A 57,671-nucleotide genomic window follows, 5' to 3' on the forward strand; every position below is an offset into this window, starting at 1 on the left:
GCATGCTATGTTGGTTTTGAACTGTTTGTCAAACCGATAATCCAGACATGGCTGCACAATGAAACACCGCATTCGATTTGTGCGGAAGCTGTTTTGACCAAGGATTTTCCGAAGCCGAACCCATTTACCCGATTTGTTCGTGCGCTCGTGCAACATCAGGAAGGGAAGCTGTTGGCGACACCCGTCGGATTAGATAAGTCGAGCTCCGTCACATCACTTGCAGATGCCAATGCATTTATTATCCTGCCGGGCGGCACGCGAGGCTACGAAACTGGCAGAACGGTTCAAGTGCTGCTCATCAGAGAAGAGAATGGAAGTGAATGGCCTTGGTCCGTCCTTTCCCGATCGTCCAAGTTGTAGGATTTCAAAACAGCGGGAAAACAACGTTTATTGAGCGCATTCTTGAAAAAGCCTCTGAACAGGGAGTCCATTTGGGCTGCCTGAAGCATCATGGTCACGGCGGTGAACCGCAAACGCTCACGGAAGGAAAAGACACGGACCGTTACAAGGCGGCAGGTGCTGATGTAACAGCGGTAGAAGGTGCTGGTGTGTTACAGCTGACTGTCCGCCGCAATTGGGATTTGGCACGGCTGGTCGAGTTATACCAATTTCTCGAAACAGACTGTCTTCTGATTGAAGGCTTTAAAAAAGCCCCTTATCCTAAAGTGGTTATCCTAAGTGAAAAGGAAGATCTGGAAGCGCTGCAAGCAGTAAATATAATCGCCATCATCTATAGAAAAAAAGAGCATATGACAGAGCATCAGGGATTACCCGTTTTTCATGCGGATGATCCGGTTGCCGTGGATTTTGTGCTTTCACAGCTGAAGGGGGAATCTGCATAATGGAACGGTTTGAGATTACGAAAACACCCATTAATACTGAAGACATCATTAAAAAAGTGGAGAAACGGGAAGCAGGAGCCATTACGACATTTATTGGTACGGTTCGGGAATGGACAAACGGAAAAAGAACGGTTCGGCTTGAATATGAGGCATATGAACCGATGGCCGTGCAAATGCTTGCTCAAATCGGCGCTGAAATTGAAGAAAAATGGGAAGGTGCCTCAGCTGCGATCACGCACCGTATAGGTGTGCTCGATATCGGTGAAGCAGCGGTAGTGATTGCTGTATCTTCTCCCCATCGAAAAGCCGCATATGAAGCCAATGAGTATGCGATTGAACGCATTAAACAGATTGTGCCGATTTGGAAAAAAGAAATTTGGGAAGACGGTGAGCAATGGATCGGTGACCAGCTAGAAACAACAGCTTATCCGAACGGAAAACCAGACCTAAGCGAGGGAGAGCAGCATGATTAAAATTCTTTTATTTGCAGGACTGGCTGAACAGGCCGGTACACAAGCAATAGAAATAGATATGGAACAAGCAACCACAGATGAAATAAAAGCGAGTCTAAAAGAACAATACGGTCTTGAATCTATTGATACGGCTATGATTGCCGTTAACGAAAGCTATGTGAAAGAAAATACCTCTGTATCTTCAGGTGACACGGTAGCCATCATACCGCCGGTCAGCGGGGGATGAAAACCGGACGGCATTTCAGCCGTCCGGTTTTCTGTATTTCATTGGCATATCCCCAAGTATCCCCAGCATACAATGATTTTCTGTAAGCGTTTATTCTACATATGTTACTCCCTATAAAGTAAGAGACTCACTCCATAATTAGACTGAAATTTTGAAAAATAATAGAAATTTATTTCGGGTATCGATATAGTGAAGATGATAAATGTTGGAAAGGTGCTGGATATGGAGACATTTAAAAGATTAAAAATGTATTATTGGCCGTACAGAAAAGTGTTTATGTGGTCGCTTCTAGCCATGCTTTTGATGACTGCAATTACTGTCGTTTATCCGATTATCCTGCAAATTACGATTGATGAGATCGTACTGGGACGGCAGTATCAGCTTGCGGCGTGGGTCAGCTTAGGATTTATTGCGGTAATGGTTTTGAAAGGAATGGCTACCTTTTTTCATCAGTATTTAGGTGATATGTTCGGGATCAAATCCGTTTATCGGCTGAGAAATGGTCTGTATGAAAAACTGCAGCGGCTTTCTTTTTCTTACTATGATAACGCGAAAACAGGAGATTTGATGTCCAGGCTGACTGCTGATGTTGAAGGGCTTCGTTTTTTCTTATCATACGGTCTCGCTGAGCTCATTCGCTTCGGCCTGCTGGTAGCCATCAGCCTGTCGGTTATGTTTTACTATTCTGTTCCTCTCACGCTTGTGACAATAGCTGTTCTGCCATTTCTCGCGGTTGCGGTATACCGGTTTGACAAAAGAGTCCATCCCGCCTTCAGAGGCATCCGCAAATCGTTTGCGAAACTCAATACAAAAGTTCAGGAAAATATCAGCGGCATTAATACGGTTAAATCTCTTTCCAGGGAAGATTTTCAGATCAGCACTTTCAATAAAGCCAATGCAGAATACAGGGCGCAGTATTTACAAACATCATCCATTTGGTCTGCGTATTTCCCTTTAATGGAGTTCATTGGTAACATTTGTATTGTAGCTCTTCTCTCATACGGCGGTTACTTGGTTATGCAAAATCAGCTCAATCCCGGCGAGCTTGTTGCTTTCTTCAGCCTTGTCAATTATATGATGTGGCCCATTATGAACTTAGGTTTTGTCATCAATATGTTCTCTCAAGCAAAAGCGTCAGGGGAACGCCTGCTCGACATTCTGGAAAAAGAAGAAGACATTACAGATCATCCTCATGCTTTGCATAAACAAAAATTAACCGGAGATGTCCATTTCAAAAATGTTTCTCTTGCATACGGAAAAGAACAAACAAACGCGCTGTGCAATGTAAGCTTTGAGGCAAACAGCGGGAAGGTAATCGGACTGTTGGGCCCGACAGGTTCAGGCAAAAGCTCAGTGACACAGCTTCTCACCAGATTTTACAGTCCTGTTGGCGGAATGATTACCATTGATCACAAACCCATCACAGATTATTCGTTAAAAACCCTTCGCTCCAATATCGGGGTCGTACTTCAAGAATCCTTCCTGTTTTCATCTACGATTAGATCAAATATTTCGTATGGGCGGCCGGATGCCTCAATGGAAGACGTCATCGAAGCGGCAAAAAGGGCGCAGGCTCATAACTTTATTATGGAGCTTCCTGATGGGTATGACACCATGCTGGGAGAGAGGGGAATGGGGCTTTCCGGCGGACAGAAACAGCGTATTGCCATTGCGAGAGCCATCTGCTTGAACCCGAGCATTTTGATATTGGATGATGCCACAAGTGCAGTAGATATGCAAACGGAGCACAGCATACAGCTTGCCTTAAAAGAAGTCATGAAAAACCGCACAACCTTTATCGTCGCTCACCGCATTTCTTCACTGAAACACGCCGATGAAATTCTCGTTTTTAATAAAGGACGCATTCGTGAAAGGGGAACACATCATGAGCTTCTTGAAAAAGGCAGCTACTATAAAAAGATTTACGATTTGCAATACCGTGATGTCAAAATGATTAATGAGCCGCATGAGGTCGGATAGGGAGGGGCCAAATGAAACAAGCGAAAAAACAGGGGATTTTAGAGCGTTTCTATTACTCTTCAGATGAAATCATTGAAAAGCCGTTTAACTGGGCTCAAATGTGGCGGCTGCTGAGCTATGTCAAACCATATCGAAAAACAATTTTGCCGCTTTCTTTTCTCACCGTATTAATTGGCACTGCTGTGAAGCTTGTGATCCCCATTTTGATCGGCGTTTATGTTCTTGATCAAGCGATTACAGGGAGAAACTCGGAGCTGCTGATTCAGCTCATTTTTATTATTAGCGGTTTATATGTCCTCAATTACGCCGCCAATGTGTTAAGAATCAGGTGGATGAATCAGCTTGGCCAGCATGTCATTTACGATTTGCGACAGCATTTATTTACCCATGTGCAGCGCTTATCCCATCGATTTTTTGATCAGCGGTCGGCGGGTTCGATCTTAGTCAGGATCATGAATGATATTAACTCTCTTCAGGAGCTTTTTACAAGCGGAGTCATCAATTTATTGACCGACTTGCTGCTCCTGGCCGGCGTGATTATCATTTTGTTTACGCTGAGCCCTGAGCTGACTATTGCCATCATGGTGACATTGCCGATTATGTTTTTTATTTCAACAAGTCTCAGAAAAAAAATACGCCGATCCTGGCAAACGGTACGGCTGAAGCAATCGAAGCTCAACTCTCATCTAAACGAAAGCATTCAAGGCATCCGGGTCACACAGGCATTTACGCAGGAAGAAGAAAACATGGCGTATTTTGACGGTGTCAATCAGGAGAACTACGAATCATGGCGGGAAGCAACTAGAAAAAATGCCATGTTCCGTCCACTGGTAGAAATGACGAATGCGATTGGGACGGCTGTTTTGATTTGGTATGGAGCCACACTCATCATGAATGAAACCATCACGATTGGCGTCTTCGTTTCTTTTGCTTTCTATCTGGGTATGTTTTGGGAACCAATTTCGAGACTGGGTCAGGTCTATAATCAGCTGTTAATGGGGATGGCATCATCAGAACGGATTTTTGAGTTTCTGGACGAACAGCCAAATGTCAAGGAGAAGCCGAATGCCATTCATAATGAAAAGATAAATGGGGAGATCAGTTTTGAAGAGGTTGAATTTTCGTATGATGAAAAACGAAAAGCCCTTCACGCCGTTTCTTTCTCTATTCCGGCGGGCTCGACGCTTGCGCTTGTCGGGCATACAGGGAGCGGGAAGACGACGATTGCGAATTTAATCAGCCGTTTTTATGATGCGACCGGAGGCACCATTAAAATAGACGGTATACCGATTAAGGATCTTTCCCTTGCCAGTCTGCGCTCTCAAATCAGCATTGTCCTGCAAGATACATTTATTTTCTCTGGGACCATCATGGAAAATATTCGTTTTGGAAGGCCAAATGCTTCGGATGAAGAGGTGATGAAAGCGTCCCAAGCGGTCGGAGCGGATGAGTTTATTTCCGATTTAGCGGAAGGATACGCAACAGAGGTGGAGGAAAGAGGCAGCGTACTGTCTGCCGGTCAGCGTCAGCTTATTTCCTTTGCAAGAGCATTGCTCGCCGATCCGGCTATTATCATCCTTGACGAAGCAACGGCAAGCATTGATACAGAGACAGAAGTAAAAATTCAGCAAGCGTTAAAAACGCTTCTGAAAGGGCGTACAGCAGTGATGATCGCTCACAGATTGTCTACGATCCGCGACGCCGACCGCATCATTGTTCTTGATCACGGCAGGAAAATAGAAGAAGGGAACCATGAGCAGCTGCTCGCTAAAGGAGGCATTTATGCCGGGCTTGTGAAAGCGCAATACAGCACAGCGATAGAATAATATGAAAAGCCTTCAATATTGAAGGCTTTTGGAAATTTATTAAAAAAACATGAAACTTTTTGATATCCTTCCCGTACTATTTGTTAGATATTCTCAAGGAGGTTTTGAAATGGAAACGAATGTAGAAAAAAACAGCGGAACGGCGACTGAAAAGCCTTCACTTTTAGGAGTAATCACAAGTCCGTCCGTTCAATTTGAAAGAATAAGAGAAAGGCCGGCTGTGTGGGGACCGCTTTTGATTGTTGCAGCAATTATCATCGTCGGTGCCGTGCTGCAATCACTCGGTACGGATTATAGTGAGCTTTTGAAAAGCCAGGATACGCAAGGGCTATCTGCTGAACAAATGGAAACTGTCGCAACAATAACCAAATTTGGCGGAATGGCAGGCGCTATTATTGGCGGTATCGCAGCATTATTTATTGCCCCTCTTATTTATTGGCTCTGTGTAAAAGTATCAGGCGGTGTTACGACATATAAAAAAATGCTTTCTCTCGGTCTGTTTGTCTCTTTAATTAGCAGTCTCGGATTATTGGTTAATGGAATCGTTGCTTTTACGACTGACGTGAATCCTCTTTACAGCACGACGTCACTGGCAGGGATTATCCCATCTGACGGGGCTCTTGCCAGTGTGTTAAATACCTTTGAAATTTTCAGCATCTGGAGCTTTGTATTATTAGCAATCGGACTTCACAAAACGGGAGGCATCTCAAAAAAAGCCGGGTGGATTTCAGCAATCATTCTATTCGGAATTTTAGTTGTATTTTCGCTCTTTTCAGGTTTAATCAATTCTGTGGCGGGTGCATAGGCTCATGAAAAAAGTCTGGATCGGAATTGGAATCGCAGTTATAGTCGCTCTTTTTGTTGGAATCAATATATACCGGTCTGCCGCTCCGACAAGCGGCAGCGCCGGCAAGGAGATACAGACGGGGAGCGTTGAAGAAAATGAAATCTCATCAACGGTTATGGTTCCTGGCACGCTAAAATTTTCAAATGAACAGTATGTTTTTTATGAAGCGGATAAAGGGACATTAGAAGACATTAAAGTAAAGGAAGGTGATAAAGTTAAAAAGGGCACACCTTTAGTCACCTATACAAATGAGCAGCTGAGCCTGGAAAAAGAACAGAACCAGTTAACGTCTGAATCCAACCGGCTTCAAATTGACCAAATTCAAGAAAAGTTAAAAGCCTTGGACAGCAAAGAAAGAGAACTGGAAAAACAGGTAGGAAAGAAAGAAGCAGAAAAACAAATCGAATCTGAACGGACAGAGCTTCAAATGCAGAAAAAAACAGCGGAGATCGAATTAAAACAAACCGAGCTTCAGCGGCAGTCACTTGCCAACCGGGTGTCAGATTTAGAAGTGAAAAGCGAAATTGAAGGCACCGTTATTTCTGTCAACCAAGAAGCGGCATCCAAAAAGTCAGATATTCAAGAGCCTGTCATACATATCGGCAACCCAAAAGACCTTGTCGTCTCAGGGAAATTGTCTGAATACGATACATTGAAAGTCAAAAAAGGCCAGAAGGTCACACTCACTTCAGATGTAATACAGGGTAAAACATGGAAAGGCACGGTTTCCGCAGTCGGGCTGGTTCCGGATCAGCAGGAGAGCGCTGCGGCACAAGGAACAGAACAGGCGGTCCAATACCCGCTTCAAGTGAAAATAAAAGGAAATCTTCCAGAAGGAAAGCCAGGCTTTAAATTTATCATGAATATTGAAACAGATAAGCGGAAAGCAAATACGCTTCCTTCAAAGGCAGTCAAAAAAGAAGATGACCAATATTATGTGTATACAGTAAAAGACGGAAAAGCAAAGCGAGTTGATGTCAAAATCGGCGAAGTGACAGATGACCTGACAGAAATTAAAGAAGGGCTTTCCCAAGATGATCAAGTCATTTTGAACCCATCTGATCAGGTGACTGACGGAATGGAAGTGAAATCCTAAATGATTCAGCTTTCTAATGTGCGAAAAAGCTACCAGATCGGAAAGGAAACGTTTGATGTTCTCCATTCTATTGATTTGGACATTCATCAAGGTCAATATGTCTCGATTATGGGGCCGTCAGGATCAGGAAAATCGACGATCATGAATATTATCGGCTGTCTTGATCGGCCGACTTCCGGTACATATAAATTGGACGGCGAAGACATTTCTTCATATAAAGATAAAGAACTGGCGGCAGTCCGTAACCGGTCCATCGGTTTTGTATTTCAGCAATTTCAGCTTCTTCCGCGGCTGAACGCAAAAAAAAATGTCGAGCTGCCGATGATTTATTCCGGGATAGGCAAAAAGGAACGTCAAGAGCGGGCTGAGAGGGCATTGGAAAAGGTCGGGTTAGCCGATCGAATGCTCCACATGCCCAACGAGCTGTCGGGCGGGCAGAAGCAGCGGGTCGCGATTGCGAGGGCGATTGTGAATGAGCCGAAATTGATTTTAGCTGATGAACCGACCGGCGCGCTGGATACGAAAACAAGCGAGGCGATTATGGATCAGTTTACAGCATTAAATGCCGAGGGAACGACAATCGTTCTGGTTACTCACGAGCCTGAAGTAGCAGATTGCACGAATCGGATCGTCATGGTGCGTGACGGAAACATTGTTCCTGCCAGCTCCGGGCAAAGGAGTGTGGGAGAATGAGCCTGTTGGAAAACATCAGAATGGCTCTAAGCTCTGTCCTTGCCCATAAAATGCGTTCGATCTTAACGATGCTCGGCATTATCATTGGTGTAGGCTCTGTCATTGTTGTCGTTGCGGTAGGACAGGGCGGCGAGCAAATGCTGAAGCAGTCGATCAGCGGCCCGGGAAATACTGTGGAGCTGTACTATATGCCTAGCGACGAGGAGCTTGCAAGCAACCCGAACGCCGCAGCTGAATCTACGTTTACAGAAAACGATATTAAAGGTTTAAAAGGAATAGAAGGCATTAAACAAGTCGTTGCTTCGACTTCTGAAAGTATGAAAGCGCGTTATCACGAAGAAGAAACCGATGCTACGGTCAACGGAATAAATGATGGATACATGAATGTCAATTCTTTAGAAATCGAAAGCGGCAGAACATTTACCGACAATGACTTTCTCGCGGGGAATAGAGCCGGAATCATCTCTCAAAAGATGGCTGAAGAACTGTTCGATAAAACCTCCCCTTTAGGTGAAGTTGTCTGGATAAACGGACAGCCCGTTGAAATTATCGGCGTGCTGAAAAAAGAAACAGGCTTGCTTTCTTTCGATTTAAGTCAAATGTATGTGCCATTTAATATGATGAAATCTTCTTTTGGCACAAGTGATTTCAGTAACGTATCATTGCAGGTCGAATCAGCAGACGACATAAAATCGGCTGGAAAAGAAGCGGCACAGCTGGTAAATGACAATCATGGTACAGAGGATTCGTATCAAGTGATGAACATGGAAGAGATTGCGGCCGGGATTGGCAAGGTAACGGCAATTATGACGACGATTATCGGCTCAATTGCAGGTATTTCTCTTTTGGTCGGCGGAATCGGTGTCATGAATATTATGCTCGTATCAGTCACAGAACGGACACGGGAAATTGGAATCAGAAAATCCCTCGGTGCGACGAGAGGACAGATTCTGACTCAGTTTTTAATTGAGTCAGTCGTATTGACGCTGATTGGCGGTCTGGTCGGGATTGGTATTGGATACGGAGGGGCCGCGCTTGTTTCAGCCATTGCGGGCTGGCCGTCACTCATATCCTGGCAGGTTGTATGCGGGGGCGTGCTGTTCAGTATGCTCATTGGTGTTATTTTCGGCATGCTTCCTGCAAATAAAGCTGCAAAGCTTGATCCTATTGAAGCGCTGCGTTATGAGTAGCCTCATGCAACATGCATGAGGTTTTTTTATGTTTAGTGATTTCTACTATGAATATAAAAGACTTTTTTCATTAAAATAAGAAGAAAATGTCGTACAATTGTCCTTATTTTTGTCGAATTTACAGTTTACAAACCCTATAGACATACGTTAATATGGAGAAACGTGAAAGATTTTGATAGTTATTGAATGAATTTGAATGATTTTAGTTGCCTAAACCGAAAATAGCGTTTACAATGAAATTGTATTCAAAATGAATACGTTTTCATTAGGAGGTGAAGCATGCTAACTCCTGAACGGCATCAATTGATTATTGATCAAATAGAAAAGCATGATGTGGTAAAGATTCAAGAGCTTATAAATCTGACTAATGCTTCTGAATCAACAATCAGAAGAGATTTATCGACCCTTGAAGAACGCGGTTTTTTAAAGCGCGTTCATGGTGGAGCGGCCAAGCTTTCTGATATCAGACTTGAACCCGATATGCTTGAAAAATCATCCAAAAACCTTCACGATAAATTGAAGATTGCTGAAAAAGCAGCTTCTCTTTTAGAAGAAGGGGATTGCATTTACCTTGATGCAGGCACGACGACATTGCACATGATTGATTTTATGGATAAAACCAAAGATATTGTCGTTGTCACAAACGGGGTAATGCATATCGATGCATTAATAAGGAAAGAAATTTCTTTTTATCTGCTTGGAGGATACGTAAAGCACAGAACGGGCGCGATTATTGGAGGCGCTTCATTGATTGCCATGGACCAGTACAGATTTGACAAGAGTTTTCTGGGGACAAACGGTGTCCATACAGAGGCTGGATTTACAACGCCGGACCCTGATGAGGCCCTTTTAAAACAGAAAGCGATCAAACAGGCAAAACACGCTTACGTCTTAGCAGACCCTTCGAAGTTCGGAGAAATTTCATTTTCGGCATTCGCCGGAATAGGCGACGCAACAATCATTACGACTGACGCTGAAGAGCTTACATTCGATAATTACCAAGAAAAAACTGTCGTAAAGGTAGTGAAACCATGATTTACACTGTAACACTTAATCCATCTGTCGATTATATAGTTCACGTTGAAGATTTTTCTGTAGGAGGCCTGAACCGTTCTTCGTATGATACCAAGTATCCAGGGGGCAAAGGCATCAACGTATCGAGACTGCTGAAAAGACACCATGTGGCGTCTAAAGCGCTCGGATTCGTCGGCGGATTTACCGGAGAATATATCAAAACATTTTTACGGGAAGAAAACCTGGAAACAGCTTTTTCTGAAGTAAAAGGGGATACCCGTATCAATGTAAAGCTGAAAACTGGTGATGAAACTGAAATTAACGGGCAGGGACCGACAATTTCGGATGAAGATTTCAAAGCCTTTTTAGAACAGTTCCAATCTTTGCAAGAGGGAGATATCGTCGTTCTTGCAGGAAGCATTCCATCTTCACTCCCTCACGATACTTATGAAAAGATCGCAGAGGCCTGCAAACAGCAGAACGCACGAGTTGTTCTGGATATCTCAGGCGAGGCTCTTTTGAAAGCTACAGAAATGAAACCATTTTTGATGAAGCCAAATCATCATGAGCTTGGAGAAATGTTCGACACGACCATTACATCTGTTGAGGAAGCCGTTCCTTATGGGAAAAAGCTTGTAGAACAAGGCGCTGAACATGTAATCGTATCAATGGCCGGAGACGGAGCGCTTCTGTTTACGAACGAAGCTGTTTATTTTGCTAACGTGCCAAAGGGGAAATTGGTAAACTCAGTCGGAGCAGGGGATTCCGTTGTTGCAGGTTTCCTTGCCGGAATTTCCAAACAGCTGCCGCTTGAAGAAGCATTCCGCTTAGGAGTTACTTCAGGCAGTGCTACCGCGTTCTCTGAAGAACTTGGAACGGAAGAATTTGTCCAGCAGCTTCTTCCTGAAGTTAAGGTCACACGTCTATAGAGGAGGAAACACAAGTGAAAATAACTGAGCTTTTAACGAAGCATACGATAAAGCTTAATATTGAGAGCAAAGAAAAAGAAAATGTTATTGACGAAATGGTCACTGTTCTTGATAAGGCTGGAAAGTTAAATGACCGACAAGCCTATAAAGAAGCCATTTTAAATCGCGAAAGCCAAAGCTCCACGGGTATCGGTGAAGGAATCGCTATCCCCCATGCGAAAACGGCAAGCGTTATCAACCCGGCGATCGCGTTCGGACGTTCAAAAGACGGCGTCGATTATGAATCACTAGACGGCCAGCCGGCTCACTTAGTGTTCATGATCGCGGCGACTGAAGGCGCAAACAACACTCACCTTGAAGCATTGTCAAGACTTTCAACGCTGTTAATGCGTGAAGAAATCCGTAAGCAGCTCCTTGAAGCTGAGTCTGAAGATGCCATCATCGACATTATTAATCAGCACGATAAAGATGATGACGAAGAGGAAGAAGAAGAAGCGGCACCAGCACCTGCCGGAAAAGGAAAAATTTTAGCGGTTACTGCATGTCCGACAGGTATTGCCCATACATTCATGGCTGCGGATGCCCTTAAAGAAAAAGCGAAAGAGCTTGGTGTGGAAATTAAGGTCGAAACAAATGGGTCAAGCGGCATTAAGCACAAGCTCACTGCCCAAGAAATCGAAGATGCACCTGCAATCATTGTCGCAGCGGACAAGCAGGTTGAAATGGAACGTTTTAAAGGCAAGCGCGTACTTCAAGTTCCTGTAACGGCGGGTATCAGACGTCCGCAAGAGCTTATCGAAAAAGCGATGAATCAAGATGCGCCGATTTATCAAGGCAGCGGCGGCGGTTCAGCAGCTTCAAACGACGATGAAGAAGCGAGAGGCAAGTCTGGAAGCGGTATCGGAAACGCGTTTTATAAGCACCTGATGAGCGGTGTCAGCAACATGCTTCCGTTCGTAGTCGGCGGCGGTATTCTCGTTGCGATTTCATTCTTCTGGGGAATTCACTCTGCTGATCCGAATGATCCTAGCTACAACACGTTTGCAGCAGCATTAAACTTTATCGGCGGCGACAATGCATTAAAACTGATTGTTGCAGTTCTGGCCGGTTTCATTGCGATGAGTATTGCAGATCGTCCTGGTTTTGCGCCTGGTATGGTCGGCGGATTTATGGCTACTCAAGCGAATGCTGGATTCTTAGGCGGCTTAATTGCCGGATTCCTTGCCGGTTATGTTGTGATTTTACTGAAAAAAGTATTTACGTTTATCCCTCAGTCACTTGATGGATTAAAACCTGTTTTGATTTACCCGCTGTTCGGCATTTTTATCACTGGCGTATTAATGCAATTTGTCGTCAATACACCTGTAGCGGCATTTATGAATTTCTTAACAAACTGGCTTGAAAGCCTTGGTACTGGAAACCTTGTGTTAATGGGTATTATCTTGGGCGGCATGATGGCGATCGATATGGGCGGCCCGCTTAATAAAGCAGCCTTTACGTTCGGTATCGCCATGATCGATGCAGGCAACTATGCGCCTCATGCAGCAATCATGGCCGGCGGTATGGTTCCTCCGCTTGGTATCGCACTTGCAACAACCATTTTCAGAAACAAATTCACTCAGCGTGACCGTGAAGCTGGTATTACATGCTATTTCATGGGAGCTGCTTTCGTAACAGAGGGAGCGATCCCATTTGCTGCGGCTGATCCGCTTCGCGTCATACCAGCTGCTGTAGTCGGCGCAGCTGTTGCCGGCGGATTAACTGAATTCTTCCGAGTAACGCTTCCGGCGCCTCATGGAGGAGTATTCGTAGCTTTCATTACAAACCATCCGATGCTTTACCTTTTAAGTATCGTGATCGGTGCTGTCGTGATGGCAATTATCCTTGGTATCGTCAAAAAACCTGTTACAGAAAAATAAGAAAAAAAGCGTCCTTGGTTCGAAAGGACGCTTTTTCTTATCCGGCCGGCAGGGAGCGCGGTTAAGTTATGTATTTTATTCTTTTTTATGATAAAGTAAAAGAAGAGAAACAACTGACATAGCAATTGTCTAGGAGGAAACACTTTGACCGAGGAAAAAAATACGAATACTGAGAAAACGGCGAAGAAAAAAACCAATACGTACCTGGAATGGGGTAAAGCGATTGTCATCGCTGTTCTGCTGGCTCTCCTGATCCGTCACTTTTTGTTTGAACCGTATTTAGTTGAAGGTTCATCTATGTATCCCACATTACATGACGGAGAAAGGCTGTTTGTGAATAAAACAGTCAACTATATCGGCGAGCTGAAGCGCGGAGATATCGTTATTATCAACGGTGAAACTTCTAAAATCCATTATGTAAAAAGATTGATCGGAAAGCCTGGAGAAACCGTTCAAATGAAGGATGACACGCTTTATATAAACGGTAAAAAAGTAGCCGAGCCTTACTTGTCTAAAAACAAGAAGGAAGCAGAAAAACTTGGTGTCAGTCTGACAGGAGACTTTGGACCGGTTAAGGTTCCGAAAGGCAAATACTTTGTCATGGGAGATAACCGGCTGAATTCTATGGACAGCCGAAACGGGCTGGGACTGATCGAGGAAGATCGAATTGTCGGCACATCGAAGTTTGTCTTTTTCCCGTTTAACGAAATGCGTCAAACAAAATAAAAACGCCTTGCTGGCCTAGGGACAGCAGGCGTTTTTATTTTGAAAAAGAAGCGACCAATGCAATGCATAAAACCGTGACGAACACTGAACCGATAATAGCTAGCACACTGAAGAAAAGGTGAACCTGTTTGTTCTCTTTTCCGCGCTTTTCTAAAAGCCGTTTAGAAAAAATGTGCGAAAATATGTAAATAAGGGCTATGCCTATATATAAGCCGATATCTTTGGCGGTAAAGCCTGTTACGGCAAGGTAAAAGCCCGTAAAAAAGATCAGTAAGCAATATTCAGTAAGTGTTAAAAGCCTCAACGTGTTCCTCCATGAGAGTGTGTAATTTTCCGAGCGGATGCATTCTCTCTCTTTAATTGTAACACAGCTGGCTGGTTTGGGTGTATAAGTGTTTTCTCTCTGTTTTATCAGGGAATCATTTCTCTTGCCCTGCATTCATGGTATACTTTTATTGATGATAGACATGATGGAGGATAATAAATGATTGCTGTAAATAATGTAAGCTTGCGGTTTGCGGATCGCAAGTTATTTGAAGATGTTAATATTAAATTTACCCCAGGCAACTGCTATGGGTTAATTGGTGCAAACGGTGCCGGTAAATCAACGTTTCTAAAGGTGCTGTCAGGCGAAATCGAGCCTCAGACAGGCGACGTGCATATGAGTCCTGGCGAGCGTCTTGCCGTCTTGAAGCAGAACCATTTTGAGTACGAAGAGTATGAAGTGCTGAAAGTGGTCATTATGGGCCACAAACGCCTGTATGAAGTCATGCAGGAGAAAGACGCTATTTACATGAAGCCTGATTTCTCAGATGAGGATGGGATTCGTGCTGCTGAGCTAGAAGGTGAATTCGCGGAACTGAACGGTTGGGAAGCGGAAAGTGAAGCTGCGATCCTGTTAAAAGGCCTTGGTATCTCAGAAGATCTGCACACAAAAAAGATGGCAGACCTCGGCGGTTCGGAGAAGGTAAAAGTTCTCTTGGCACAGGCATTATTCGGCAAGCCGGATGTTCTGCTCCTCGATGAGCCGACGAACCACTTGGACCTTCAGGCAATCCAGTGGCTTGAAGAGTTTCTGATTAACTTTGAAAACACAGTTATTGTCGTATCCCATGACCGCCACTTCTTAAATAAAGTATGTACGCACATTGCCGACCTTGATTTTAACAAAATTCAAATCTATGTCGGAAACTATGATTTCTGGTACGAGTCAAGCCAACTGGCGTTAAAGCTTTCTCAAGAAGCGAACAAGAAAAAAGAAGAGCAGATTAAACAGCTTCAAGAGTTTGTCGCTAGATTCAGCGCCAATGCGTCTAAATCTAAGCAGGCTACATCAAGAAAGAAACTTCTCGAAAAAATCACGCTGGATGATATTAAACCGTCTTCCCGCCGCTATCCTTATGTTAACTTCACGCCGGAACGGGAAATCGGAAATGATGTTCTTCGCGTGGAAGGCTTAACAAAAACAATCGATGGCGTAAAGGTGCTTGACAATGTCAGCTTTATTATGAATCGAGAAGATAAAATTGCTTTCACTGGCCGAAATGAACTTGCTGTTACTACGCTGTTTAAAATCATTTCCGGGGAAATGGAAGCTGACAGCGGAACGTTTAAATGGGGTGTTACCACATCTCAAGCGTATTTTCCAAAAGACAACAGCGAATATTTCGAAGGCAGTGATCTGAACCTTGTAGACTGGCTTCGCCAATATTCTCCGCACGACCAAAGTGAGAGCTTTTTACGCGGTTTCTTAGGACGCATGCTGTTCTCTGGAGAAGAAGTCCACAAAAAAGCAAATGTACTTTCCGGGGGAGAAAAGGTCCGCTGTATGCTGTCGAAAGCGATGCTTTCTGGCGCCAATATTTTAATTTTGGATGAGCCGACTAACCATTTAGACCTAGAGTCCATTACAGCGCTCAATAACGGCTTAATCAGCTTTAAAGGCGCTATGCTGTTTACTTCCCATGACCATCAGTTTGTGCAGACCATTGCCAACAGAATTATAGAAATTACACCTAACGGCATCGTCGATAAGCAAATGAGCTATGACGAGTTCCTTGAAAATGCTGATGTGCAGAAAAAATTGACTGAACTATACGCCGAATAAAAAAGCAGAGATTTCTCTGCTTTTTTTGATACCTAAATATGAAAGGAGATCACAACATGAAATTTTTGGTTGTCGGAGCAGGTGGAGTAGGTGGGTATATTGGCGGACGGCTTTCGGAGAAAGGAAATGATGTGACATTTCTCGTGCGTCAAAAACGAGCTGAGCAGCTTAAAGAAACCGGGCTTATCATCCATAGTGAAAAAGGGAATGTATCATTTCAGCCAGAACTAATCAGTGCTGGAGAAACAGGGCAATTTGATGTCGTTATCATTGCTTCTAAAGCATACTCGCTTGGTCAAGTGATAGAAGATGTCAAACCATTTATCCATCAAGAATCTGTCATTATCCCTTTTTTAAATGGGTACCACCACTATGAGCAGCTATTTGCGGCATTTTCAAAAGAACAGGTGCTGGGCGGCCTGTGTTTTATAGAAAGTGCTTTAGACAACAAAGGAGAAATTCATCATACGAGCGCATCGCATCGTTTTGTATTTGGAGAATGGAACGGCGAGCGTACGGAGCGGATAAGAGCGCTTGAAGAGGCATTTTCAGGTGTGAAGGCTGAAGTCATCATTAGCGGGCATATCGAGAAGGACATTTGGAAAAAGTATCTCTTTATTGCAGCGCAAGCGGGGATCACAACGTTATTTCAACGACCGCTTGGCCCAATCCTCGCCACAGAAGCCGGACGTCACACGGCCCAAACTCTTATTGGGGAAATTTGCGCTGTTTTACGAAAAGAAGGTGTTCCGGCTGATCCGGATCTTGAGGAAGAGAGCTTTCGTACGATGACCAACATGTCTTACCATATGAAGTCCTCCATGCTTCGGGATATGGAAAACGGCCAAACGACTGAAGGAGACCACCTGCATGGATTTTTGCTTGAAAAAGCAAAACGTTTATCTCTCGCAGCACCAGTATTAGAAACCGTTTATGCGAATCTGCAAATGTATGAAGCAGAAAAATAAAAAAAGGAGGCGGAAAAGCCTCCTTTTATTTACTTAAAAAGCCCAATTTCCGTTTCTGAAGATAGGCTCTCTTTTCCCGTCTGCCGTAATTCCGTCAATATTCATATCCTTAGAACCGATCATAAAGTCCACGTGTGTAATGCTTTCATTTAGGCCTTCTTTGACAAGCTCTTCACGAGACATCTGCTTTCCGCCTTCAATATTAAAGGCATAGGCGCTTCCGATCGCCAAATGATTTGACGCGTTTTCATCAAACAGCGTGTTATAGAAAAGAATGTTTGATTGTGATATAGGCGAATCGTAAGGAACAAGTGCCACTTCACCTAAATAGTGAGAACCTTCATCTGTTTCCACCAGTTCTTTTAAAATATCCTCACCTTTTTCAGCTTTAATGTCGACTATACGGCCATTTTCAAACGTCAGGGTGAAATTTTCAATAATATTTCCGCCGTAGCTTAATGGTTTTGTGCTTGATACCACTCCGTCAACCCCGTCTTTTTGCGGCAGCGTGAACACTTCTTCTGTCGGCATATTGGCCATAAACTCATGGCCGCTTTCATTCACGCTTCCCGCACCTGCCCAAACATGCTTCCTAGGCAGCTTAATTGTTAGATCAGTTCCTTCTGCTTGATAATGTAAGGCAGCGTAATGTCTCTCGTTCAAATGGTCAACTTTTTCATGAAGATTTTGGTCATGATTGATCCACGCCTGAACCGGGTTGTCTTCATTTACGCGCGTCGCTTTAAAAATTTCTTCCCACAGAAGGTGGATCGCTTCCTCCTCTGATTTGCCAGGAAACACCTTGTGAGCCCAGCCTGCTGATGCCGCACCTACGACAGTCCAGCTGACTTTGTCTGATTGAATATATTGTCTGTATGTATGTAATGCTTTGCCTGCTGCTTTTTGGAATGCCGCAATCCGTTTGGAATCTATACCTTTTAGCAAGTCTGGGTTTGACGACACAACAGAAATGAAAGCAGCTCCATTTTTGGCAAGCTCTTCTCTGCCTTTCGCTTCCCATTCAGGATATTCTTCAAATGCTTCAAACGGCGCAAGTTCGTATTTTAATTTGGCTACTTCGTCATCCTGCCAATTCACGGTGACGTTTTTTGCGCCCTTTTCATATGCGTGTTTTACAATTAAACGGACAAAATCCCGAACGTCTGTTGAAGCATTTACGACTACATACTGGCCTTTTTGGACATTAACGCCGACTTCTACCGCCAGCTGTGCATATGTATTTAATTTCTGTGAAAATGAATCCATGAATCATTCCTCCAAGCTTTTTTCTCATCATATCAAATATGATCCTATAAAGGAAAGAAGGAGCCCAAAGTGAAAAACCCAAAACGACACGTCTTGGGTTTTTCAATATTATGGATGATTCAGTTTTACAGTGCCGCCTGCAGGCGAATGGGGCATATTTGCCAAAGAAATGCTCATGCCTCCAAGAATAATTCCGCTTAAAATGGCTGCGATCGCTACTCTTCTTCCTAAATCTCTTAGCATCTGTTTCCTCCTTAACGTTTCTCCATTTCCCACAATATGAAGGAAGTGAGGAAAAAAGAAGCAAGAAATTTGCCGCGTGTGAGAATTTTGCGGGTAAAGACTATTTAATTGCCTTTTGCAGCTTATCAATCACTTCTAAAGAACGGCCTGTGCCGATTGCTACAGATTCAAGCGGGTTTTGCGCCACGTGTACAGGCACGACAATCTCTTCTGTGAGCCATTCTTTAATTCCATTAAGGAGCGCGCCGCCGCCTGTTAAAATAACGCCGCGATCAACAATATCTCCGCTCAATTCAGGCGGACAGTCCTCAAGTGTCGCTCTGATGGCTTCAAGAATATGCAGGAGGGATTCACGCATTGCATCTTGAATTTCGTTGGATTGAAGCATAATGGTTTTTGGAAGACCTGTCACGAGGTCACGTCCCCGAATTTCCATTGCCTCTGGTATATGTTCAATCAGAGCATGGCCAATTTCCATTTTTACCTGCTCAGCTGTGCGTTCGCCGATCAGCAAATTGTATTTTTTACGGACGAAAGAAACGATATCCTCATCAAGCTGGTCTCCGCCGATCCTGATAGAATGGCAGGAAACAACGCCACCGAAGGAAATAATAGCGACCTCTGTCGTCCCTCCGCCGATATCTACTACCACATTGGCAACCGGCTCATCAACCGGTAAATCCGCTCCGATGGCGGCTGCAACTGGCTCTTCGATTAAATGAACGTTTTTCGCGCCGCAATTTTTCACCGCATCACTGATGGCGCGGCGTTCTACTGCTGTTGAGCCTGATGGTGTGCAAACGACTACGTTCGGTTTTCTGAACGACATGCCGATGCTTTTTGCGGCTTTTTTCATAATGTGCTTTAGCAGGTCAGTTGTCATATCATAGTCTGCGATCACGCCATCTTTCATCGGTCTGACAGCGACAATTTTTCCTGGTGTTTTACCGATCATGTTTTTCGCGTCAGCTCCGATTGCAAGCACTGCTTTTGTCGTCGTATCCACTGCGACAACAGATGGTTCATTTAGGATAATCCCTTTATTTTTGCTGTAAACAAGTATATTAGCTGTTCCTAAGTCAATCCCGATTTCAGTTGATTGAAACATGTTTTCACCCAATCTCTATCCTAATTTAATATGATTCTACATTTAAAGTTTCTCAGAAATACTGCGATTTTTGGGGGTGTGCGTCGGTAAAGAAATGTTTTTGTAAAAAATCAAGGAACTGTGTAACAGAAGTAATACATTTTTCGGTTTTATAGAAAAAATATCTTGTAATTCTTATAGAAAGCGGGAAACTTTTTCAAAGTTTCATTCGTCTACGATATATTGAGGTACATCCTTAAAACATTACATGAGAAAAGAAACATTTAAAGGAAGAAGGGTTTTTATGAAATCAATAGGTGTTGTGAGAAAAGTAGATGAATTAGGCCGCATTGTCATGCCGATTGAGTTGAGACGGGCATTGGATATTGCCATAAAAGACAGCATTGAGTTTTTTGTTGACGGAGATAAAATTATCTTGAAAAAGTACAAACCTCATGGCGTTTGTTTAATGACTGGAGAAATCACTTCAGAAAATAAAGAATACGGCAACGGTAAAATTACGCTAAGCCCTGAGGGTGCACAGCTGCTTCTGGAAGAAATTCAAGCCGCTTTAAAAGAATAAAATTATGCTAAAAAAGGCGGAGCGATATCATCTCCGCCTTTTTTGCGTGCCAATTTTTGATTACCGCCGCCTAAGATAAGACATCAAGATATTTGGTAATGAATGATTTGGGATACTTTACATATTTTACTCAATTATTTGTCGAAGAATGGTACAATAAGTAGAGAAACACAAGCGGCAGGTGGTCATATGAGAAAATATCAAGCTCGTATCATTTCCATCATTTTGGCAATGATTTTTATAATGTTTTGGGATTATTTATTTTATTTTATAGGCAAAAACCCGATTAATTGGCCTGTTGATATTGTGTATACTGCAGTCACGCTGGTAAGTGTCTGGATGCTGGCTTATTATATTGATGAGAAACAGCAGCTGGTTAAGAAAATGAAGGATAACGAATGGAAGTATAAACAGCTTTCTGAAGAAAAAAAACGCATCATGGATAATTTGCAGGAAATCGTATTTCAAACGAATGCAAAAGGCGAAATTATATATTTAAACCAAGCGTGGGCATCAATAACCGGCTTTTCAATCAGTGAATGTATGGGAACAATGTATAACGATTACTTCATAAAAGAAAAGCACGTAGCCGACCACATTAACACCCAAATCCAAAACAAAGCGTCTTCTGGCATGTTTACGGCAAAATACGTGACAAAAAACGGCACGATTTTTTGGGGAGAAGTTCATTATAAACTTTACTATGACCGGGATGACCAATTTACAGGCAGCTTGGGTACAATGTCAGATATCACTGAGCGGAAAGAGGCTGAAGATGAGCTCATTGAGATTAATGAACGGCTGGCGAGGGAATCCCAGAAACTATCAATCACAAGTGAACTTGCCGCAGGTATTGCTCATGAGGTCAGAAACCCTTTAACATCTGTCAGCGGTTTCCTCCAGATTATGAAAACACAATATCCGGACAGAAAAGACTATTTTGACATCATCTTTTCAGAGATTAAAAGAATCGATTTAGTGCTCAGCGAGCTGCTGCTGCTTGCAAAACCGCAGGCAATCACATTTAAAACACACCAGCTTAATGAGATCCTGAAACAAGTCACGACATTGCTTGATACCAATGCAATTCTGTCCAATATCGTCATAGAGAAAAATTTCAAAGAGACAGATGGCTGTATGATTAATGGAGACGAAAATCAGCTGAAGCAGGTCTTTATCAACATCATTAAAAACGGAATTGAGGCAATGCCAAAGGGCGGTGTCGTAACCATTTCAACTGATAAAACCGCCTCTCATGCAGTGATAAGCGTAAAGGATGAAGGAAACGGCATGCCGCAGGAAAAGCTGAAGCAGATTGGCAAACCTTTTTATTCAACAAAAGAAAAGGGCACTGGACTGGGACTTCCCATTTGTTTGAGAATCCTGAAGGAACATGACGGGGAATTGAAAATCGAAAGTGAAGCTGGAAAAGGCAGCGTCTTTCAAGTGGTTTTGCCTTTAAAATCAGACAGCTGAGAGGAGAAAAATAAAGTGAACTCGCTTCTGTTTGTATATGGGACATTAAGAAAGTATGAAAAAAACCATCATTTGCTGGCACAATCGGCTTGTATCAATGAGCAGGCGAGAACGAAAGGAAGTTTGTTTGCTGCAAAAGAGGAGCCCACAGCTGTTTTTAATGATGAAGGCTATATATACGGCGAAGTATATGAAGCAGATGAATTGTGTATACATAAGCTCGATCAATTTTTTCAAGGATATCATAAACAAACGGTGTTTGTAGAAACGGATGTCGGGATTAAAAATGCGCTTATTTATTTTATGAACAAAGACGGGTGTGCCGGTTTTACGAAAATAAGCAGCGGCGACTGGAAAGAACATCAGATGATAAGCAAATCGAAAAATCCCATTTATTATTTTGCCTACGGATCATGCATGGATAATGCCCGCTTTCAAAAAGCGGGAGTCGATCACTATTTTCAAGATCCAGTAGGAAGAGGTGTTTTAAAAGGATACACAACTCGCTTCACGCTAAAAAGGGATGACGGTTCAAGAGCGGACATGTTGGAAGACGGAGGAACAACAGAAGGCGTTTTATACCGTATTCCTTATTCTGCTCTCTCCTATCTATATAAAAGGGAGGGTGTCGAATCTCTTACGTATCGGCCGGCATTTGTAGACGTTGAAGCTGGCGGAAGGCACTACAAAGACTGCTTAACCTTTCTCGTCCTCCAAAAAGAAGCGGAAATTGCCCCGCCTCAGCACTATCAGATTGAAATCGAACGCGGAGCGGAGCTGTATTTGTCGCCTGAGTTTACTGAAAAGCTCAAGCGGTATATGAATTCGCTGCCAAAAGGATAACACTGTAACAAAAGAATATGATAAAATTTGATCAATATCATGTCGTATAAAGGAGCACCACGATGAAAAAAGAATTTGCGGTAATTGGGCTGGGCCGTTTTGGTGGCAGTATTTGCAAAGCATTAAGCGAAGAAGGCGTCGAGGTTATGGCAATGGATATCGATGAAGATAAAGTCAACGAGTATGCCAAGATTGCATCTCACGCAGTTATCGGTGATTCGACAGACGAATCTGTCCTGAAAAATTTAGGCCTGCGAAATTTTGACCACGTTATTGTAGCAATCGGGGAAAATATTCAAGCGAGTATTTTAACGACACTCATTCTGAAAGAACTTGGCGTCCATACGATTACAGTTAAAGCGCAGAACGATTATCACGAAAAAGTGCTGTCTAAAATTGGCGCGGATCACATCGTCCACCCGGAACGCGATATGGCAAAACGAATTGCGCATAATATCGTGTCCAACAATGTACTTGACTATTTGGAGCTGTCTGAAGAGCATAGTCTTGTTGAAATCGTAGCTAACAGCCGCCTGGCTGGAAATACACTTCTCGATTTAGATATTCGCGCGAAATACGGTATTAACATCGTAGCCATAAAAAGAGGCAAGGAAGTCATCGTATCACCGCTTGCAACCGAAGTCATCCACCAAGAAGATATACTCATTGTTATTGGATCAGTTACAGACATCTCCCGTTTTGAAAAAAGAGTTCTTCATACTAAATAGCAGTCAAATAAGCCGTCCTCAAAGGGCGGTTTTTCGTATTATCAGAATATAACAACTTTAATGAACTGAGCGCCAATTTCTTAAAATTTCATTGACTAAGCACAGGCGTTCCGATAGCATATTGTACCATATAATAAAAAAGAGGAGGGGCCTATTTGAATAAAGAAGCGCTAGTCAAGAGGCTGAATGCTTCAGCCAAAAGACAAAAAGCTGATATCGTCATTAAGAACGGAAAAATCATGGACGTATATAATCAAGAATGGATATATGAAGATATTGCGATTACAGATGGAGTTATTGTAGGCCTCGGTGAGTATGAAGGTGAAAATACCATTGATGCAGAGGGACAAATGATTGTTCCGGGTTTTATTGATGGACATGTACATATTGAGTCGTCAATGGTTACACCGATTGAGTTCGCTAAAGCAGTGTTGCCTCATGGCGTGACGACGGTTGTTACAGATCCGCATGAGATCGCGAATGTGTCTGGTGAAAAAGGGATTGTGTTTATGCTTGAACAAGCTCGGCATACACCGCTGAATATCCATTTTATGCTTCCTTCCAGTGTGCCTGCCGCGAGTTTTGAGCGATCAGGCGCAATTCTCAAAGCTGCCCATCTCAAGCCTTTTTATGAAGAAGAAGAAGTATTAGGACTGGCTGAAGTTATGGATTATGTGTCGGTTCAGCAGGCTGAAGAAGACATGGTTCAGAAACTGCTCGATGCCCGTGTGGCAGGAAAACGGATAGATGGTCATTTAGCTGGTTTATCAACAGACCTCATTAACATTTACAGAACCGCCTTTGTCTTAAACGACCATGAAGTAACATCGAAGGAAGAAGCCCTTGATCGTATCAGAAGAGGCATGTATGTCATGATGCGTGAAGGATCAGTCGCCAAAAACACGCTCAATGTGCTGCCGGCGGTAAATGAAAAGAACGCACGTCGGTTCTTTTTCTGTACGGATGATAAGCATGTGGATGATTTATTGTCAGAGGGAAGTGTAAACCATCAGGTGAAAATGGCGATTCAAGCCGGACTTGATCCGTTTTTAGCCTATCAATTAGGAAGCCTCAATGCGGCCGAGTGCTACGGATTAGATACAAAGGGAGCGATTGCCCCGGGTTTTGACGCTGATTTGCTCTTTGTATCTGATCTGGAAAATGTCACTGTCACAATGACGATGGTAAAAGGGCAGACTGTTGCTGAAGACAGCAAAGCGGTCTATCAGGATCATGCTTCAACTGCAGCACCAGATCAGGCACTGCTTGATTCTGTTAAGCTTGCTGCTCCTCTTAACAAACAGGATTTTCATATGCCAATCGATTCAGAGCAGCAAATCAATGTCATTCAAATCATACCAAATCAGCTTGAAACAAGATTAGTACAAGTTCCGGCTCCTGATGCCCGCGAATTTGAGCCTGACACTGAGTTTGATTTGTTAAAGATTGCAGTTGTCGAGCGGCATAAAGGATTGAAAGAAACCGGACTTGGTGTTGTGAAAGGTTTTGGATTCAAGAGCGGAGCGATTGCCACAACCATTTCACACGACTCCCATAATATTATTGCCGTCGGAACGAATGATGAGGATATCGCGGCGGCAGTTAATAAGCTGCAGGAAATTGGCGGAGGATTAACAATTATAAAAAATGGGGAAGAGCTCCATTCAGTACCGCTGCCGATTGCAGGGTTATTATCCGACCAATCTGCAGAGCAAGTGAATCAAAGCTTGCTGACGCTTCATGATAAATTGTCGTTAATCGGTTTCACAGGCGGATTTAATCCATTTTTGACATTGTCGTTTTTAGCGTTGCCTGTCATTCCTGATATTAAAATGACGACTACGGGATTATTCGATGTAAAATCATTTCAACACATATCACTGCAATAAAAAGAGGCACTCCCTTAGAGAGTGCCTCTTTTTTTAAACCTCCATAATGATCGGCAGGATCATTGGACGGCGCTTTGTTTTTTCGTACAAGAAAGGTGCAAGCGTGTCTGTAATTTCGTTTTTGATTTCAGACCATTGAGTAGTTTTTCGTTCCATTACTTTTTGTAAGTGATTTGAAATGAGCTCTTGAGCGTCGTTGATCAAGTCACCAGATTCTCTCATGTACACAAATCCTCTGGAAATCAAATCAGGACCCGCTGAAATCTTGAAGTCGTCCATGTCAATGCTGACAACAACGATGACAAGTCCTTCTTCAGAGAGAATTCTGCGATCACGAAGTACGATATTGCCAATATCACCGATACCGCTTCCGTCAATGTACACTGAACCGGACGGGATTTTTCCTGCAACTGAAGCCTCATCGCCTTTAAGTGCTAATACTTCACCATTATCCATGATAAAGCAGTTTTCCTCTGGGATGCCACAATCTGTTGCAAGTTTGACATGCATCTTTTGCATTCTGTACTCACCGTGAATCGGCATGAAGAATTTAGGCTTGATTAAACGAAGCATCAGCTTCTGTTCTTCCTGTCCGCCGTGACCGGATGTATGGATATCGTTAAGAGGGCCGTGAATAACCTCAGCACCCGCACGATACAGCTGGTTGATTGTTCGACTCACGCTGATTGTGTTGCCTGGGATAGGGGATGAAGAAAATACGACCGTATCCCCAGGATTGATTGAAATTTGGCGGTGTGTGCCGTTTGCAATTCTTGATAACGCCGCCATTGGTTCCCCTTGGCTTCCTGTACATAAAATTGTTACTTTATTAGCAGGCATACGATTGATTTCGTTATGCTCAATAAACGTATTTTTAGGACAGTTAATATAACCGAGTGTCTGTCCAATTTCGATAGCCGATTCCATACTGCGTCCAAATACGGCAACTTTTCTTCCATTTTGTACAGCAGCCTCAATTACCTGCTGCAAGCGGTGAATATTCGACGCAAATGTAGCAAAGATAATTCGGCCGTCCACCTTGCGGAAAATGTCATGAATGCTTTCTCCTACACGGCGCTCAGACATGGTAAACTCCGGATTTTCACTGTTTGTGCTGTCTGAAAGAAGGCACAAAACGCCTTCTTTACCGATTTCGGCCATTTTCGTTAAGTTTGCCGGCTCGCCGACTGGAGTAAAGTCGAATTTGAAATCCCCAGTATGTACGATGTTTCCGGGCGGCGTTTTTACAACAATGCCGTAGGAATCCGGAATACTGTGTGTTGTTCTAAAGAATGACACAGCCGTTTTGCGGAACTTTACAATATCATCCTCGCCGATAATGTTCAGTTTCGTCTGTCTCAATAATCCATGCTCTTCAAGTTTATTCCGAAGTAAGCCGATCGCGAGTTTTCCGCCGTATACAGGAATATTCACTTGTCTGAGCAGGTATGGAATACCGCCGATGTGGTCTTCGTGCCCGTGGGTGATAAAAAGCCCTTTAATTTTATCTTCGTTTTTGACTAAATACGTATAATCAGGGATGACGTAGTCAATTCCGAGCAGTTCGTCCTCGGGAAACTTGATCCCCGCATCAATCAGTACAATTTCATCCTGGAATTGCACCGCGTACGTATTTTTACCGATTTCGCCCAAACCTCCGAGGGCGAAAACAGCAGTCTGATCATTTTTTACAAATTTCATACCGCTCATAACTCCAATACTTTAAAATTTTCGCTCTGTTGTTCATATTCTAAGAATGCACCATCAACAGGTGTAATAAACTCAATATTAAATTTCTTTTCTTTCAGCTTTGTTCTGACGTCACGCTCAGATACGCCTTCAATATAAAGTGAATCTGTCTTTTCCCGAACAGGTACTTCGTCAGCCTTCTCTTGATAAAATACCTTATAAATCATTCCAAATCTCTCCTTAAATGCCGTATGTTAGACTCGCTCATTCTATTATATTCGAAAACGGAATATAAGGAAAGCCTTGAGCAAAATAAGGATCTCTCAAAAAGTGAAAGATCCCTTGTCAGGCAATTGCTTTCTTACGGAGCATTCCGTTCCATTGTCTTCTGAGTTTCTTTCTTAATTTACGCAGCATTAGCCAGTTCCTCCTTTATTAAAATATTTGTCCCAGAGTTCTTTTATACAAATAGTATACGGAGATTGAGGAAGACTTTTCGTGGTTATTAATGGAATTTAATATGATTTTTGAACGAAATTGTTTGCTGAATGACAATCTTTTTGTATGATGAGGGTGGGAATTGCAGACCAAGACGATAAAGGGGAAGTTGCGATGGATTCTAAATTAATCTTTTTTGATATTGACGGCACAATATATGATCATGATAAGAATATACCGGAAAGTACGAGAAAAACCGTGGCGGAGCTGCAGCGCCAAGGGCATCATGTGTTTATTGCCAGCGGCCGGTCTCCATTTTTGGTTAAGCCAATTTTGGAGGAGCTGGGCATCCACTCATTTATTTCCTACAATGGACAGTTTGTTGTCTTTGAAAATCAAGTGATTTATAAAAATCCGCTGCCTGAAGATGCAATCAGGCGATTATTAAAGCAGGCGGATGAAGGCAAGCATCCTGTTGTGTTTATGGCTGAGGACACGATGAAAGCGACTGTTGCGGATCACCCTCATGTTCTTGAGGGAATTGGCAGCCTTAAAACCGATTATCCAGAGACCGATGACCTTTTTTATGAAGGAAAAGAAATTTTTCAGCTTCTTTTATTTTGTCAGGATGAAGAAGAAAAAGCTTATGCCGCTTTTCCTGAGTTTGATCTAGTTCGCTGGCATGAGCTATCGACTGATGTTCTGCCGCACGGAGGTTCGAAGGCAGAAGGAATCAAAAAAGTGATTGAGCGTCTTCCGTTTGATATCGGCGATACATATGCTTTCGGCGACGGATTAAATGATCTGCAAATGATTGAATATGTAGGGACAGGCGTTGCTATGGGAAATGCTGTTCCCGAACTGAAAGAAATCGCGGACTTTGTAACAAAGCCGGTGGACGAGGATGGAATTGCATACGCTGTCAAAGAATTGGGCCTTTTAAAATAAAGAAATGGCTGGCATTGTGCCAGCCGTTTTTTCTTTTAGCGCTCAATTGCGATTGCATTTTCAGGTTCTTTGAAAGGATTTTCCTTGTCAATATGATCATAGAACATAACGCCGTTCAAATGATCGATCTCATGCTGAAACACAATAGCCGGAAATCCTTTTAAACGAATATCAATATTTTCGCCTTCTAGTGTTGTTCCTTTTACTCTGATGCGAGCATAGCGGGGAACATAACCGGGAATCGCTTCATCTACAGAGAGGCAGCCCTCGCCGCTTGTTAAGTAGCTTTTTTCAACTGAATGGCTGACGATCTTAGGATTAAACAGAGCATAGCTGTATAGTTTACCGGAAGCATCTTCCGCATGAACGGCGATCATTCGTTTTTTGATATTAATTTGAGGAGCTGCGAGTCCTACGCCAGGGCGCAGCTTGTATTTTTCGGCTAATTCCGGATTTTGGCTGTTTTTAACAAATTCGATCATGTCGGCCAGCTGCTGTTTTTCTGCATCAGTTGGAGGCAGCTCAACAGGTTCGGCAGTCTCTCTGAGGGCTGGATGGCCGTCACGTACGATGTTTTCCATAGTAATCAAGAAACTTCACTCCTAAAGCTTAATATGTAAATTATATCGGATTTCTTCACAAAGGTGCAACGAAACGAATGACCAGCCGTATATGGCTGGTCAATTTCATGCTGTGTGGTTAGCAACAGCCTCCGCCTAAATAAGCAGCTCCGACAATGATTAACAGAATGAATAAAACAACGATTAGCGCAAAGGTGCGGCCGTAGCCATATCCGCAGCCACCATATCCGTAACCACCATAACTGCAGCAGCCTCCGCCGTAACCATATCCATACATATTACATAACCTCCTCTTTTAATTACGCCAGAGCCTTTATAAGTAGGCATAGCGTCTAATATAACCTATGTAAAAACAAAAAAGTTGTATGGTCATCTGTCCTGATTTTTCACTTTTTTGATTTAATTTCAGTATTGCATTTATACAGCACGGCTATTGCCAAATGTCCCCATGGATTCTATAGTAGAAATTGTCAAGATTGGGGGATTTAACGTGAAAGACGCTATAAAACGGCGGCCTGGAATCAAGATCGGAGCTTTTTGTGCCATGGCACTGATATTAACAGGATGCATGGGACAGGACCCGGTTGATTCACTTCATCATTCATTAGAAAAAGCCGCGGAATCGGAAAAGCCGTTTCAAGAAGAACAAAACACACTCAAAGAATTAGAGGCCAAAGAAAATCAGCTTTACGATAGTGTTATGAAGCTCAATATGGATGATTATAAAAAAATTGTTGCTTTATCTAATAAGGCGCTTGAAAATGTCAGCAAGCGCGAAGAACACCTAAAGCTTGAAAATGACAGCATGAAAAAATCGGAAACAGAATTTGAGGAAGCAAAAACGTCAGCGGAACATATTAAGGAAAAAGACATAAAAGAAAAGGCCGATGCCGCAGCAAACCATATGGAGAAAAGATATACATCATATGGCACCATGTATAAAGAGTATAAAAAAGCGCTTGAGCTTAATAAAAAACTGTATATGCAGCTGAAAGACAAAGACTTGACAAGAGATGATCTGGATCAGCAGATCGATAAAGTCAATGCTTCTTATGAAAAGATCCTTAAATATAGCGGAGAATTTAATGAACAAACCGAAAAATATAATAAAGCCCGGGAAGATTTATATGATGCTGCAAACTATCGTGTGAAAAAGAGCTGACTCGATCAGCTCTTTTTTTGAATATAATGCGATACAGATTTCGTTCAAAATTTTCATTTCTATTGTAGTACAGCATAGTAAGGTATACTAGTACAGTTTTGGGTGCGGTTGGCATCTGTTTTTTTGCTGAAAATGTAAAGCGAATACATTTATTGAAAATCAGCGATGAAAACGATTGACGGTTCTTCTTTATTTGGTGTAAACTAATCCATGTTAAGCGGTGTTGTATTAGTTTTTTACAACTTCGAAATAATACAGTTCAAAGCAGAGTGTAACTATCCTACATAAAAGGTTTTGGCAAACTGGGGATCGGCTAAAATATAATACGACTTACTGCTGATACTTTAGGGTACCCTAAGTTTGTATGTATAAAAGGAATGCACGTCTAATGACTGTTTAAAAGAAAGGAAGAGGTGACTTAGTATGGCTGCAAAAACGAAAAAAGCTATCGTTGACAGTAAGAAGCAATTTGATGCCATTAAAAAGCAGTTCGAAACGTTCCAAATTTTAAATGAAAAGGGAGAAGTCGTGAATGAAGCGGCGATGCCTGATTTAACTGATGATCAATTAAAAGAGCTAATGCGCCGCATGGTATTTACGCGTGTGCTTGACCAACGCTCTATCTCATTAAACCGTCAAGGACGTCTCGGATTTTACGCTCCTACTGCGGGTCAAGAAGCTTCTCAGATTGCAACGCATTTCGCGCTTGAAAAAGAAGACTTTGTTCTTCCTGGATACCGTGATGTGCCTCAGTTAATTTGGCACGGCCTTCCATTATATCAAGCGTTTCTTTTCTCTCGCGGACATTTCAGAGGAAACCAAATGCCTGATGATGTGAATGCCCTTTCTCCACAAATCATTATCGGTGCTCAATACATTCAAACTGCCGGTGTTGCGCTAGGTCTTAAAAAACGCGGTAAGAAAGCTGTCGCAATCACTTACACTGGTGACGGCGGAGCTTCTCAAGGGGACTTCTACGAAGGAATTAACTTTGCTGGAGCTTATAAAGCACCTGCAATCTTCGTGGTGCAAAACAACCGTTACGCGATTTCAACTCCTGTTGAAAAACAATCTGCAGCTGAAACAATTGCACAAAAAGCTGTAGCTGCCGGTATTGTCGGCGTACAAGTAGACGGAATGGATCCGCTTGCTGTATACGCAGCAACTGCTGAAGCACGCGAGCGCGCAATCAACGGCGAAGGTCCAACACTAATTGAAACACTTACATTCCGTTATGGCCCGCACACAATGGCTGGTGACGATCCTACTAAATATCGTACAAAAGAAATCGAAAATGAGTGGGAACAAAAAGATCCGCTTGTACGTTTCCGTGCGTTCCTTGAAAACAAAGGCTTATGGTCTGAAGAAGAAGAAGCAAAAGTGATTGAGGATGCGAAAGAAGAAATTAAGCAAGCGATCAAAAAAGCTGATGCTGAACCGAAGCAAAAAGTAACTGATTTAATGAAAATCATGTACGAAAAAATGCCTCACAACCTTGAGGAGCAATTTGAAATTTATACACAGAAGGAGTCGAAGTAAGCCATGGCGCAAATGACAATGATTCAAGCAATCACGGATGCGTTACGCACAGAACTGAAAAATGACGAAAATGTCTTAGTTTTCGGAGAAGACGTTGGTGTAAACGGCGGCGTATTCCGTGCGACAGAAGGATTGCAAAAAGAATTCGGTGAAGACCGTGTGTTTGACACGCCACTTGCTGAATCTGGTATCGGCGGTCTTGCCCTTGGTTTAGGCTTAAACGGCTTCCGTCCGGTAATGGAAATCCAATTCTTCGGATTTGTTTATGAAGTAATGGATTCAGTTTCTGGCCAAATGGCTCGTATGCGCTACCGTTCTGGCGGACGCTGGACTTCACCTGTAACAATTCGTTCTCCATTCGGCGGCGGTGTTCATACTCCTGAACTTCACGCTGACAGCTTGGAAGGTCTTGTTGCACAACAGCCTGGTATCAAAGTTGTTATTCCATCAACTCCTTACGATGCCAAAGGACTTTTAATTTCTGCGATCAGAGACAATGATCCTGTTGTCTTCTTAGAGCATATGAAGCTTTACCGTTCTTTCCGTCAGGAAGTTCCTGAAGAAGAATACACAATTGAGCTTGGAAAAGCTGACGTGAAACGTGAAGGTACTGATCTTTCAATCATCACTTACGGCGCAATGGTTCATGAATCATTAAAAGCTGCTGAGGAGCTTGAAAAAGACGGCATTTCTGCTGAAGTTGTCGACCTTCGTACAGTAAGCCCACTTGATATCGATACAATTATCGCTTCTGTAGAAAAAACAGGACGCGCGATTGTCGTTCAAGAGGCACAAAAACAAGCCGGTATTGCTGCAAACGTAGTTGCAGAAATTAATGACCGTGCGATCCTGAGCTTGGAAGCACCTGTACTTCGCGTTGCAGCGCCAGATACAGTATTTCCTTTCTCTCAAGCGGAGAGCGTATGGCTTCCAAACCATAAAGACGTTCTTGAAACAGCAAGAAAAGTGCTTGAATTTTAATCAAACTGCATAATCGAGAGGGAAGATGAACTTTTCCCTCTATTATATATCTGTTTTCAATGCTTACGATGTAAACTTTAAAATTGCTTAATCAAACTAGGAGGTCGAGAACTGTGGCATTTGAATTTAAACTTCCAGATATCGGGGAAGGTATCCACGAAGGCGAAATCGTAAAATGGTTTGTCAAGCCTAACGACGAGGTAGACGAAGATGATGTACTGGCTGAAGTCCAAAATGATAAAGCAGTAGTAGAAATTCCTTCACCTGTTAAAGGAAAAGTATTAGAATTAAAAGTTGAAGAGGGAACGGTTGCAACTGTTGGACAAACGATTATTACGTTTGATGCACCTGGTTACGAAGATCTTCAATTTAAAGGCAGCGACGAGTCTGACGATGCGAAAACTGAAGCACAAGTTCAGTCAACTGCAGAAGCTGGACAAGACGTTGCGAAAGAAGAGCAAGCTCAAGAGCCTGCAAAAGCTACTGGCGCAGGACAGCAGGATCAAGCTGAAGTTGACCCGAACAAACGCGTGATCGCTATGCCTTCCGTACGTAAATATGCTCGTGAAAAAGGCGTAGACATCCGTAAGGTTACTGGTTCAGGCAACAACGGACGTGTTGTAAAAGAAGATATCGACAGCTTTGTAAACGGAGGAGCGCAAGAAGCTGCACCGCAAGAAACAGCTGCACCACAAGAAACAGCTGCTAAACCGGCTGCTGCACCAGCTCCAGAGGGCGAATTCCCAGAAACACGCGAAAAAATGAGCGGTATCCGTAAAGCAATTGCAAAAGCGATGGTTAACTCTAAACACACTGCTCCTCACGTAACGTTAATGGACGAAGTGGACGTAACAAACCTTGTTGCACATCGTAAACAGTTCAAACAGGTTGCTGCTGATCAAGGAATCAAGCTGACTTACTTGCCTTACGTTGTAAAAGCTCTTACATCTGCACTGAAAAAATTCCCTGTTTTAAACACGTCAATTGACGATAAAACAGATGAAGTCATCCAAAAACATTACTTCAACATCGGTATCGCTGCTGACACTGAAAAAGGCTTGCTTGTACCGGTTGTGAAAAATGCAGATCGTAAATCTGTCTTTGAAATTTCTGATGAAATCAATGGCCTTGCAACAAAAGCTCGTGAAGGCAAGCTTGCTCCAGCTGAAATGAAAGGCGCATCTTGCACAATTACAAACATCGGTTCTGCCGGCGGACAATGGTTCACTCCGGTTATCAACCATCCAGAAGTTGCGATTCTTGGTATCGGACGCATTGCAGAAAAAGCGATTGTTCGTGATGGCGAAATCGTAGCAGCTCCAGTCTTAGCTCTTTCTCTCAGCTTCGACCACCGTATGATCGACGGAGCAACTGCGCAAAATGCATTAAATCACATCAAGCGTTTACTGAACGATCCACAATTAATTTTAATGGAGGCGTAATGTTATGGTAGTAGGAGATTTCCCTATTGAAACAGATACTCTTGTAATTGGTGCGGGACCTGGCGGCTATGTAGCTGCCATCCGCGCTGCACAGCTTGGACAAAAAGTAACAGTCGTTGAAAAAGCAACTCTTGGAGGCGTTTGTCTGAACGTTGGATGTATCCCTTCAAAAGCGCTGATCAATGCAGGTCACCGTTATGAGAATGCAAAACATTCTGATGACATGGGAATCACTGCTGAGAATGTAACAGTTGATTTCACAAAAGTTCAAGAATGGAAAGCTTCTGTTGTCAACAAGCTTACTGGCGGTGTAGCAGGTCTTCTTAAAGGCAACAAAGTAGATGTTGTAAAAGGTGAAGCTTACTTTGTAGACAGCAATTCAGTTCGTGTTATGGATGAGAACTCTGCTCAAACATACACGTTCAAAAACGCAATCATCGCTACTGGATCTCGTCCTATCGAATTGCCAAACTTCAAATATAGTGAGCGTGTCCTGAATTCAACTGGCGCTTTGGCTCTTAAAGAAATTCCTAAAAAGCTCGTTGTTATCGGCGGCGGATACATCGGAACTGAACTTGGAACTGCGTATGCTAACTTCGGTACTGAACTTGTTATTCTTGAAGGCGGAGATGAAATTCTTCCTGGCTTCGAAAAACAAATGAGTTCTCTTGTTACACGCAGACTGAAGAAAAAAGGCAACGTTGAAATCCATACAAACGCGATGGCTAAAGGCGTTGAAGAAAGACCAGACGGCGTAACAGTTACTTTCGAAGTAAAAGGCGAAGAAAAAACTGTTGATGCTGATTACGTATTGATTACAGTAGGACGCCGTCCAAACACTGATGAGCTTGGTCTTGAGCAAGTCGGTATCGAAATGACGGACCGCGGTATCGTGAAAACTGACAAACAGTGCCGCACAAACGTACCTAACATTTATGCAATCGGTGATATCATCGAAGGACCGCCGCTTGCTCATAAAGCATCTTACGAAGGTAAAATCGCTGCAGAAGCTATCGCTGGAGAGCCTGCAGAAATCGATTACCTTGGTATTCCTGCGGTTGTTTTCTCTGAGCCTGAACTTGCATCAGTTGGTTACACTGAAGCACAGGCGAAAGAAGAAGGTCTTGACATTGTTGCTGCTAAATTCCCATTTGCAGCAAACGGCCGCGCGCTTTCTCTTAACGAAACAGACGGCTTCATGAAGCTGATCACTCGTAAAGAGGACGGTCTTGTGATCGGTGCACAAATCGCCGGAGCAAGTGCTTCTGATATGATTTCTGAATTAAGCTTAGCGATTGAAGGCGGCATGACTGCTGAAGATATCGCGATGACAATTCACGCTCACCCAACATTGGGCGAAATCACAATGGAAGCTGCTGAAGTGGCAATCGGAAGTCCGATTCACATCGTAAAATAATTTTCATATCAAAAACAGCCCTCGCTCAAAGCGGGGCTGTTTTTTTATTTTGACAGCACATGCTGTAATGGTTTAATGATGTCTTCTTTCTTTTTCACACATCCCTCGATTTTAACCACGACATGGCGCTGATCAACAACCATAAGAGTAGGGACAGTTTCAATCTCATCTTCCCAGCCTTCTTTTTTATCATAGACCTTCATTTTATCTATTTGCTCGGGATAATCTTTTTCTAAATCAAGCAGTGCATCGTAATAAGGCGCTTCCTGGTCTATTTGGTTCTCATCAGAAAAAAACAGGATTTGTGTATGATGAATGTTGTCAATCCGGCTTTTTTTCATCGGATTGATGGTGGAAAGCGTACAGCCCGATAAAGCAAATACTATTATCAGCATGGGGAATACCGCGCGATATCGCATCTATCTTCTCCTCTGTATAAACAGTAGTTAACTAGCTTTAGTTTATCACGAGAGGCGGCTTAATCTGCTTCTTGTTACCTAATTGTTATATAATTGAAACCGTTTTTAAAGTGAGATTACATATTATATCAATCGTTTAAAATAGCAACCTGGGGTATATTGAATTTTTTGCTGCATTCTTGGATGAAAGTTCAAGAAAACGTGAAATTACATTATGTGCTGTGGCATATATATCGAGTAAAGCTTCGTATGAAGAAGATATTGTATGAGGGAAAATGGAAAAACAAGGTGTATATGATGAGATAAAATCAAATGTGTTATACAGTTTGTTGTTGACATTTTAAATGTGACATATTAATATAATAACAACAAAAGAAATTAAGCGTTTTCAAATTTCAAAGAAATGGGGAATAAGAGATGGGTACGATTGTTTGCCAAGATTGCAACGAAGCCATTCATTACTTTGAAGATGAGAAAGTGACAACATTATACGGAACATGCTGCGGACAATGTCAATGTCCTGTTGATGAAGAGTAAAAAAAGCATGCGGCTTAAAGCCGCATGCTTTTTATTTTTTATTGAATTGCTTTTTGTTCTTTGATGACCCGGATCATATGTAAAGTCGAGTCCTCAGGTCCTTGAACAGGGAGGCCTGCGTCAAGGTTTTTAAAAATGTAGCTGATGTTTTCTTCTGTAATAATTTCTCCTGGAATGAAGATTGGAATACCAGGCGGATATACCATGACAAATTCAGCGATAATCCGTCCGGATGATTCTTTTAATGGAATGACTTCCGTATTTGCATAGAAAGCATCACGCGGAGTCATTGCCAATAAAGGTATTGCAGGAAGCAGAACCTCAGTTTGCTGATGTGTTACATCTTGTTCTGACATTTGCTGTGCGATCTCAGTTAAAGCCTCTACAAGCCGGTCTGCATCGTTTTGGCTGTCGCCAGGAGTGAAAATACACAAAATATTGTACAGATCAGAAAGCTCAACCTCAATATTAAAGGATTCACGAAGCCATTTTTCCACGTCATGTCCTGTCAGGCCAAGACTTTTCACAGAGATAATCAATTTTGTCGGATCATAGCTGTAAGCTGCTTTCGACCCAAGAATCTCAGAACCGACACAATAAATGCCTTCAATCTGGTTGAGGCGATCTCTCGTCTGATTGGCAAGCTTGAGTGTTTCCTCAGCAAGCTGGCGGCCTTCTGTTGCAAGGCGTTTTCTGGCAACATCCAAAGAAGCGAGAAGCAAGTAAGAAGTTGACGTAGTTGTCAGCATGCTCAGGATGGATTGCACTCTGTCTTTTGATACAAGGCCCTCTCTCATGTTTAAAATCGAACTTTGCGTGAGTGATCCGCCCAGCTTGTGTACACTTGTCGCTGCTATGTCCGCTCCTGCCTGCATAGCCGATAGCGGCAATTCGTCGTGAAAATGAATGTGAACGCCGTGTGCTTCATCCACAAGCACTGGCACATCAAACGAATGAGCGAGTTCTACGATGCTTTTTAAGTCGGCTGCAACACCGAAATATGTCGGGTTGATGACGAGAAGCCCTTTTGCATCCGGATGTTCAGTAAGCGCCCGTTTAGCAGATTCAAGTGTAATGCCGTGGGAGATGCCCAATTCATTGTCAATTTCAGGATGAATAAAAATTGGAACCGCTCCGGAAAATACAATAGCTGTCATAATTGATTTATGAACATTTCTTGGAATAATAATTTTATCGCCAGGTCCGCAAACAGCCATTACCATTGTCATAATGGCGCCGCTTGTTCCTTGAACAGAAAAAAATGTGTGATCCGCGCCAAATGCTTCAGCAGCCAGATCTTGTGCTTGTTTAATAATGCCTTTTGGCGCGTGCAGATCGTCTAATGGTTCAATGTTAATCAAATCTATGCTTAACGCGTTTTCACCGATAAATTGTCTGAATTCTGGGTCCATTCCTGCCCCTTTTTTGTGGCCGGGAATGTGGAATTGAACAGGCTGTCTGCTTGCATGCTTTTTCAGTCCTGTATATAAGGGTGTTTCATGTTGCGACAATTGTTTTCCCACCTTTGTAATCATACCTATGCATAATAGTGTGTATTAAAATCAGTTTCTCAACCGTTTTTTAGACGTAAAACAAATGAATTATATTATGAACTTGAAAGAATGTAAAGAACAATTTATGATCAAATGAAGATGCTTTCTCTTAAGGGAAGTAAATCTACAAGGAGTGAAGAAAATGGAGTATCAATATCCGATGAATGAAGATTGGACAACCGAAGAAGCAGTGGATGTGATTGCATTTTTCCAGCAGGTTGAGCTTGCATATGAAAAAGGGGCGGATCGTGAAGAACTGCTTAAAGCTTACCGCCGTTTCAAGGAAATTGTACCGGGGAAGGCCGAGGAAAAAAAGCTATGCGGCGAGTTTGAGGAACAAAGTACATATTCTCCTTATCGCACGGTCAAACAGGCGAGAGAATCTGATCACGCGAAGATTAAGATGTAGGAAAAAGAGCCGGGGATGTCCCGGCTCTTTTTTATGCTTGTGATACTTTTTGGGTGAGACGGTACAGAAAAGCAAGCTGCTTAAAGGCATCGTCGATACGCTGAAGGAATTCCTGGTTATTCATATTCAGCACTTCTTCTTTTTGGAGCTGGATGCCGCATAACAGCTCGGCTTTCTTTACAGTCTGCAAACGCTCAAACAGTGTCTTCAGCTGCTCCTTGTCCATTTCAGACTGTTTATGTACTCCCGGTTTTGTGTGATCTGCAGACCAAACGAAGCTGTCAGGGATATTTTTCGTAATGGTTTCTTGGTTCACTTCAAGCAATTTGCCGTATTCTTCTTTGATAGGGGATTCATAAATAATCGCGAACCATACAAAGACGTGGCTTTCCCATAAACCAATTTGGAAATGCGGCAGTTTTTTATAGCCTCTTTTGCTGTTTGCGAACGCCACCCAGCTGTCAGCCGGGGGATTGACGGATCTTCTTGCGTGCTTTGCCACATGCGGAAACATTTCATCTCCGGTTAAAGCTGATAAAGTTGGGGCAAAATGTTCGCCTAGAGCTGTAAGCTTCGGACGGACCGTCTCTTTTAATACTTCCATGCGCGCGTCTAAGCCTTCTATTGTAAATGTGTTAAAGTCTTCTTCAGTGAAACGCATTTGTGTCATGATTTTCCTCCTTCATGCTAAGTATACATATTTTATCACAGTTCATACGAGTTTCAAAAAGATTGAGCGCGTTTGAAGTAAGGGGAAATGTGGTAATAAATGAGTAGGTAAACACACAATTTTCAGAATCATGTTGCGCGTAAATAGAACAATCATACGATATAAGAAGTAATCATTGTTGAATGGCAAAATGGGATGCTTTTTTACAAACAAATGATCTCTGGAAGGGGCGAAAGACAATGAGGCAAGTTGTAAAAGAGGGATTTAAGGAAGAGAAAAACAATCGTGTTGCTGTCTGGAGACTAGAGGTTGATTATGAATTGGCAACCCTATATGAAGCAATGCAGAAAGAAAATGAAGAGCAGATTGAACAAAGCAAAAACAAACTTGAGCGACTTAGAAAAGAATGGATTCGTCTTAACGGGTAAAAAAGCGATAGTGAAAACGAACCGCATGAATGGTTCGTTTTTACGTGAGAAGGGATATTTTTCATTTTCCTTGCTTTTTCATTGCCGTTATCAGTATCCTATAAAATAAAAGGTCTACATAGAAGAGAGGTACGAACGAATGACAAATTGGACGGAAATTGATGAGATTGCAAAGAAATGGATAAGAGAAGCAGGCGCGAGAATTAAACAATCCATGCATGAAAGCCTAACAATTGAAACGAAATCAAATCCGAATGATTTAGTCACCAATATTGACAAAGAAACCGAAAAGTTTTTCATTGATCGAATTCAAGAAACATTTCCGGGACATCGGATACTCGGTGAAGAGGGGCAAGGAGACAAAATCCACTCACTTGAGGGAGTCGTATGGATTATTGATCCGATTGATGGGACGATGAATTTTGTGCACCAGCAAAGAAATTTTGCGATTTCCATTGGGATTTTTGAAAACGGTGAAGGGAAAATCGGTTTAATTTATGATGTGGTGCACGATGAGCTGTATCACGCATTTAGCGGCAGAGGAGCTTATATGAATGAAACGAAGCTGGCTCCATTAAAAGAAACCGTCATTGAAGAAGCGATTCTTGCCATTAATGCAACATGGGTAACGGAAAACAGAAGAATTGATCAAAGTGTGTTAGCGCCACTTGTGAAAAGAGTCAGAGGCACACGCTCCTACGGTTCTGCCGCTTTAGAGCTGGCAAATGTCGCGGCAGGAAGAATAGATGCTTACATCACGATGCGGCTTGCGCCATGGGACTACGCAGCCGGCTGTGTGCTGTTAAATGAAGTAGGAGGTACCTATACGACCATTGAAGGAGAGCCGTTTACCTTTTTAGAAAACCACAGTGTGCTAGCCGGAAACCCATCTATACATAAAACGATATTTGAAGAGTATCTTCATGCTCGGAAGTAGGCCATTTGAGCAGGATGATCTCAGCTTGTTAGAAAAGCTCGCGGAGGCTCATCCTGTATGGAAAGAGGAGGAGTTTGGAGATAAAGATGCAGAAGACTATATCATTTCCTACTCCATGTACAACGGTTCATGGCTTGTATGGGAAAAAGACGGTATGCCTGTTGCCGTCAGCTACCATCTCGAGTGGTCTCCTTCAAACAGTAAGCCGTGGCTCGGAACGGTCCTGATTGACCCGGTTGAAGAAAAAAAGGGACATGCGAAGATGATCATTGAACAGATCAGCAAATTGCTTAGAGCGAAACATAAAGCGATGTTTGCGGGAGTTCCCATTGAGCGCAGTGAATGGATACTGTTTTTAAGCCAATGCGGCTTTGAACAGCTGAAAACGGAAAAAGATGAGAAAGGCAAATCATTTATGATCTTGGTGAAGCCTTTAGCAGAAGCTGCCGTATGATAACGGCAGCTTATTTGCTGCATGCGGATTCAATAAAAGCCTCTCAAACATTGAGAGGCTTCTGATAATTTGAAAATTATTTTTTTACCGCATGAATATAATGAATCGTTTCAAACGCTGACAAATTGTCTTTTCGATTACTAAAGAAAAGGTCATTAATGTCGTCTGGTGATAGATGTTCATAGATCAGTAAACCAGATGACTCTAACAGATGTTCAATCTCTTGATAAGTGAAACATGATTTCATCGGTTCCCCGCTTGCGGCAGCCATCTTCACCATAGCTTCAACTCGATTTGACGTCCCTTTTGCTGTAAAAAGTGTTTCGTCCGCATAATCAAAAACAATAGAGCTTCCAGGCGGGACATAAGAAAATAAATTGCTGATCAAGCTTGCATTTTCTTCCCGTGTTACATAATAAGACACTCCGAGAAGGCTGAAGAATGTTTTTGTGTTCTTAAATCCTTCATCTAAGAGAGGATCATACGAAAACGTTTTGGTGAAATCCATAGGAACAAAATGAAGATGACCCGGAATTGTCAGATTTGCATCCTTCAGCTTATTTTTTTTGAATTGCTGTGTAGCCGGATGGTCAACCTCGAAAACCTGTAAGCTGTTTTCTAATTCTGGATGCCGAAAGCAGAAAGTATCCAGCCCCGCTCCAAGAATGACATACTGTTTTGTCCCCAGGATTATTTCGTTGTGCAAGACTTTTTCACAATAAGAAGCACGTGCTAGGGGCGTGGGAGACAGCTGGATTTGTGCAACCCATTTTAATATTTTTTCAGGATCATTTTGAAGACGTTCGGCGATCTCTTTGTTGAAAAACGATATTCCTTGAATCATATTTTTACTGATGTCGATAAACTCTTTTTCGTTAATGAGATCTTTTGCGATAAAATCATCAAAAATAAGAGGTGTGTCATATCGGCTGTGATATGCACGGGCAAAAGCTGAAATTAGAGACGTTAAGCTGGACTCATTTTTCCTCATGAAATGATCCTCCACAAAAAATAAGATTCCCCTGGCCAGGAGAATCTTATTATACATACAAATATATTAATAGTAAATTTTAGCACAAATAAATTTTTTTGTCAATGTTTTTGCTCTTAACTGGACGCGCGATCCTTCACATAGCCACGTGACCTGTAGCAGAATTCGTCTATCAATTATGTGGACTGAATCATTAGCTTTTATAAAATGCGCACTTGCGGCTGCATCCCTCTTTTTGCAAATCAGAAGCCGTTTCTGTCTCATGGCAGCATCTTTTCGTCATTGCTGCTGAAGAGAGTAATCAAGATATATAACGAAAAAAAAGCCTGAGAAATCTCAGGCTTTTTCTAATATTACAATCCAACAGCATTCCAGGCTGCTTCAACTTTAGCGGCATCAGTTGAGCCGTAGAGGTCACGGGCAGACTGAATGAGAGCTGCCTTGGCATCTTTGAACGTGGAAGAAGGCGTGAGGTACGTTGTTAACGCACGGTAATAGATTTGCTGTGATTTAGATACACCAAGTTTTGTGATGGTGTTGTAAGCGGCTTTGTTTGGAATTCCGCTGTTTGTGTGTACACCGCCATAATCGCCTTCATCTGTGTTTGGAAGGTTTCTGTAATTGGCGTAATTGTCAGGCTGGTTGTATTTTGTAGGGTTGGACAGGCTGCGAAGAGCAGGCTGGCTGACCGTAATGTCTTCACCGATGTCCCAGTCTTCTGTATCGTTAAAATACCCGAATACGTCAGAGAAAGACTCGTTTAATGCACCTGGCTGATTTTCATAAATCAAGTTGGCTGTTTCTTGGGTGACGCCATGTGTCATTTCATGCGCTGTCACATCTAATGAGCCGGAAAGCGGAGAGAAGAATGAACCGTCGCCATCACCGTAAATCATCTGGTCTCCTGTCCATGCAGCGTTATTGTATTGAGTGCCGTAGTGAACGGAAGAAACGATTTTACTGCCTTTGTTATCATAGCTGTTTCGTTTAAAGTTTGAATAAAAATAATCATACACTTTACCGAGGTTATAGTGTGCGTCAACGGCTGCCCGCTGTGATGAAGATGTAAATGTTTTCGTTGTGCTTGAGACAAGCGTGCCCGGAAGGCGGCTTTGTCTGTTTTGCAAATCATATGTGATGATTTGGGTGCCTGTTGGTTTTGAAAGATCTCTTAGAACATATTTTCCGCCTTCATAAGAGATGTTCAAAGGAACAGTTGCGCCCTTTAGAGTTGTTCCGCTTCCAGTGGCGGCGGCATGTTCTACTTTATTTTGCTGTTTTAAAATGCTGCCTGTTTCGGCGTCAACTAAGACTTCCCAGTTTGCAGGTTCAGGCTCGACATAGCGAATCGTCACGTCGTAAGCAAGACGATAGCTGCCGTCCTTTGTTTCTATCGCTTTCAATTCGGCTTTATTGCTGTTTTTGGCCGCTCCGTTAGAAACAGCGTCTGGTGATTTGCCGATAGCTTTGAAAGCGAGTGCCAGCGCTTTTTCAGAAGAGACTTTTTGGCTGTTATCTGTTTTTGCAGCAGATTGATTGTGTAATTCACCATTGACCGCATAGACATTATCGGATTTATCGACGTGAACGATTACTTGCGAATCTTTAATTGGCACTCCGTTAACGACAGGCGCATATCGAAAGTGCTTGTATCCAAGGGCATCAGTCGTGCTTTCAACAAGCTTCAGCCTTTTGGAAGGGTCACCTTTAAAAATGTTGCTGTTCTTTTTCAAAAACTGCTTGACAGCCTTGTCATTTGGTGCAGAGAGTTCTGATTGCGCAATCGCATTTTTGGAGAGGAAATTTGTTTGATTCTCTTTAAGCTGATGACCTTCAGCAGCCTGAACACCTGGCAGGCTGATTGATAAACTCATAAACGAAGCAGCGACAGCAACAGACAATTTCTTACCTAAACCCACAATAAATCCCCCTTTTTGAAAATACTGAAAACTTTATATTGTTATATTAAACTAGCATTCTGGAATACTCAACAAAAACTAACATAACTAGACAAAATTGATAGTATTGTCCTGTGTTTGTTTTTGTTGAATAATATCAAGATGAGTCAAGTGTCATGTGGTGGTTCATTCAAGAGTTATGTTTTTTTCATATCAAGGGGAAGATGAGATATTTTTGTTTCATCTTGAAACTTTTTGAAAAGTCCGCTGTCTAACCGAATGAGGCCTTAATAAGAAGTAAAGGATTGTTGTTCGTGTTGGAGTTATTCAGTCATTATGTATTGCATTTCGAACGTTATTTTATATTAAGCAGACAAAGCACCCTGCTGATTCAATGGTCAATTGTTGTTCTGGCGGGCTTATATCTTTTGGTGCATCATCCCAAAATAAACCGGCAGCGCACAATGTTCTTGGCGGGTGTTATGTTGCGGATTGTGCTGCTGGCGGGAGTGTCTGTTGAACTTATTCACCAGGTGCAATCAACAAACTTCACCAGCGCTTACTTAAGAGAGGACGGAAAAGAACTGCTGCCGCTGCTGCATTTTTTGTTATACGGATATGTGCTGCTGACGGCTTTTCACTATATGCTGATGCCGCGTGATCATGGCGGAAAGGGTAAGTTTTATACGTTCGACCTTGCCGTTGTCAGTTTGCCAATCGTACAAATGATATTCAGTTTCTTTACGTATTGGAAGGAAAATCCGGATGGAGTCGAGCCAATTGCATTCGTGTTTCTGTTTTTCATCATCACTCTTCCCATTGCGTTGAATGTAGTGTTTTTCAAGCTGTATTGGAGAACAAATAAGATTTTACTAGGCCTATTTTATACGCTGATTATCGGACTGCTTGTCTTGCTGCTTGCGCCATATCCCAATCAAATCTCAAAAGATTATGGTGCAGTAATGCCATATACGATTTATTTGGCAATGGCGGGATTTTTGATGAGCTGTCATCTGTTCCAAAAGTCAGGAAAGGTTTATGTGCGTGTGAATAAGTGGGTGACGATGGCTGTCATGGTGTTTTTTGTCCTGCTGTTAAATCTAATATATAACATAGGAACGGCTGCTTTCGCTTTATCAAAGCCAGCAAATGTCCATGATTCATTCAATTTTGTCGGGGAGCACATTTCATCAGAAAAAGCGGAACAGATACTAAAGTCATTTTTTCCTACGGATGAAACACTTTATTTGCACGATACAAACATGGATGTGCATTATTTCTACTCATTTGAAAGCAAAGGTTATAAAGCTGAGGTAGATGAAGTATCGCAGCTGATTCGTAATTATGAATACTTACAAAAAGCGCATGGGAAAAAGCTAACGAATCAGGAGTACAAGCGAAAGTCCATCGCTTTCCTTGAGCGACACGGACGTGTGTTACATAAGGATCATATCGAAACAAAGGTATCTCAAGAAGACGGCCAGACAGTCGTACGTATTTACCTGAAAAATCAACTTCATAAAAAAGATCATGCTGATGATGGCGCGGTATTTTATTGGGAAAAGGAAACCTTAATGGGTTTTAGTGAAGATCCTTCGATTTATCGGCTTGACTCTCTTCTGCATGTTCATATAACAGAACAAAACATTCACGACAAAGTGGAACAAATGTTTACAGCACTGAACATCTCAAAACAGCCTTATCAGATCACTGATATTGAAAGCAATAGCCTGCTCGGAAGCATGGTGAGAGTTGAAACAAAAGGTGGAATTGTTTTGGAATTTGAGGGCGAATCCGGTTGTTTACATAGTCTTTCGCTTCCGATGAAAAAGAATATCTCAATGGCTAACAGCCGGCTGCAGCATCAGATATTATCGATCTTCGATGCTCGTGAATCAGAAAAGAAGAAAAAAAGCAGTCAGGGTGACATGGTGATGTATACTGATTCTTCTAAAATATATGAGTTTTTTGAAGATCAAGGTCAGCTAAACGTTTATGTATACAGCGATACACCTGATCAGTCATTCCCCTATACGTATCGTAATGGAACATTGGCTTACGAAAAAGTAGCTTCTCTATATCAGGATGTCATTTACAAAAAGCGTATGCGCCCGATTATCGTTCAAAGAGGGGATGAACGGCATTATGCATGGCTGATCATTATTCAGCCGTTTGGTTCAAATCGCCATGATGCCTATGTAGTGGATGGAGAAACACAAGAGGTGAAAAGTCTTTATGAATCATAAAGAAAAAGAGTCTGTTTTTGTAGACCTATACGACCTGTATAAAGAAGGAGAGCTAGAGGATGAATCAATGGAATGGATGAAACAGCATGAATCCCAATTCCAAAAGAATGCGGAAGACTTAAAGAGTAATACTTGTTTAAAGAGAAGTCCCGGTGCTGAAGAAGAAAGCCAAATCAGATATATGAAAGTATACCTGTCTTCCATGTATATCTGTTTCATTTTATTGGCCATTTGGATGACGGTGTGGTTTTACTTTTAATGAAGCATAGGGATTCCATTGAGGACTTGTATCGACAGTATTATCAAGGAATTTTAAATTATTTATTCAGAAGGACTCATCATCTTGAAACAGCCAAGGACTTAGCGCAGGACACGTTTGTGAAAGCTCTTAACGGTCTGGCTTCGTTTAGGGGGCATTCTTCCATCAGAACATGGCTCTACACCATTGCGCATCATACCTTTATCAATTGGTACCGCAGGGATGTCAAATACCAATTTACTGATATCAGCAAAAATGAAGGGTTAACGCAAACAACTTATGAGCAGCCTGAACAGTATCTGTCACGGACGGTGAAAAGCGAAACAATGCGGCAGGAGCTCCTGAAGTTAAATAATCAGCATCAATCCGTTTTGATTTTAAGAGAATTCCAAGAGCTTTCTTATGAAGAAATCGCTGAGATATTAGGTTGGAGTCTTTCTAAGGTGAAAACCACATTGCACCGGGCTAGATTAGAGCTAAAGAAAAACATGACGAAAAGTAGAGAGGAGGAGCGGATATGATCTGCTTTCTAGTAAGAGACCTGCTTCCTCTGTATCTTGAAGGTGATTGTAAAAGAGAAACGGAACACGTTATAGAAGAGCATTTAAAAATGTGCAGCAGCTGCAGAGACATGTATGACACGATGGCTGAGCCATTTGAATTGGAAAGCGAACAGGCCGTTGAGGAGGCTTTTCTGCCGGAAGAAGAACTGCGTTTTAAACAGAGGTACTATGGATTACTGATTATGAAAGCCGCCTGCTGGTTTGGAGCGGCGGTTGCCGTGATGCTGATCATCAAACTGCTGATATAAAAAAAAGCGCTTGTCCGATTCCGGCAAGCGCTTTTTCACATTAAGCCTGGGGATGAATCATATCGTAAATAGCGGCAAGCTGTTCTTGTGACAGGGCACTGAAGAGTTTTTCATAAACGTCAGCTTGCAGTGGCGTTGCACCTGCTTGTAGCGCTGCGTCTTTATCATAGCTGTACACATCATCTTGTAGCACAATGGCTGCTTGAAGAATGTGAATCTTGAGAGAAACAGCGGAGAAAAATTGTTCAAGTGCAAGTGCTTCTTTTTCTGTGAAGCCAAGTTCAACTGCTTTTTCTGTATCAAATTTGTAATTTCCATCCTCGAGATACACACATTGTGAAACAATGCTGAAAAATTCTGATGTCGATTCCCAGAGTGTAGCAATTACCTGAGCCTCTTCTTTTGTCATTCCTAACTCGACAGCTTTGTCGCTGTCAAAATAATATACACCGTCTTGTTCGTATATACATTGATTTAATATATCAATGAATGTATTGAGATCTTCGTTAGTGCTCGCCTGATGCTGGAGTTGAACAGCAGTGTTATCAACCGGTGTTTTTGCGCTGGCTGCATCAGGACCGAACGTTAATAGAGCAGCTGAGGTCATTGCGGCAGTCGTTAACATAGCTTTTTTTACAAATGTTTTCTTCATGTTTCTTCTCTCCCTTTTATGAATTGTGCTACAAATTCCATTATAGGGAGTAGTTTCCGGTTGAGGAATAGGCGCTATGGTATTTTATGTGTATCGTTGCCGAACTACTTTTTGAAGGCTGCACGTGTGACCGTTAGAACGATTGTCTATGTATGAAGGCTGTTTTGCATCTTCCTGACTAAGAAACAGGGGAGATAAGGCTTAAGAAATGAAAAACACCGCTTTCTTTGCGGTGTTTTTTGATTACAATGTCGCCGGCGGGGCAATGCTTTTAATCAAGCAAGCCTTGTTCGCGCATTTTCTTTTTTAATGTAAATCCGCCGCCCATGACAGCGCAAACAAGTACAATGCTGGCGATAATGCCTGCAGGGCTTTTTTCAGCGATAAAGACGCCGATCAGCATAATGCTGAAAACCGCTGCAAATGCAAATAATAGTAAAAGCCAATTCATTTTTTTCATAAATTCCATCCCCTTTTACGTCTTATATTAAGTTTACAGAAAAACGTGACGCTTTTAAAGAGGATGTGTGATATAATATGAAAGTTATCTAATTTTTTTAGGAGATGAAAAAGTGAAACTTCGAAATGATCTTCGCAACATCGCGATTATTGCCCACGTTGACCATGGGAAAACGACTCTAGTCGATCAGCTTTTACATCAGGCTGGTACGTTCCGTGCCAACGAACAGGTTGCTGAACGCGCAATGGACTCTAATGATCTTGAACGCGAACGCGGCATTACAATATTGGCGAAAAATACTGCGATTAACTATAAAGATACACGTATCAATATTTTGGACACCCCTGGACATGCAGACTTTGGGGGAGAAGTAGAACGGATTATGAAAATGGTTGACGGCGTAGTGCTTGTCGTTGACGCATATGAAGGCTGTATGCCTCAAACTCGTTTTGTTCTGAAAAAAGCTCTTGAGCAAAACCTGAACCCTGTTGTTGTTGTAAACAAAATTGACCGTGACTTTGCTCGTCCAGAGGAAGTTATCGATGAAGTTTTGGATCTGTTCATTGAGCTTGATGCCAATGAAGAGCAGCTCGAGTTCCCAGTGGTATATGCTTCCGCGATTAATGGAACAGCGAGTCTTGATCCGAAACAACAGGATGAAAACATGGAAGCTTTATATGAAACCATTATTAAGCATGTTCCGGCACCTGTTGATAATGCAGAGGAGCCGCTTCAATTCCAAGTTGCCCTTCTTGACTACAACGACTATGTAGGCCGTATCGGAATCGGACGCGTATTCCGCGGCACAATGAAAGTCGGACAGCAGGTTTCTCTTATGAAGCTTGACGGAACGGCAAAGTCATTCCGTGTTACAAAGATTTTTGGTTTCCAAGGCTTAAAGCGTGTGGAAATTGAAGAAGCAAAAGCGGGAGACCTCGTTGCGGTTTCCGGGATGGAAGATATCAACGTTGGTGAAACAGTATGTCCTGTAGACCATCAAGATCCGCTTCCGGTGCTTCGCATTGATGAGCCGACACTTCAAATGACATTTGTCGTGAATAACAGTCCGTTTGCAGGCCGTGAAGGCAAATATGTAACGGCCCGCAAAATCGAAGAGCGTCTTCAATCACAGCTTCAGACGGATGTGAGCTTGCGTGTTGAGCCAACAGCTTCTCCTGATGCTTGGGTTGTTTCAGGACGCGGTGAGCTGCACTTGTCAATTTTAATTGAAAATATGCGTCGTGAGGGCTATGAGCTTCAAGTGTCAAAACCTGAAGTTATTATCAAAGAAATCGACGGCGTACGCTGTGAGCCTGTTGAACGTGTGCAAATTGATGTTCCTGAAGAGCATACTGGCTCTGTCATGGAATCAATGGGTGCCCGCAAAGGCGAAATGGTTGATATGATCAACAACGGAAACGGCCAAGTCCGTCTCATCTTTACAGTTCCTTCCCGCGGATTGATCGGTTACTCTACAGAATTCCTATCATTAACACGCGGATTCGGTATTTTGAACCATACGTTTGACAGCTACCAGCCGATGCAGGCGGGCCAAGTCGGCGGACGCCGTCAAGGTGTACTTGTGTCAATGGAAAACGGAAAAGCAACATCATACGGTATTCAAGGAATTGAAGACCGCGGTGTCATCTTCGTTGAGCCGGGTACTGAAGTATACGAAGGAATGATCGTTGGAGAGCATAACCGTGACAATGACCTTGTTGTTAACGTCAGCAAAATGAAACAGCAAACAAACGTCCGTTCTGCGACAAAGGATCAGACAACTACAATTAAAAAAGCGCGCATCATGTCTCTTGAGGAGTCTCTAGAGTACTTAAACGAAGATGAATATTGTGAAGTAACACCTGAATCCATCCGTTTAAGAAAGAAGATCCTCAATAAGAACGAACGTGAAAAAGCAGCTAAAAAGAAAAAAACAGCAGGATTGTCTTAATCTCGTGCAGAATTTGAAAAGATAGAACCCGTACGTTTACAGGGGAGGGAATCTTTTTGAATGACGTAAGCGAACGCCTGTCGTTCTTCGCCGCTCTATATCAAGTAGACCGGCAGCCTGCGGCAGGCATGTGGCTGCTGTACGGCACGATTTTTGTGTTGGCCGTTATTGTATTTAAGCTTGGATTTGCTAAACGGCTTCCTGTATTAAAATCTGCAGTGGTGTATGTATTTTTGGCTTTGGGTTGCACTGTTTTGACTTTTTTAGGGGTGTTTTTGCCCGTGGCAGAAGGATTGGTCGTCGCTGCGCTGATTTTAATCATTTACAAAATCCGGCTGTATCAGTCGAAAAAAGGACAGTCTGCAAAATCATAAAAGACTCAGCTGAAAGCTGAGTCTTTTTTGTGTTCTGTATGGTTAAGCGGCCGCTTTATTTTTTGACTTTTTCTTTTTTCTGCTGTCCCGGGTGAAAAGTAAATTTTCCCGTTTTCAGCCGTTCCTCTGTTTTTTTGGCAATCCGATCGTGGCATTCCTGGCACATATATGTATGGATCGGGCGGTTTCGAAGCCGTTTCGCGATCAGGGTATCATCATCAATTGTTTCAATTTTATCGCAAATAGAACATTTGACCCTCATCATATCACCTCTTTCACTAACATGTATTATAGCACGGATCAGAAGCTGTCCAAAATAAGAAAAAGCTAAAGCGCAAGGCTATAGCTTAGTCATTGTTGTTCTTTTTCATATGATGATCAGATTGATCGTTTTGCTCCTTCTCCATTTCCTGTTGCTGTTTTCTATTTAATTGGTCATTTTGCTGCTTTGTTTGCGGTTCGTCTTCATTGTCAATCACATCGTTAGGCACTTCGGGAAGCACTCGGCCGACAATTGCAGCTAATTCATCCAGTATACCTGTTACCGGATGGCCCTCGCTGATTTCTCTGCTCATTTCGCGAAGGCGGCCTACCGTATCGGGATCAGCAATGACTACTGCGTTGGCGCCATATCGATCATTCTTTAGCGCCTGAGCTACAGAATATTTAATGGTTTCCACTTTGCTTCTGTCCAAAGTATCATCGACATCAATCCCAACAACAGCATAACCCCCCAGCACAACGGCTGTTGCATCCTTGACGTCGGGGTTTTTTTCAGCAACGCTGACAAGATGCTTGGCAATATCCGTTCTTGTTACATTGTCTTTTGTTTCTTGAGTTGTGTCCTTTACGTGAATCGGTTTAGTCTCCTGCTGTCTTGTTGATTCTTTTTCAACATTCTGGCCCTGTTTTCCTTGTTGATAGGCACAAGCGGACAGGATAAGTGTCAGCTGTACGATAATGAAAAGAATTCGCACTTGCGGGTTCCCTCCTTAAAATGCTTTCATTAATTTTATTGTTGAATTAACCTTCTATCTTTATGCACAAAAACATATATTTTAGCAGGCATTCACCTTTTTCATCAAAAGAGAAGCAGGAAGAACTTTGACCCTTATATCAGGAGGCTGAGACTTGAGTAAAATTTATGTGTTAGATACGAATGTGTTATTACAGGATCCTAACGCGATATTTTCTTTTGAAGAAAATGAGGTTGTCATCCCTGCTGTCGTTTTAGAAGAGGTTGATTCGAAAAAACGGTATATGGACGAAGTTGGGAGGAATGCAAGGCACGTATCTAAGCTAATCGATGCGCTAAGACAAAAGGGCAGGCTGCATGAGCATGTACCGCTTGACACCGGCGGCACACTGAGAATTGAACTGAATCATCGTTCGTTTCACCAGCTGCAAGAGATCTTTATTGAAAAGACGAACGATAATCGCATATTAGCCGTTGCGAAAAACTTGAGCCTAGAGGAAGAAATCAAGGAAAATGGCAGGCCGGTTATCCTCGTCAGTAAGGATGTACTGGTCAGGGTTAAAGCCGACGCAATCGGACTGCTTGCTGAAGATTTCTTGAATGACCGGGTTGTGGACAATGATGAAATGTACAGCGGCTATAAAGATTTATATATCAGCCAGCAGCTGTTCAGCTCTTTTTACGGGAAAAATCAAATTTCAGTAAACGATGTGAAACAGCATGCGTTTTATCCGAATCAGTTTGCTTTAATGAAGGATGAGCTAGGAGGGTCCTCCTCGGCAGTCTTAGCTTTGGCGGCAGGGCTATTACAGACAGAAGACTTGGGAATATATAAAAAGCTGGTCGTCGCAAGGCCGATTGTTCCTGTTGGCAAGGACATCGGGTATTTGCCAGGCGAAAAAGAGGAAAAGCTAAAGCCTTGGATGCAGCCGATTTTTGACAACTTAGAGTTTCTGTTTAATGCGAAAAAACCAGGGGAGCTTGATGCTATTTTGGCGGGAATTGGCTCAATTCAGGTAGAGGCGCTGGCTTATATCAGAGGGAGAAGCATTCCAGATCAATTTATTATCATTGATGAAGCGCAAAATTTGACCAGGCATGAGGTGAAAACTTTGCTGACGAGAGTCGGTGAAGGCAGTAAAATTGTCTTAATGGGTGACCCTGAACAAATTGATCACCCATATTTAGACAGTCTGAACAATGGTTTGGCCTATGTGGTTGAGCGGTTTAAAGGACAACCCATCTCAGGCAGCGTGAAGCTGTTAAAAGGTGAGAGATCAGGTCTCGCCCAGCTCGCAGCTGATTTGCTGTAACATTAAATGATTTCGATCTCTTTTACATCGGTAATCGGCTGTTTGTGATGAACCGGACCTTCAAAGTAAATATGCACGGGGCCGCCTTCTTGAATCGGCTTGCCTGCCTCACTGAAATGGACAATACTGTTCAGAGCGGTTTCCAGAGAAACGGCGGCCTTTCCCGAACTTGTGACAAATACACATTGTGTCGCAGAGCTGTTCGGCTCAGCATTTTTCAGGACAGTCCCAAGTCTCATTGCGAAACTGCCGTTCATCAGTTTTTGCTTCTCATATTGTTTTTCCGTCTTTAATGTAGGCGGGGCAATTCGCCCCTCTCTAATGACGCGTTCCGGATCAAGGTCGGATTCATCCCCGGCTGATTGTAAATATGTGTCTTGACTGTCCCCTTTGCGGTCAAACGAAAATTTGCGATCATCAAAAATCCATACGCTTGGATCAATGGTAATTGGATATGTAACATTGCCTTTTACTTGGATAACGCTCATGATATGACCCCCTTCTCTCAAAATTATAAAAGTTTTCGCATGAATTGTCACTTTGTGTACAAATTATGTGTATTGAAATGCTGAGGGAACGAGGGTGTTTGCATGGTATGCCAGCATAATGATGAGCTTGAAGCCTTAGTGAAAAAGGCGAAAAAAGTAACGGACAAGGGGGAGGTAGCCAGCTATATTCCCGCCTTGGCAAAAGCTGATAAACACGACCTGTCAGTGGCGATTTATTATTCCAATAATGTTTGTCTGTCAGCAGGTGACGCAGAAAAAACATTTACGCTTCAAAGTATATCGAAAGTCCTTTCTCTTGCTTTGGTGTTAATGGAATACGGCAAGGATAAGGTCTTCAGTTATGTTGGACAGGAGCCGACCGGTGATCCGTTTAATTCAATTATCAAGCTCGAAACAGTGAATCCGAGCAAGCCGTTAAACCCTATGATTAATGCCGGGGCATTGGTAGTGACAAGTCTGATAAGAGGAAGAACGGTGAAAGAGAGACTTGATTATTTGCTTTCTTTTATCAGAAGGCTGACAAACAACCAAGAGATTACATACTGCCGGGAAGTGGCTGAATCTGAATACAGCACTTCAATGATTAATCGGGCGATGTGTTATTATATGAAGCAGTACGGCATTTTTGAAGATGATGTAGAGGCAGTAATGGATTTATACACGAAGCAATGCGCGATTGAGATGAACAGCTTGGATTTAGCGAAAATCGGATCTGTATTTGCATTGAACGGCAGACATCCAGAGACTGGGGAGCAAGTCATCTCAAAAGATGTCGCTAGAATTTGCAAAACGTTTATGGTGACGTGCGGAATGTACAATGCAAGCGGGGAATTCGCAATTAAGGTCGGAATTCCTGCGAAAAGCGGCGTATCCGGCGGGATTATGGGCATTTCGCCTTACGATTTCGGGATCGGCATATTCGGCCCCGCATTAGACGAAAAAGGGAACAGCATTGCAGGTGTAAAGCTTTTGGAAATAATGTCTGAGATGTACAGGCTGAGTATTTTTTAATTTATGTCATATGTTTAAATCCTCTTGCATTTTCTGTTGATACCCTTTATGATAAATAGAAGAATTAGGTACTCGCCTGGGGAACGGAGGGATACTTTTGGCTTCAGAGATGATAGTTGACCATCGGCAAAAAGCTTTTGAACTCTTAAAAGTGGACGCTGAGAAGATTTTGAAGCTGATCCGAGTACAAATGGATAACTTAACGATGCCTCAATGTCCTCTATATGAAGAGGTTTTAGATACTCAAATGTTCGGGCTTTCGAGGGAAATCGATTTTGCTGTCCGCCTGGGATTGGTTGATGAAAAAGACGGTAAAGACCTTTTATACACATTGGAACGCGAATTGTCTGCTTTACATGACGCGTTTACAGCTAAATAAATGATAAAACTCAAACTTATTAACAGTTTGGGTTTTTTTATAACCGCTATTTTTCTCTCATCTCATAAAAGACGGTTTTTTTTTACACATTCCTTCCGAATCGTATAGAGATTCTTCGTCTCGTTTGATAAATTGTAGTAAAATAAAAAAGATAAATACATAAAAACCATAGATAATGGAAGTTAGAAGCAGGGAAGAGGATGTTATGTTAAAAAAAATGCTAAAATCTTATGATTACTCACTGATATTCGCAATCGTTTTATTATGCGGATTCGGTTTAGTGATGGTATACAGCTCAAGCATGATTACGGCTGTCTCCCGGTATGGAGTAAGCAGTAATTTTTTCTTCATGCGGCAGCTGTTTGCTTTAATTGCGGGTGGCGCTCTATTTATTCTCATGGCGTTGTTTCCTTACAAAGCACTGGCCCATCAAAAGTTTCAGAAGGGGATACTGCTTGTATCTGTTCTTGCGCTTATCTCACTGTTTGTTTTCGGGCATGTTGCCGGAAACGCGCAGAGCTGGTTTAAAATCGGCGGAATGAGTATTCAGCCGGGGGAGTTTGTGAAACTGGTCGTGATTTTATACCTTGCAGCCGTATATGCAAAAAAACAAAGTTATATCGACCATCTGTTAACGGGAGTAGCCCCTCCGGTAGTCATGACGCTTATAATTTGCGGGTTAATTGCCATGCAGCCAGATTTCGGTACAGCCATGATTATAGGGTTAATTGCGACGTGCATGATCTTGTGCTCCGGCTTCAGCGGAAAGACGCTGGTGAGGCTTGTGATACTGGGCGGAATTGTTTTCATTTTAGTCAGCCCGATTATCTATTTAAATCAGGACAAAATTTTAACTGAAGGCCGTTTAGCGCGTTTTGAGAGTCTTGAAGACCCATTTAAGTATGCAAATTCATCAGGTTTGCAAGTGATCAATTCTTATTATGCGATCAGCTCAGGCGGCATTTTCGGCCTGGGGCTCGGTGAAAGTATCCAAAAATACGGATATCTGCCTGAATCACACACTGACTTTATTATGGCTGTCATTGCTGAAGAGCTCGGCATTTTCGGGGTATTGTTTGTGATTTTCTTATTGGGTTTTGTCGTCATAAAAGGTTTTTATATTGCCAGAAAATGCGAGGACCCGTTTGGAAGTCTTCTGGCGATCGGCATTTCAAGCATGATTGCCATCCAGTCGTTTATTAACCTTGGCGGTGTCAGCGGATTAATTCCGATTACAGGGGTTACGCTGCCATTTATCAGTTACGGGGGCTCTTCTTTGGTGCTGCTGCTGGGGAGTATGGGGATATTAGCGAATATCAGCATGTTTGTGAAATATTCAGAGAATAAGAAAAAGAAAGAGCCCTTGGCTCCGAAGGGAATGAAAAAGAAACAGCTCAAAAAAACTGTTTATCAGTAAAAAACAAGTGTGTACAGGGGAAGGATATTCCGCTATGATAGATTATATTCCATTCGGGTAAGGGGGAGAAAAGTTTGTCTCAGCAATCGATACAAAAAGTATTAGTAGCAAACAGGGGAGAAATTGCAATCCGAATATTCCGGGCGTGTACCGAGTTGAATATTCGTACAGTTGCGGTCTATTCAAAAGAAGATTCCGGTTCCTACCATCGGTACAAAGCGGATGAAGCATACTTGGTCGGTGAAGGGAAAAAACCGATTGATGCTTACCTGGATATTGAAGGTATCATTGATATTGCGAAAAGAAACAAAGTCGATGCAATTCATCCGGGATACGGTTTCTTATCTGAAAATATTCATTTTGCGAGACGATGTGAAGAAGAAGGCATCGTATTCATAGGGCCAAAATCCGAGCATCTCGATATGTTTGGTGACAAGGTAAAAGCGCGTGAGCAGGCAGAAAAAGCGGGAATCCCCGTGATTCCGGGAAGCGACGGTCCTGCCGAAACGCTTGAAGCCGTCGAACAATTTGGACAAGCTAACGGTTATCCGATCATCATTAAAGCCTCGCTTGGCGGCGGCGGCCGCGGTATGCGGATTGTCAGATCTGAAAGTGAAGTCAAAGAAGCATATGAGCGTGCTAAATCAGAGGCGAAAGCAGCCTTTGGCAATGATGAAGTTTATGTAGAAAAATTAATTGAGAATCCGAAACATATTGAGGTTCAGATGATTGGAGACAAGCAGGGAAATGTCGTCCATCTTTTTGAGAGGGATTGTTCAGTTCAAAGACGCCATCAAAAGGTCATTGAAGTGGCGCCGAGTGTCTCGCTGTCACCTGAATTAAGGGACCAAATTTGTGAGGCGGCAGTTGCGCTTGCCAAAAATGTAAACTATATAAATGCGGGGACGGTCGAATTCCTTGTTGCAAACAACGAGTTCTACTTTATTGAAGTAAATCCTCGCGTACAAGTTGAACACACGATAACAGAAATGATTACTGGTGTCGATATTGTTCAAACTCAGATCCTTGTTGCCCAAGGGCACAGCCTTCACAGCAAAAAAGTAAATATTCCTGAGCAAAAGGACATTTTTACAATCGGCTATGCCATTCAGTCACGGGTTACGACTGAGGATCCGCAAAATGATTTCATGCCTGATACAGGAAAAATAATGGCTTACCGCTCAGGCGGCGGTTTTGGTGTCCGTCTTGATACCGGGAACAGCTTCCAGGGCGCCGTGATCACACCATACTATGATTCACTTCTCGTTAAGCTTTCAACTTGGGCTTTAACGTTTGAACAGGCAGCTGCCAAAATGGTACGAAACCTTCAGGAGTTTAGAATCAGAGGCATAAAAACGAACATTCCGTTCCTTGAGAACGTTGCAAAGCATGAGAAGTTCCTGACAGGGCAATATGATACATCTTTCATTGATACAACGCCTGAATTATTTAATTTCCCTAAACAAAAAGACCGCGGAACGAAAATGCTCACTTACATCGGCAATGTGACAGTGAACGGCTTCCCTGGAATCGGGAAAAAAGAAAAACCGGCGTTTGACAAACCGTTAAGCGTAAAGGTAGACGTTGATCAGCAGCCTGCCAGAGGAACAAAGCAAATTCTCGATGAAAAAGGTGCAGAAGGGCTTGCAAATTGGGTTAAGGAGCAGAAATCTGTCCTTTTAACTGATACGACATTCAGGGATGCCCACCAATCGTTATTGGCAACTAGAATCAGATCGCATGATTTGAAAAAAATCGCAAATCCGACGGCTGCGTTATGGCCTGAACTATTCAGTATGGAAATGTGGGGAGGCGCGACCTTCGATGTAGCCTACCGATTCCTGAAAGAAGATCCGTGGAAGCGTTTGG

Annotated in this window: 61 protein-coding genes (2 of these 61 only partly in view); 43 read left to right on the top strand and 18 right to left on the bottom strand. The window is 42.6% G+C overall.

The annotated features are described in order from the left end of the window. The 14 genes from NSQ09_RS13670 to sipT all read left to right on the top strand — a co-directional run. Nucleotides 1–360, top strand: partial view of a molybdopterin molybdotransferase MoeA gene (locus tag NSQ09_RS13670; RefSeq protein ID WP_129137625.1) — the final stretch only. 933 nt of this gene lie to the left of the window's left edge; only the last 360 of its 1,293 coding nucleotides appear in the window; its start codon lies beyond the left edge, outside the window; its stop codon occupies nucleotides 358–360. After that, nucleotides 321–842, top strand: coding sequence for a molybdopterin-guanine dinucleotide biosynthesis protein B (gene mobB, locus NSQ09_RS13675; protein WP_129137626.1), 522 nt, complete (start codon nucleotides 321–323; stop codon nucleotides 840–842). The genes NSQ09_RS13670 and mobB overlap by 40 nt, the downstream gene beginning before the upstream one ends. Continuing rightward, nucleotides 842–1,315 (top strand): molybdenum cofactor biosynthesis protein MoaE, encoded by a 474-nt coding sequence (locus tag NSQ09_RS13680; RefSeq protein WP_015715811.1) that lies wholly within the window; start codon nucleotides 842–844, stop codon nucleotides 1,313–1,315. The genes mobB and NSQ09_RS13680 overlap by 1 nt, the downstream gene beginning before the upstream one ends. Continuing rightward, complete coding sequence (gene moaD / locus NSQ09_RS13685; protein WP_003232366.1) at nucleotides 1,308–1,541, top strand: molybdopterin converting factor subunit 1; 234 nt, start codon at nucleotides 1,308–1,310, stop codon at nucleotides 1,539–1,541. Before NSQ09_RS13680 ends, moaD begins: the two co-directional genes overlap by 8 nt. Before the next feature lie 222 nt (nucleotides 1,542–1,763). Beyond that, nucleotides 1,764–3,521, top strand: a complete 1,758-nt coding sequence (locus NSQ09_RS13690; protein WP_341031715.1) for an ABC transporter ATP-binding protein — start codon at nucleotides 1,764–1,766, stop codon at nucleotides 3,519–3,521. An 11-nt stretch (nucleotides 3,522–3,532) separates the two neighbouring features. After that, nucleotides 3,533–5,347, top strand: coding sequence for an ABC transporter ATP-binding protein (locus NSQ09_RS13695; protein WP_213384146.1), 1,815 nt, complete (start codon nucleotides 3,533–3,535; stop codon nucleotides 5,345–5,347). Between the two features lie 109 nt (nucleotides 5,348–5,456). After that, complete coding sequence (gene yknW, locus NSQ09_RS13700) at nucleotides 5,457–6,152, top strand: toxin SDP protection protein YknW (protein WP_088325792.1); 696 nt, start codon at nucleotides 5,457–5,459, stop codon at nucleotides 6,150–6,152. A 4-nt stretch (nucleotides 6,153–6,156) separates the two neighbouring features. Continuing rightward, a complete protein-coding gene (locus tag NSQ09_RS13705) occupies nucleotides 6,157–7,290 on the top strand; it encodes an efflux RND transporter periplasmic adaptor subunit (protein WP_015715815.1) in 1,134 nt (377 codons plus the stop codon). After that, nucleotides 7,291–7,983, top strand: coding sequence for an ABC transporter ATP-binding protein YknY (yknY, locus tag NSQ09_RS13710; RefSeq protein ID WP_121591756.1), 693 nt, complete (start codon nucleotides 7,291–7,293; stop codon nucleotides 7,981–7,983). Then, nucleotides 7,980–9,173 carry a sporulation-delaying-protein transporter subunit SkiZ gene (gene skiZ, locus NSQ09_RS13715; protein ID WP_121591757.1) on the top strand — a complete coding sequence of 398 codons (1,194 nt, stop codon included), beginning with the start codon at nucleotides 7,980–7,982 and terminating at the stop codon, nucleotides 9,171–9,173. The genes yknY and skiZ overlap by 4 nt, the downstream gene beginning before the upstream one ends. A 279-nt stretch (nucleotides 9,174–9,452) precedes the next feature. Then, nucleotides 9,453–10,208: a DeoR/GlpR family DNA-binding transcription regulator gene (locus NSQ09_RS13720; protein ID WP_014476685.1), complete on the top strand. Its 756-nt coding sequence runs from the start codon at nucleotides 9,453–9,455 to the stop codon at nucleotides 10,206–10,208. After that, nucleotides 10,205–11,116, top strand: a complete 912-nt coding sequence (pfkB, locus tag NSQ09_RS13725) for a 1-phosphofructokinase (protein ID WP_341031726.1) — start codon at nucleotides 10,205–10,207, stop codon at nucleotides 11,114–11,116. The genes NSQ09_RS13720 and pfkB overlap by 4 nt, the downstream gene beginning before the upstream one ends. Nucleotides 11,117–11,130: 14 nt before the next feature. Continuing rightward, the gene (locus tag NSQ09_RS13730; protein WP_043857425.1) at nucleotides 11,131–13,035 is read left to right on the top strand and encodes a PTS fructose transporter subunit IIABC; all 1,905 of its coding nucleotides are present in this window, start codon (nucleotides 11,131–11,133) and stop codon (nucleotides 13,033–13,035) included. Between the two features lie 144 nt (nucleotides 13,036–13,179). Next, entirely contained in the window at nucleotides 13,180–13,761 is a 582-nt protein-coding gene (sipT, locus tag NSQ09_RS13735) for a signal peptidase I sipT (RefSeq protein WP_017696820.1), read from the top strand. Between the two features lie 34 nt (nucleotides 13,762–13,795). Here sipT and NSQ09_RS13740 read toward each other — a convergent pair whose 3' ends face one another. After that, nucleotides 13,796–14,065 (bottom strand): hypothetical protein, encoded by a 270-nt coding sequence (locus NSQ09_RS13740; protein WP_017696821.1) that lies wholly within the window; start codon nucleotides 14,063–14,065, stop codon nucleotides 13,796–13,798. Between the two features lie 180 nt (nucleotides 14,066–14,245). Here NSQ09_RS13740 and NSQ09_RS13745 point away from each other — a divergent pair, with 180 nt between their 5' ends. Both NSQ09_RS13745 and NSQ09_RS13750 read left to right on the top strand, forming a co-directional pair. After that, a complete protein-coding gene (locus NSQ09_RS13745) occupies nucleotides 14,246–15,868 on the top strand; it encodes an ABC-F family ATP-binding cassette domain-containing protein (protein ID WP_003232344.1) in 1,623 nt (540 codons plus the stop codon). Between the two features lie 56 nt (nucleotides 15,869–15,924). Continuing rightward, the gene (locus tag NSQ09_RS13750; protein ID WP_041335746.1) at nucleotides 15,925–16,836 is read left to right on the top strand and encodes a ketopantoate reductase family protein; all 912 of its coding nucleotides are present in this window, start codon (nucleotides 15,925–15,927) and stop codon (nucleotides 16,834–16,836) included. Between the two features lie 33 nt (nucleotides 16,837–16,869). Here NSQ09_RS13750 and NSQ09_RS13755 read toward each other — a convergent pair whose 3' ends face one another. The 3 genes from NSQ09_RS13755 to mreBH form a co-directional block, all read right to left on the bottom strand. Further along, a complete protein-coding gene (locus NSQ09_RS13755; RefSeq protein ID WP_003232341.1) occupies nucleotides 16,870–18,102 on the bottom strand; it encodes an aminopeptidase in 1,233 nt (410 codons plus the stop codon). A gap of 108 nt (nucleotides 18,103–18,210) precedes the next feature. Next, nucleotides 18,211–18,345 (bottom strand): protein YkpC, encoded by a 135-nt coding sequence (locus NSQ09_RS13760; RefSeq protein ID WP_003238865.1) that lies wholly within the window; start codon nucleotides 18,343–18,345, stop codon nucleotides 18,211–18,213. A gap of 100 nt (nucleotides 18,346–18,445) precedes the next feature. Next, complete coding sequence (gene mreBH / locus NSQ09_RS13765) at nucleotides 18,446–19,453, bottom strand: cell shape-determining protein MreBH (RefSeq protein WP_003245743.1); 1,008 nt, start codon at nucleotides 19,451–19,453, stop codon at nucleotides 18,446–18,448. A 283-nt stretch (nucleotides 19,454–19,736) separates the two neighbouring features. On the opposite strand from mreBH, the gene abhA reads away from it, so the two are divergent. The 5 genes from abhA to ade all read left to right on the top strand — a co-directional run bounded on the left by abhA (nucleotide 19,737) and on the right by ade (nucleotide 24,951). Then, nucleotides 19,737–20,015, top strand: coding sequence for a transcriptional regulator AbhA (gene abhA, locus NSQ09_RS13770; RefSeq protein ID WP_003244728.1), 279 nt, complete (start codon nucleotides 19,737–19,739; stop codon nucleotides 20,013–20,015). Nucleotides 20,016–20,204: 189 nt separating this feature from the next. After that, a complete protein-coding gene (kinC, locus tag NSQ09_RS13775; RefSeq protein ID WP_121591764.1) occupies nucleotides 20,205–21,491 on the top strand; it encodes a two-component sensor histidine kinase KinC in 1,287 nt (428 codons plus the stop codon). A 15-nt stretch (nucleotides 21,492–21,506) separates the two neighbouring features. Further along, nucleotides 21,507–22,334, top strand: coding sequence for a gamma-glutamylcyclotransferase (locus NSQ09_RS13780; protein WP_017696825.1), 828 nt, complete (start codon nucleotides 21,507–21,509; stop codon nucleotides 22,332–22,334). 62 nt (nucleotides 22,335–22,396) lie between these two features. Further along, nucleotides 22,397–23,062: a Ktr system potassium transporter KtrC gene (ktrC, locus tag NSQ09_RS13785; RefSeq protein ID WP_003222311.1), complete on the top strand. Its 666-nt coding sequence runs from the start codon at nucleotides 22,397–22,399 to the stop codon at nucleotides 23,060–23,062. 155 nt (nucleotides 23,063–23,217) lie between these two features. Continuing rightward, a complete protein-coding gene (gene ade, locus NSQ09_RS13790) occupies nucleotides 23,218–24,951 on the top strand; it encodes an adenine deaminase (protein WP_017696826.1) in 1,734 nt (577 codons plus the stop codon). Between the two features lie 33 nt (nucleotides 24,952–24,984). Here the strand turns inward: ade and rnjA are convergent, their stop codons facing one another. Together rnjA and rnpZA are read right to left on the bottom strand one after the other, a co-directional pair. Next, the gene (gene rnjA, locus NSQ09_RS13795; RefSeq protein WP_003245660.1) at nucleotides 24,985–26,652 is read right to left on the bottom strand and encodes a ribonuclease J1; all 1,668 of its coding nucleotides are present in this window, start codon (nucleotides 26,650–26,652) and stop codon (nucleotides 24,985–24,987) included. A gap of 5 nt (nucleotides 26,653–26,657) precedes the next feature. Beyond that, complete coding sequence (rnpZA, locus tag NSQ09_RS13800; RefSeq protein ID WP_003222303.1) at nucleotides 26,658–26,867, bottom strand: RNA polymerase subunit omega 1; 210 nt, start codon at nucleotides 26,865–26,867, stop codon at nucleotides 26,658–26,660. A 385-nt stretch (nucleotides 26,868–27,252) separates the two neighbouring features. On the opposite strand from rnpZA, the gene NSQ09_RS13805 reads away from it, so the two are divergent. Beyond that, nucleotides 27,253–28,026: a Cof-type HAD-IIB family hydrolase gene (locus tag NSQ09_RS13805; RefSeq protein WP_015252170.1), complete on the top strand. Its 774-nt coding sequence runs from the start codon at nucleotides 27,253–27,255 to the stop codon at nucleotides 28,024–28,026. 35 nt (nucleotides 28,027–28,061) lie between these two features. Here the strand turns inward: NSQ09_RS13805 and def are convergent, their stop codons facing one another. Beyond that, nucleotides 28,062–28,616, bottom strand: coding sequence for a peptide deformylase (gene def / locus NSQ09_RS13810; RefSeq protein ID WP_003245474.1), 555 nt, complete (start codon nucleotides 28,614–28,616; stop codon nucleotides 28,062–28,064). A gap of 109 nt (nucleotides 28,617–28,725) precedes the next feature. Continuing rightward, nucleotides 28,726–28,884: a YjcZ family sporulation protein gene (locus NSQ09_RS13815; protein ID WP_003232317.1), complete on the bottom strand. Its 159-nt coding sequence runs from the start codon at nucleotides 28,882–28,884 to the stop codon at nucleotides 28,726–28,728. A 213-nt stretch (nucleotides 28,885–29,097) separates the two neighbouring features. Here NSQ09_RS13815 and NSQ09_RS13820 point away from each other — a divergent pair, with 213 nt between their 5' ends. The 5 genes from NSQ09_RS13820 to lpdA all read left to right on the top strand — a co-directional run bounded on the left by NSQ09_RS13820 (nucleotide 29,098) and on the right by lpdA (nucleotide 35,148). Continuing rightward, nucleotides 29,098–29,769, top strand: coding sequence for a YkyA family protein (locus NSQ09_RS13820; protein ID WP_129137628.1), 672 nt, complete (start codon nucleotides 29,098–29,100; stop codon nucleotides 29,767–29,769). A 423-nt stretch (nucleotides 29,770–30,192) separates the two neighbouring features. Beyond that, nucleotides 30,193–31,308 (top strand): pyruvate dehydrogenase (acetyl-transferring) E1 component subunit alpha, encoded by a 1,116-nt coding sequence (gene pdhA / locus NSQ09_RS13825; RefSeq protein ID WP_003222294.1) that lies wholly within the window; start codon nucleotides 30,193–30,195, stop codon nucleotides 31,306–31,308. A 3-nt stretch (nucleotides 31,309–31,311) separates the two neighbouring features. Further along, nucleotides 31,312–32,289: a pyruvate dehydrogenase complex E1 component subunit beta gene (pdhB, locus tag NSQ09_RS13830; protein ID WP_014113660.1), complete on the top strand. Its 978-nt coding sequence runs from the start codon at nucleotides 31,312–31,314 to the stop codon at nucleotides 32,287–32,289. A 113-nt stretch (nucleotides 32,290–32,402) separates the two neighbouring features. Beyond that, a complete protein-coding gene (pdhC, locus tag NSQ09_RS13835; RefSeq protein WP_003232311.1) occupies nucleotides 32,403–33,731 on the top strand; it encodes a pyruvate dehydrogenase complex dihydrolipoyllysine-residue acetyltransferase in 1,329 nt (442 codons plus the stop codon). Nucleotides 33,732–33,735: 4 nt separating this feature from the next. Continuing rightward, nucleotides 33,736–35,148, top strand: a complete 1,413-nt coding sequence (gene lpdA / locus NSQ09_RS13840) for a dihydrolipoyl dehydrogenase (protein WP_003232309.1) — start codon at nucleotides 33,736–33,738, stop codon at nucleotides 35,146–35,148. 44 nt (nucleotides 35,149–35,192) lie between these two features. On the opposite strand, the gene slp is transcribed toward lpdA, so the two are convergent. Then, nucleotides 35,193–35,567, bottom strand: a complete 375-nt coding sequence (slp, locus tag NSQ09_RS13845) for a peptidoglycan-associated lipoprotein Slp (protein ID WP_003245672.1) — start codon at nucleotides 35,565–35,567, stop codon at nucleotides 35,193–35,195. 417 nt (nucleotides 35,568–35,984) lie between these two features. Here slp and NSQ09_RS13850 point away from each other — a divergent pair, with 417 nt between their 5' ends. After that, a complete protein-coding gene (locus NSQ09_RS13850) occupies nucleotides 35,985–36,104 on the top strand; it encodes a GapA-binding peptide SR1P (protein ID WP_003232305.1) in 120 nt (39 codons plus the stop codon). Between the two features lie 38 nt (nucleotides 36,105–36,142). Here the strand turns inward: NSQ09_RS13850 and speA are convergent, their stop codons facing one another. Continuing rightward, nucleotides 36,143–37,615 carry an arginine decarboxylase gene (gene speA, locus NSQ09_RS13855; protein ID WP_041338194.1) on the bottom strand — a complete coding sequence of 491 codons (1,473 nt, stop codon included), beginning with the start codon at nucleotides 37,613–37,615 and terminating at the stop codon, nucleotides 36,143–36,145. Nucleotides 37,616–37,799: 184 nt separating this feature from the next. Between speA and NSQ09_RS13860 the strand changes: the two genes are divergently transcribed. After that, nucleotides 37,800–38,066: a UPF0223 family protein gene (locus tag NSQ09_RS13860; protein ID WP_003245382.1), complete on the top strand. Its 267-nt coding sequence runs from the start codon at nucleotides 37,800–37,802 to the stop codon at nucleotides 38,064–38,066. A 31-nt stretch (nucleotides 38,067–38,097) separates the two neighbouring features. Here NSQ09_RS13860 and NSQ09_RS13865 read toward each other — a convergent pair whose 3' ends face one another. Then, nucleotides 38,098–38,736: a YktB family protein gene (locus tag NSQ09_RS13865; protein WP_015252167.1), complete on the bottom strand. Its 639-nt coding sequence runs from the start codon at nucleotides 38,734–38,736 to the stop codon at nucleotides 38,098–38,100. A 239-nt stretch (nucleotides 38,737–38,975) separates the two neighbouring features. Between NSQ09_RS13865 and NSQ09_RS13870 the strand changes: the two genes are divergently transcribed. From NSQ09_RS13870 to NSQ09_RS13880, 3 genes are all read left to right on the top strand, one after another. Beyond that, on the top strand, nucleotides 38,976–39,164 hold the full coding sequence (locus NSQ09_RS13870) for a hypothetical protein (RefSeq protein ID WP_009967148.1): 189 nt from the start codon (nucleotides 38,976–38,978) through the stop codon (nucleotides 39,162–39,164). Nucleotides 39,165–39,303: 139 nt separating this feature from the next. After that, nucleotides 39,304–40,101 (top strand): inositol-1-monophosphatase, encoded by a 798-nt coding sequence (suhB, locus tag NSQ09_RS13875; RefSeq protein WP_086343803.1) that lies wholly within the window; start codon nucleotides 39,304–39,306, stop codon nucleotides 40,099–40,101. Between the two features lie 25 nt (nucleotides 40,102–40,126). After that, on the top strand, nucleotides 40,127–40,555 hold the full coding sequence (locus NSQ09_RS13880) for a GNAT family N-acetyltransferase (protein WP_144453924.1): 429 nt from the start codon (nucleotides 40,127–40,129) through the stop codon (nucleotides 40,553–40,555). A 76-nt stretch (nucleotides 40,556–40,631) separates the two neighbouring features. Here the strand turns inward: NSQ09_RS13880 and NSQ09_RS13885 are convergent, their stop codons facing one another. Together NSQ09_RS13885 and nprE are read right to left on the bottom strand one after the other, a co-directional pair. After that, the gene (locus tag NSQ09_RS13885; protein WP_017694804.1) at nucleotides 40,632–41,546 is read right to left on the bottom strand and encodes a class I SAM-dependent methyltransferase; all 915 of its coding nucleotides are present in this window, start codon (nucleotides 41,544–41,546) and stop codon (nucleotides 40,632–40,634) included. 353 nt (nucleotides 41,547–41,899) lie between these two features. Next, nucleotides 41,900–43,465 (bottom strand): neutral metalloprotease NprE, encoded by a 1,566-nt coding sequence (gene nprE / locus NSQ09_RS13890; RefSeq protein ID WP_003245026.1) that lies wholly within the window; start codon nucleotides 43,463–43,465, stop codon nucleotides 41,900–41,902. Between the two features lie 284 nt (nucleotides 43,466–43,749). On the opposite strand from nprE, the gene NSQ09_RS13895 reads away from it, so the two are divergent. Genes NSQ09_RS13895 through sigQ form a run of 4 tightly spaced genes read left to right on the top strand, consistent with a single transcriptional unit; the run spans nucleotide 43,750 to nucleotide 46,760 of the window. Next, nucleotides 43,750–45,690 (top strand): hypothetical protein, encoded by a 1,941-nt coding sequence (locus tag NSQ09_RS13895; RefSeq protein ID WP_080031030.1) that lies wholly within the window; start codon nucleotides 43,750–43,752, stop codon nucleotides 45,688–45,690. After that, nucleotides 45,680–45,949, top strand: coding sequence for a hypothetical protein (locus NSQ09_RS13900; protein ID WP_017694806.1), 270 nt, complete (start codon nucleotides 45,680–45,682; stop codon nucleotides 45,947–45,949). The genes NSQ09_RS13895 and NSQ09_RS13900 overlap by 11 nt, the downstream gene beginning before the upstream one ends. Beyond that, the gene (ylaC, locus tag NSQ09_RS13905; protein ID WP_341031733.1) at nucleotides 45,949–46,470 is read left to right on the top strand and encodes an RNA polymerase sigma factor YlaC; all 522 of its coding nucleotides are present in this window, start codon (nucleotides 45,949–45,951) and stop codon (nucleotides 46,468–46,470) included. Before NSQ09_RS13900 ends, ylaC begins: the two co-directional genes overlap by 1 nt. Then, a complete protein-coding gene (sigQ, locus tag NSQ09_RS13910) occupies nucleotides 46,467–46,760 on the top strand; it encodes an anti-SigP sigma factor SigQ (protein ID WP_024572388.1) in 294 nt (97 codons plus the stop codon). Before ylaC ends, sigQ begins: the two co-directional genes overlap by 4 nt. Nucleotides 46,761–46,800: 40 nt before the next feature. On the opposite strand, the gene NSQ09_RS13915 is transcribed toward sigQ, so the two are convergent. Together NSQ09_RS13915 and NSQ09_RS13920 are read right to left on the bottom strand one after the other, a co-directional pair. Next, complete coding sequence (locus tag NSQ09_RS13915) at nucleotides 46,801–47,412, bottom strand: hypothetical protein (RefSeq protein WP_015252161.1); 612 nt, start codon at nucleotides 47,410–47,412, stop codon at nucleotides 46,801–46,803. A gap of 271 nt (nucleotides 47,413–47,683) precedes the next feature. Further along, on the bottom strand, nucleotides 47,684–47,872 hold the full coding sequence (locus NSQ09_RS13920) for a YlaF family protein (RefSeq protein ID WP_003245500.1): 189 nt from the start codon (nucleotides 47,870–47,872) through the stop codon (nucleotides 47,684–47,686). Between the two features lie 112 nt (nucleotides 47,873–47,984). On the opposite strand from NSQ09_RS13920, the gene typA reads away from it, so the two are divergent. After that, nucleotides 47,985–49,823, top strand: coding sequence for a translational GTPase TypA (typA, locus tag NSQ09_RS13925; protein ID WP_003232278.1), 1,839 nt, complete (start codon nucleotides 47,985–47,987; stop codon nucleotides 49,821–49,823). Nucleotides 49,824–49,879: 56 nt separating this feature from the next. Then, complete coding sequence (locus NSQ09_RS13930) at nucleotides 49,880–50,197, top strand: YlaH-like family protein (RefSeq protein WP_003232274.1); 318 nt, start codon at nucleotides 49,880–49,882, stop codon at nucleotides 50,195–50,197. Between the two features lie 55 nt (nucleotides 50,198–50,252). On the opposite strand, the gene NSQ09_RS13935 is transcribed toward NSQ09_RS13930, so the two are convergent. Next, the gene (locus NSQ09_RS13935) at nucleotides 50,253–50,462 is read right to left on the bottom strand and encodes a YlaI family protein (RefSeq protein WP_003232271.1); all 210 of its coding nucleotides are present in this window, start codon (nucleotides 50,460–50,462) and stop codon (nucleotides 50,253–50,255) included. Between the two features lie 82 nt (nucleotides 50,463–50,544). Further along, a complete protein-coding gene (locus NSQ09_RS13940; protein ID WP_017694810.1) occupies nucleotides 50,545–51,174 on the bottom strand; it encodes a YhcN/YlaJ family sporulation lipoprotein in 630 nt (209 codons plus the stop codon). 154 nt (nucleotides 51,175–51,328) lie between these two features. On the opposite strand from NSQ09_RS13940, the gene NSQ09_RS13945 reads away from it, so the two are divergent. After that, on the top strand, nucleotides 51,329–52,486 hold the full coding sequence (locus NSQ09_RS13945) for a PhoH family protein (RefSeq protein ID WP_341031736.1): 1,158 nt from the start codon (nucleotides 51,329–51,331) through the stop codon (nucleotides 52,484–52,486). A 2-nt stretch (nucleotides 52,487–52,488) separates the two neighbouring features. Here the strand turns inward: NSQ09_RS13945 and NSQ09_RS13950 are convergent, their stop codons facing one another. Further along, a complete protein-coding gene (locus NSQ09_RS13950; protein WP_003232265.1) occupies nucleotides 52,489–52,974 on the bottom strand; it encodes a hypothetical protein in 486 nt (161 codons plus the stop codon). A gap of 102 nt (nucleotides 52,975–53,076) precedes the next feature. Here NSQ09_RS13950 and glsA point away from each other — a divergent pair, with 102 nt between their 5' ends. The 4 genes from glsA to pyc all read left to right on the top strand — a co-directional run. Next, the gene (gene glsA / locus NSQ09_RS13955) at nucleotides 53,077–54,006 is read left to right on the top strand and encodes a glutaminase A (protein ID WP_017694811.1); all 930 of its coding nucleotides are present in this window, start codon (nucleotides 53,077–53,079) and stop codon (nucleotides 54,004–54,006) included. Between the two features lie 97 nt (nucleotides 54,007–54,103). After that, nucleotides 54,104–54,385 (top strand): YlaN family protein, encoded by a 282-nt coding sequence (locus NSQ09_RS13960; protein ID WP_003245286.1) that lies wholly within the window; start codon nucleotides 54,104–54,106, stop codon nucleotides 54,383–54,385. A gap of 205 nt (nucleotides 54,386–54,590) precedes the next feature. After that, entirely contained in the window at nucleotides 54,591–55,802 is a 1,212-nt protein-coding gene (gene ftsW, locus NSQ09_RS13965) for a cell division protein FtsW (protein ID WP_038427644.1), read from the top strand. Nucleotides 55,803–55,876: 74 nt separating this feature from the next. Beyond that, nucleotides 55,877–57,671: the 5' portion of a pyruvate carboxylase gene (pyc, locus tag NSQ09_RS13970; protein WP_341031737.1), read on the top strand. The gene runs 1,652 nt beyond the window's last position; the window shows 1,795 of its 3,447 coding nt (coding positions 1–1,795); it begins with the start codon at nucleotides 55,877–55,879; the stop codon falls past the right edge of the window.

The organism is Bacillus sp. FSL W8-1202, assembly GCF_038006165.1.
Lineage (GTDB): Bacteria > Bacillota > Bacilli > Bacillales > Bacillaceae > Bacillus > Bacillus subtilis.

Coding starts and splice junctions, on each gene's coding strand:
- mobB (WP_129137626.1), top strand. CDS start 321: ATGGCCTTGGTCCGTCCTTTCCCGATCGTCCAAGTTGTAGGATTTCAA.
- NSQ09_RS13680 (WP_015715811.1), top strand. CDS start 842: ATGGAACGGTTTGAGATTACGAAAACACCCATTAATACTGAAGACATC.
- moaD (WP_003232366.1), top strand. CDS start 1,308: ATGATTAAAATTCTTTTATTTGCAGGACTGGCTGAACAGGCCGGTACA.
- NSQ09_RS13690 (WP_341031715.1), top strand. CDS start 1,764: ATGGAGACATTTAAAAGATTAAAAATGTATTATTGGCCGTACAGAAAA.
- NSQ09_RS13695 (WP_213384146.1), top strand. CDS start 3,533: ATGAAACAAGCGAAAAAACAGGGGATTTTAGAGCGTTTCTATTACTCT.
- yknW (WP_088325792.1), top strand. CDS start 5,457: ATGGAAACGAATGTAGAAAAAAACAGCGGAACGGCGACTGAAAAGCCT.
- NSQ09_RS13705 (WP_015715815.1), top strand. CDS start 6,157: ATGAAAAAAGTCTGGATCGGAATTGGAATCGCAGTTATAGTCGCTCTT.
- yknY (WP_121591756.1), top strand. CDS start 7,291: ATGATTCAGCTTTCTAATGTGCGAAAAAGCTACCAGATCGGAAAGGAA.
- skiZ (WP_121591757.1), top strand. CDS start 7,980: ATGAGCCTGTTGGAAAACATCAGAATGGCTCTAAGCTCTGTCCTTGCC.
- NSQ09_RS13720 (WP_014476685.1), top strand. CDS start 9,453: ATGCTAACTCCTGAACGGCATCAATTGATTATTGATCAAATAGAAAAG.
- pfkB (WP_341031726.1), top strand. CDS start 10,205: ATGATTTACACTGTAACACTTAATCCATCTGTCGATTATATAGTTCAC.
- NSQ09_RS13745 (WP_003232344.1), top strand. CDS start 14,246: ATGATTGCTGTAAATAATGTAAGCTTGCGGTTTGCGGATCGCAAGTTA.
- NSQ09_RS13750 (WP_041335746.1), top strand. CDS start 15,925: ATGAAATTTTTGGTTGTCGGAGCAGGTGGAGTAGGTGGGTATATTGGC.
- NSQ09_RS13755 (WP_003232341.1), bottom strand. CDS start 18,102: ATGGATTCATTTTCACAGAAATTAAATACATATGCACAGCTGGCGGTA.
- NSQ09_RS13760 (WP_003238865.1), bottom strand. CDS start 18,345: ATGCTAAGAGATTTAGGAAGAAGAGTAGCGATCGCAGCCATTTTAAGC.
- mreBH (WP_003245743.1), bottom strand. CDS start 19,453: ATGTTTCAATCAACTGAAATCGGGATTGACTTAGGAACAGCTAATATA.
- abhA (WP_003244728.1), top strand. CDS start 19,737: ATGAAATCAATAGGTGTTGTGAGAAAAGTAGATGAATTAGGCCGCATT.
- kinC (WP_121591764.1), top strand. CDS start 20,205: ATGAGAAAATATCAAGCTCGTATCATTTCCATCATTTTGGCAATGATT.
- ktrC (WP_003222311.1), top strand. CDS start 22,397: ATGAAAAAAGAATTTGCGGTAATTGGGCTGGGCCGTTTTGGTGGCAGT.
- rnjA (WP_003245660.1), bottom strand. CDS start 26,652: ATGAAATTTGTAAAAAATGATCAGACTGCTGTTTTCGCCCTCGGAGGT.
- rnpZA (WP_003222303.1), bottom strand. CDS start 26,867: ATGATTTATAAGGTATTTTATCAAGAGAAGGCTGACGAAGTACCTGTT.
- NSQ09_RS13805 (WP_015252170.1), top strand. CDS start 27,253: ATGGATTCTAAATTAATCTTTTTTGATATTGACGGCACAATATATGAT.
- NSQ09_RS13815 (WP_003232317.1), bottom strand. CDS start 28,884: ATGTATGGATATGGTTACGGCGGAGGCTGCTGCAGTTATGGTGGTTAC.
- pdhA (WP_003222294.1), top strand. CDS start 30,193: ATGGCTGCAAAAACGAAAAAAGCTATCGTTGACAGTAAGAAGCAATTT.
- pdhB (WP_014113660.1), top strand. CDS start 31,312: ATGGCGCAAATGACAATGATTCAAGCAATCACGGATGCGTTACGCACA.
- lpdA (WP_003232309.1), top strand. CDS start 33,736: ATGGTAGTAGGAGATTTCCCTATTGAAACAGATACTCTTGTAATTGGT.
- slp (WP_003245672.1), bottom strand. CDS start 35,567: ATGCGATATCGCGCGGTATTCCCCATGCTGATAATAGTATTTGCTTTA.
- NSQ09_RS13850 (WP_003232305.1), top strand. CDS start 35,985: ATGGGTACGATTGTTTGCCAAGATTGCAACGAAGCCATTCATTACTTT.
- NSQ09_RS13860 (WP_003245382.1), top strand. CDS start 37,800: ATGGAGTATCAATATCCGATGAATGAAGATTGGACAACCGAAGAAGCA.
- NSQ09_RS13865 (WP_015252167.1), bottom strand. CDS start 38,736: ATGACACAAATGCGTTTCACTGAAGAAGACTTTAACACATTTACAATA.
- NSQ09_RS13870 (WP_009967148.1), top strand. CDS start 38,976: ATGAGGCAAGTTGTAAAAGAGGGATTTAAGGAAGAGAAAAACAATCGT.
- suhB (WP_086343803.1), top strand. CDS start 39,304: ATGACAAATTGGACGGAAATTGATGAGATTGCAAAGAAATGGATAAGA.
- NSQ09_RS13885 (WP_017694804.1), bottom strand. CDS start 41,546: ATGAGGAAAAATGAGTCCAGCTTAACGTCTCTAATTTCAGCTTTTGCC.
- NSQ09_RS13900 (WP_017694806.1), top strand. CDS start 45,680: ATGAATCATAAAGAAAAAGAGTCTGTTTTTGTAGACCTATACGACCTG.
- ylaC (WP_341031733.1), top strand. CDS start 45,949: ATGAAGCATAGGGATTCCATTGAGGACTTGTATCGACAGTATTATCAA.
- sigQ (WP_024572388.1), top strand. CDS start 46,467: ATGATCTGCTTTCTAGTAAGAGACCTGCTTCCTCTGTATCTTGAAGGT.
- NSQ09_RS13915 (WP_015252161.1), bottom strand. CDS start 47,412: ATGAAGAAAACATTTGTAAAAAAAGCTATGTTAACGACTGCCGCAATG.
- NSQ09_RS13920 (WP_003245500.1), bottom strand. CDS start 47,872: ATGAAAAAAATGAATTGGCTTTTACTATTATTTGCATTTGCAGCGGTT.
- NSQ09_RS13935 (WP_003232271.1), bottom strand. CDS start 50,462: ATGATGAGGGTCAAATGTTCTATTTGCGATAAAATTGAAACAATTGAT.
- NSQ09_RS13950 (WP_003232265.1), bottom strand. CDS start 52,974: ATGAGCGTTATCCAAGTAAAAGGCAATGTTACATATCCAATTACCATT.
- glsA (WP_017694811.1), top strand. CDS start 53,077: ATGGTATGCCAGCATAATGATGAGCTTGAAGCCTTAGTGAAAAAGGCG.
- ftsW (WP_038427644.1), top strand. CDS start 54,591: ATGTTAAAAAAAATGCTAAAATCTTATGATTACTCACTGATATTCGCA.